The sequence below is a fragment of the Anaerovibrio sp. RM50 genome (genome assembly GCF_000622005.1).
Taxonomy (GTDB): Bacteria; Bacillota; Negativicutes; order Selenomonadales; family Selenomonadaceae; genus Anaerovibrio.
Map to the genome: position 1 here is coordinate 235,280 of NZ_JHWV01000001.1, position 57,671 is coordinate 292,950.

At 47.2% G+C, this 57,671-nt stretch carries 54 protein-coding genes (2 of these 54 running past the window's edge); 2 read left to right on the forward strand and 52 right to left on the reverse strand.

Annotated features, from left to right (window positions below):
- From T525_RS0101200 to argC, 24 genes are all read right to left on the reverse strand, one after another.
- Positions 1-1,136, reverse strand: the 5' portion of a protein-coding gene (locus tag T525_RS0101200; RefSeq protein WP_027405667.1) for a (Fe-S)-binding protein. 178 nt of this gene lie to the left of the window's left edge; only the first 1,136 of its 1,314 coding nucleotides appear in the window; it begins with the start codon at positions 1,134-1,136; the stop codon falls past the left edge of the window.
- Position 1,137: 1 nt separating this feature from the next.
- Positions 1,138-2,523 carry an FAD-binding oxidoreductase gene (locus T525_RS0101205; protein ID WP_027405668.1) on the reverse strand — a complete coding sequence of 462 codons (1,386 nt, stop codon included), beginning with the start codon at positions 2,521-2,523 and terminating at the stop codon, positions 1,138-1,140.
- A 212-nt stretch (positions 2,524-2,735) separates the two neighbouring features.
- Positions 2,736-4,073: a thymidine phosphorylase gene (locus T525_RS0101210; RefSeq protein ID WP_027405669.1), complete on the reverse strand. Its 1,338-nt coding sequence runs from the start codon at positions 4,071-4,073 to the stop codon at positions 2,736-2,738.
- Positions 4,074-4,102: 29 nt separating this feature from the next.
- Complete coding sequence (locus T525_RS15800) at positions 4,103-5,005, reverse strand: DapH/DapD/GlmU-related protein (protein ID WP_072031604.1); 903 nt, start codon at positions 5,003-5,005, stop codon at positions 4,103-4,105.
- 158 nt (positions 5,006-5,163) lie between these two features.
- The gene (gene ileS, locus T525_RS0101220) at positions 5,164-8,310 is read right to left on the reverse strand and encodes an isoleucine--tRNA ligase (RefSeq protein ID WP_027405670.1); all 3,147 of its coding nucleotides are present in this window, start codon (positions 8,308-8,310) and stop codon (positions 5,164-5,166) included.
- Between the two features lie 400 nt (positions 8,311-8,710).
- Positions 8,711-8,854 (reverse strand): hypothetical protein, encoded by a 144-nt coding sequence (locus tag T525_RS16155; protein WP_156945486.1) that lies wholly within the window; start codon positions 8,852-8,854, stop codon positions 8,711-8,713.
- A gap of 189 nt (positions 8,855-9,043) precedes the next feature.
- Complete coding sequence (locus tag T525_RS0101230) at positions 9,044-9,535, reverse strand: hypothetical protein (protein ID WP_027405671.1); 492 nt, start codon at positions 9,533-9,535, stop codon at positions 9,044-9,046.
- A gap of 54 nt (positions 9,536-9,589) precedes the next feature.
- Positions 9,590-10,342 carry an exodeoxyribonuclease III gene (locus T525_RS0101235; protein ID WP_027405672.1) on the reverse strand — a complete coding sequence of 251 codons (753 nt, stop codon included), beginning with the start codon at positions 10,340-10,342 and terminating at the stop codon, positions 9,590-9,592.
- Positions 10,343-10,356: 14 nt separating this feature from the next.
- A complete protein-coding gene (locus T525_RS0101240) occupies positions 10,357-11,187 on the reverse strand; it encodes an undecaprenyl-diphosphate phosphatase (RefSeq protein WP_037324829.1) in 831 nt (276 codons plus the stop codon).
- Between the two features lie 214 nt (positions 11,188-11,401).
- Positions 11,402-12,280 (reverse strand): YgcG family protein, encoded by an 879-nt coding sequence (locus T525_RS0101245; RefSeq protein WP_027405674.1) that lies wholly within the window; start codon positions 12,278-12,280, stop codon positions 11,402-11,404.
- 16 nt (positions 12,281-12,296) lie between these two features.
- Positions 12,297-13,442 carry a hypothetical protein gene (locus T525_RS0101250; RefSeq protein ID WP_027405675.1) on the reverse strand — a complete coding sequence of 382 codons (1,146 nt, stop codon included), beginning with the start codon at positions 13,440-13,442 and terminating at the stop codon, positions 12,297-12,299.
- Between the two features lie 112 nt (positions 13,443-13,554).
- Positions 13,555-14,925: an SPFH domain-containing protein gene (locus T525_RS0101255; protein ID WP_027405676.1), complete on the reverse strand. Its 1,371-nt coding sequence runs from the start codon at positions 14,923-14,925 to the stop codon at positions 13,555-13,557.
- A gap of 202 nt (positions 14,926-15,127) precedes the next feature.
- The gene (locus T525_RS0101260; protein ID WP_027405677.1) at positions 15,128-15,682 is read right to left on the reverse strand and encodes a GerMN domain-containing protein; all 555 of its coding nucleotides are present in this window, start codon (positions 15,680-15,682) and stop codon (positions 15,128-15,130) included.
- A 15-nt stretch (positions 15,683-15,697) separates the two neighbouring features.
- Complete coding sequence (locus tag T525_RS13850) at positions 15,698-16,777, reverse strand: N-acetylmuramoyl-L-alanine amidase (RefSeq protein WP_198022575.1); 1,080 nt, start codon at positions 16,775-16,777, stop codon at positions 15,698-15,700.
- Positions 16,778-16,793: 16 nt separating this feature from the next.
- Positions 16,794-16,994 carry a DUF3006 domain-containing protein gene (locus T525_RS0101270; RefSeq protein WP_027405678.1) on the reverse strand — a complete coding sequence of 67 codons (201 nt, stop codon included), beginning with the start codon at positions 16,992-16,994 and terminating at the stop codon, positions 16,794-16,796.
- A gap of 1 nt (position 16,995) precedes the next feature.
- Positions 16,996-17,976: a ComEC/Rec2 family competence protein gene (locus T525_RS0101275; protein WP_198022576.1), complete on the reverse strand. Its 981-nt coding sequence runs from the start codon at positions 17,974-17,976 to the stop codon at positions 16,996-16,998.
- A gap of 13 nt (positions 17,977-17,989) precedes the next feature.
- On the reverse strand, positions 17,990-18,172 hold the full coding sequence (locus T525_RS0101280; RefSeq protein ID WP_027405680.1) for a hypothetical protein: 183 nt from the start codon (positions 18,170-18,172) through the stop codon (positions 17,990-17,992).
- 166 nt (positions 18,173-18,338) lie between these two features.
- Complete coding sequence (argH, locus tag T525_RS0101285; RefSeq protein ID WP_027405681.1) at positions 18,339-19,769, reverse strand: argininosuccinate lyase; 1,431 nt, start codon at positions 19,767-19,769, stop codon at positions 18,339-18,341.
- 1 nt (position 19,770) lies between these two features.
- A complete protein-coding gene (locus T525_RS0101290; RefSeq protein WP_156945502.1) occupies positions 19,771-20,985 on the reverse strand; it encodes an argininosuccinate synthase in 1,215 nt (404 codons plus the stop codon).
- A 106-nt stretch (positions 20,986-21,091) separates the two neighbouring features.
- Positions 21,092-22,024, reverse strand: a complete 933-nt coding sequence (gene argF / locus T525_RS0101295) for an ornithine carbamoyltransferase (RefSeq protein ID WP_027405683.1) — start codon at positions 22,022-22,024, stop codon at positions 21,092-21,094.
- 107 nt (positions 22,025-22,131) lie between these two features.
- The gene (locus T525_RS0101300) at positions 22,132-23,325 is read right to left on the reverse strand and encodes an acetylornithine transaminase (protein WP_027405684.1); all 1,194 of its coding nucleotides are present in this window, start codon (positions 23,323-23,325) and stop codon (positions 22,132-22,134) included.
- Between the two features lie 99 nt (positions 23,326-23,424).
- Positions 23,425-24,312: an acetylglutamate kinase gene (gene argB, locus T525_RS0101305; protein ID WP_027405685.1), complete on the reverse strand. Its 888-nt coding sequence runs from the start codon at positions 24,310-24,312 to the stop codon at positions 23,425-23,427.
- A gap of 90 nt (positions 24,313-24,402) precedes the next feature.
- Positions 24,403-25,614 (reverse strand): bifunctional glutamate N-acetyltransferase/amino-acid acetyltransferase ArgJ, encoded by a 1,212-nt coding sequence (gene argJ / locus T525_RS0101310; protein WP_027405686.1) that lies wholly within the window; start codon positions 25,612-25,614, stop codon positions 24,403-24,405.
- Positions 25,615-25,700: 86 nt separating this feature from the next.
- Positions 25,701-26,738 carry an N-acetyl-gamma-glutamyl-phosphate reductase gene (gene argC / locus T525_RS0101315; RefSeq protein ID WP_027405687.1) on the reverse strand — a complete coding sequence of 346 codons (1,038 nt, stop codon included), beginning with the start codon at positions 26,736-26,738 and terminating at the stop codon, positions 25,701-25,703.
- 190 nt (positions 26,739-26,928) lie between these two features.
- Between argC and T525_RS0101320 the strand changes: the two genes are divergently transcribed.
- On the forward strand, positions 26,929-27,672 hold the full coding sequence (locus tag T525_RS0101320) for a transglycosylase domain-containing protein (RefSeq protein WP_156945488.1): 744 nt from the start codon (positions 26,929-26,931) through the stop codon (positions 27,670-27,672).
- A 146-nt stretch (positions 27,673-27,818) separates the two neighbouring features.
- Here the strand turns inward: T525_RS0101320 and T525_RS0101325 are convergent, their stop codons facing one another.
- The 14 genes from T525_RS0101325 to T525_RS0101390 form a co-directional block, all read right to left on the reverse strand.
- Positions 27,819-28,544, reverse strand: coding sequence for a hypothetical protein (locus T525_RS0101325; protein WP_027405689.1), 726 nt, complete (start codon positions 28,542-28,544; stop codon positions 27,819-27,821).
- Between the two features lie 235 nt (positions 28,545-28,779).
- Entirely contained in the window at positions 28,780-29,649 is an 870-nt protein-coding gene (gene sdaAA, locus T525_RS0101330; protein ID WP_027405690.1) for an L-serine ammonia-lyase, iron-sulfur-dependent, subunit alpha, read from the reverse strand.
- 11 nt (positions 29,650-29,660) lie between these two features.
- Complete coding sequence (gene sdaAB / locus T525_RS0101335; RefSeq protein ID WP_027405691.1) at positions 29,661-30,323, reverse strand: L-serine ammonia-lyase, iron-sulfur-dependent subunit beta; 663 nt, start codon at positions 30,321-30,323, stop codon at positions 29,661-29,663.
- Between the two features lie 149 nt (positions 30,324-30,472).
- Positions 30,473-31,357: a 4-hydroxy-tetrahydrodipicolinate synthase gene (gene dapA / locus T525_RS0101340; protein WP_027405692.1), complete on the reverse strand. Its 885-nt coding sequence runs from the start codon at positions 31,355-31,357 to the stop codon at positions 30,473-30,475.
- Between the two features lie 98 nt (positions 31,358-31,455).
- A complete protein-coding gene (locus T525_RS0101345) occupies positions 31,456-34,386 on the reverse strand; it encodes an insulinase family protein (protein WP_027405693.1) in 2,931 nt (976 codons plus the stop codon).
- A gap of 126 nt (positions 34,387-34,512) precedes the next feature.
- Complete coding sequence (locus tag T525_RS0101350) at positions 34,513-34,764, reverse strand: hypothetical protein (protein ID WP_051533325.1); 252 nt, start codon at positions 34,762-34,764, stop codon at positions 34,513-34,515.
- A gap of 49 nt (positions 34,765-34,813) precedes the next feature.
- Complete coding sequence (gene purD / locus T525_RS0101355) at positions 34,814-36,094, reverse strand: phosphoribosylamine--glycine ligase (RefSeq protein ID WP_027405695.1); 1,281 nt, start codon at positions 36,092-36,094, stop codon at positions 34,814-34,816.
- Positions 36,094-36,687: a phosphoribosylaminoimidazolecarboxamide formyltransferase gene (locus T525_RS13855; RefSeq protein ID WP_037324837.1), complete on the reverse strand. Its 594-nt coding sequence runs from the start codon at positions 36,685-36,687 to the stop codon at positions 36,094-36,096. The genes purD and T525_RS13855 overlap by 1 nt, the downstream gene beginning before the upstream one ends.
- A gap of 26 nt (positions 36,688-36,713) precedes the next feature.
- Positions 36,714-37,328, reverse strand: coding sequence for a phosphoribosylglycinamide formyltransferase (gene purN / locus T525_RS0101365; RefSeq protein WP_027405696.1), 615 nt, complete (start codon positions 37,326-37,328; stop codon positions 36,714-36,716).
- Complete coding sequence (purM, locus tag T525_RS0101370) at positions 37,321-38,373, reverse strand: phosphoribosylformylglycinamidine cyclo-ligase (RefSeq protein ID WP_027405697.1); 1,053 nt, start codon at positions 38,371-38,373, stop codon at positions 37,321-37,323. Before purM ends, purN begins: the two co-directional genes overlap by 8 nt.
- Before the next feature lie 12 nt (positions 38,374-38,385).
- Complete coding sequence (purF, locus tag T525_RS0101375; protein ID WP_037324839.1) at positions 38,386-39,804, reverse strand: amidophosphoribosyltransferase; 1,419 nt, start codon at positions 39,802-39,804, stop codon at positions 38,386-38,388.
- An 82-nt stretch (positions 39,805-39,886) separates the two neighbouring features.
- Complete coding sequence (gene purC / locus T525_RS0101380; protein WP_027405699.1) at positions 39,887-40,603, reverse strand: phosphoribosylaminoimidazolesuccinocarboxamide synthase; 717 nt, start codon at positions 40,601-40,603, stop codon at positions 39,887-39,889.
- Positions 40,604-40,665: 62 nt separating this feature from the next.
- A complete protein-coding gene (gene purE, locus T525_RS0101385) occupies positions 40,666-41,160 on the reverse strand; it encodes a 5-(carboxyamino)imidazole ribonucleotide mutase (protein ID WP_027405700.1) in 495 nt (164 codons plus the stop codon).
- A 144-nt stretch (positions 41,161-41,304) separates the two neighbouring features.
- The gene (locus T525_RS0101390; RefSeq protein WP_027405701.1) at positions 41,305-41,631 is read right to left on the reverse strand and encodes a hypothetical protein; all 327 of its coding nucleotides are present in this window, start codon (positions 41,629-41,631) and stop codon (positions 41,305-41,307) included.
- Between the two features lie 119 nt (positions 41,632-41,750).
- On the opposite strand from T525_RS0101390, the gene T525_RS0101395 reads away from it, so the two are divergent.
- A complete protein-coding gene (locus tag T525_RS0101395) occupies positions 41,751-42,605 on the forward strand; it encodes an AraC family transcriptional regulator (protein WP_027405702.1) in 855 nt (284 codons plus the stop codon).
- Between the two features lie 83 nt (positions 42,606-42,688).
- Here T525_RS0101395 and htpG read toward each other — a convergent pair whose 3' ends face one another.
- From htpG to mraY, 14 genes are all read right to left on the reverse strand, one after another.
- Entirely contained in the window at positions 42,689-44,647 is a 1,959-nt protein-coding gene (gene htpG, locus T525_RS0101400; protein WP_027405703.1) for a molecular chaperone HtpG, read from the reverse strand.
- A gap of 167 nt (positions 44,648-44,814) precedes the next feature.
- A complete protein-coding gene (locus tag T525_RS15410; protein WP_051533326.1) occupies positions 44,815-45,552 on the reverse strand; it encodes a hypothetical protein in 738 nt (245 codons plus the stop codon).
- Positions 45,553-45,653: 101 nt separating this feature from the next.
- A complete protein-coding gene (locus T525_RS0101410) occupies positions 45,654-46,124 on the reverse strand; it encodes a CinA family protein (RefSeq protein ID WP_037324758.1) in 471 nt (156 codons plus the stop codon).
- A gap of 7 nt (positions 46,125-46,131) precedes the next feature.
- Positions 46,132-47,457 carry a 30S ribosomal protein S12 methylthiotransferase RimO gene (gene rimO, locus T525_RS0101415; RefSeq protein WP_027405705.1) on the reverse strand — a complete coding sequence of 442 codons (1,326 nt, stop codon included), beginning with the start codon at positions 47,455-47,457 and terminating at the stop codon, positions 46,132-46,134.
- 25 nt (positions 47,458-47,482) lie between these two features.
- Positions 47,483-48,505: an ABC transporter substrate-binding protein gene (locus T525_RS0101420; RefSeq protein WP_027405706.1), complete on the reverse strand. Its 1,023-nt coding sequence runs from the start codon at positions 48,503-48,505 to the stop codon at positions 47,483-47,485.
- Between the two features lie 159 nt (positions 48,506-48,664).
- Entirely contained in the window at positions 48,665-49,834 is a 1,170-nt protein-coding gene (ftsZ, locus tag T525_RS0101425; RefSeq protein WP_027405707.1) for a cell division protein FtsZ, read from the reverse strand.
- 110 nt (positions 49,835-49,944) lie between these two features.
- Entirely contained in the window at positions 49,945-50,277 is a 333-nt protein-coding gene (locus T525_RS0101430) for a small basic family protein (RefSeq protein ID WP_027405708.1), read from the reverse strand.
- Complete coding sequence (locus T525_RS0101435) at positions 50,274-50,969, reverse strand: DUF881 domain-containing protein (RefSeq protein WP_027405709.1); 696 nt, start codon at positions 50,967-50,969, stop codon at positions 50,274-50,276. Before T525_RS0101435 ends, T525_RS0101430 begins: the two co-directional genes overlap by 4 nt.
- A 19-nt stretch (positions 50,970-50,988) precedes the next feature.
- Complete coding sequence (locus T525_RS0101440) at positions 50,989-51,903, reverse strand: cell division protein FtsQ/DivIB (RefSeq protein WP_027405710.1); 915 nt, start codon at positions 51,901-51,903, stop codon at positions 50,989-50,991.
- A gap of 5 nt (positions 51,904-51,908) precedes the next feature.
- Positions 51,909-52,847 (reverse strand): D-alanine--D-alanine ligase, encoded by a 939-nt coding sequence (locus T525_RS0101445; protein WP_027405711.1) that lies wholly within the window; start codon positions 52,845-52,847, stop codon positions 51,909-51,911.
- 38 nt (positions 52,848-52,885) lie between these two features.
- Positions 52,886-54,253 carry a UDP-N-acetylmuramate--L-alanine ligase gene (gene murC, locus T525_RS0101450; RefSeq protein ID WP_027405712.1) on the reverse strand — a complete coding sequence of 456 codons (1,368 nt, stop codon included), beginning with the start codon at positions 54,251-54,253 and terminating at the stop codon, positions 52,886-52,888.
- A gap of 22 nt (positions 54,254-54,275) precedes the next feature.
- Positions 54,276-55,394, reverse strand: a complete 1,119-nt coding sequence (gene murG / locus T525_RS0101455; protein WP_027405713.1) for an undecaprenyldiphospho-muramoylpentapeptide beta-N-acetylglucosaminyltransferase — start codon at positions 55,392-55,394, stop codon at positions 54,276-54,278.
- On the reverse strand, positions 55,391-56,758 hold the full coding sequence (gene murD / locus T525_RS0101460; RefSeq protein WP_027405714.1) for a UDP-N-acetylmuramoyl-L-alanine--D-glutamate ligase: 1,368 nt from the start codon (positions 56,756-56,758) through the stop codon (positions 55,391-55,393). The genes murG and murD overlap by 4 nt, the downstream gene beginning before the upstream one ends.
- A 28-nt stretch (positions 56,759-56,786) precedes the next feature.
- On the reverse strand, positions 56,787-57,671 hold the 3' portion of the coding sequence (mraY, locus tag T525_RS0101465) for a phospho-N-acetylmuramoyl-pentapeptide-transferase (protein ID WP_369751924.1). It continues 108 nt past the right edge of the window; the window shows 885 of its 993 coding nt (coding positions 109-993); the start codon falls outside the window, past its right edge; its stop codon occupies positions 56,787-56,789.

Sequence of the window (57,671 nt, forward strand, 5' to 3'; positions counted from 1 at the left end):
TGACGAGACAGCTCATAATGGGCCAAACTGAAGGAACCGCCGGAGCCGCAGCAACGGTCATGTTCTTTCATTTCCACGAAATTAATTCCAGGAATGGATTTCAAAATCTCTCTAGGCTGCTCCGTTACATGAATACCACGAACCATGTGGCAAGGGTCATGCATGGTAACGGTCTTGTTGATTGCCCCCAGATTATCTGTCTTGTAGCCGGTCTCCACCAGGAACTGGCTGATTTCACGGACCTTGTCCGCAATGGCTTGGGCTCTGGCTGCCCAATCCGGCTCATCCGCCAGCCATTTTGGATAGTCCTTAAGGGCCTCAACGCAGGAACCACAGGCACCAACGATATAGTCGCACTCAAATCTTTCAAATACCTCAATATTGTGCTTGGCCATTTCGTTGGCCAACTCAAAGGCGCCGGATACGTGAACCGGGGTACCACAGCAATGCTGAGCTCCCGGCAGAATAACCTCGTTGCCGTTTTCCGTCAGCACATCGATAACGGCCTTGCCCATATCAGTGTACATAAAGTTTATTGTACAACCAGTAAAGAAGGCCACCTTATGCTTAGGGTTATCCACCTTGATAACAGGCGGGAACTCAGATCTAAGTGGCGTGGCTGCCAATGGGGCCGTTGCTCTGTTAGGGTCCATACCCGGCATAGGCAGTCTGGAAAGAACCGCATTTTTATCAGGAATATCCTTAAATGTCAGCCAGCCAAACATACCGCCCATACGAAGAACTGTATTAAACAACGGACGATTGGAAAGGAGGCTGAATACTGTCTTTTTAATAGGATTAAGGCCCCTCGCCTTTATGGTGGCATGACGGCCGCGAAGTATCAGCTCATCAGCCTTAACACCGCAAGGGCAGTTGGCAGCACAGGTCTTGCACGTAAGACACTGGGCCATCATAGAATCAAATTCCTTGGTTATTTCAAGCTTGCCGCTGAGAATTGCCTGCATCAGGGAAATCTTGCCCCTTGCTACAGAAAATTCCTTTCTGGTCTCCCGATAAATAGGGCACCCCGCCTGGCAATTACCGCATTTCATGCAATTGGCCAGAGCATCATCTATATCCTTTAGCAGTGTGGCGTCATGCTTGTTAATTTCCTCTGCTGTGATTTCATTAGCCATATTAACACTCTCCTATCAGCTTGCCAGGGTTCAAAATCAGATTAGGATCAAGAGCCCGCTTGATAGCCTTCATGGCGTTCATACCTTCCTTGCCGTGCTGGAGTTCCATCCAAGGCAGCTTGCCAAGACCAATGCCATGCTCTCCGGAGAGGGTACCGCCCAATTCAACAGCACCACGGAAAATATCATCCATGGCCTTATGAACCCGCTCCATTTCCTCCTCATCACGAAGATCACACACAATAGTTGGGTGCATATTGCCATCCCCAGCATGGCCGAAGGTACCGATGGTTACATTGTAATCCTTGGCAGCCTTTGTAACAATCCGCAGGAACTGGGTCAGCTTGCTTCTTGGAACTGTGGCATCCTCGACGAAGGTGGTTGGACGGAGTTTTGCCAGACATGGCAGTGCCATACGGCGGGCAGTCCAAAGCTGCTCCTTGTGTTCAGGAGATTTGGCCAGAGTAACCTCAGCAGCATTATTTTTCTTCAGTACCTCAAGAACCTTTTCCTTTTCATCAGCCACAATAACAGGATGACCGTCAACCTCCAGCAGAAGAATAGCAGCTGCATCCGTTGGCAGACCCACGTGCATAAAGTCCTCAACTGTACGGATGGAAGCATTGTCAAGGATCTCCATGGTGGCTGGGATAATTTTGGCAGCAATAATATCAGATACTGCATTGCCCGCATCCTCAAGTGTATTAAATACAGCAATCATGCTGGCCTGGGCCTCTGGCTTTGGCACCAGCTTCAAATATGCCTTTGTCACAACTCCCAGAGTTCCCTCGGAGCCGGTAAAGAGCTTTGTCATATCATATCCAGAGACATCCTTTACATTCTTGCCGCCAGTATGAATAATATCACCATTTGCCAGAACCACTTCAAGGCCCTGAACATAATTCTTGGTGATACCATACTTCAAACCACGAAGGCCACCGGAATTTTCATTAATGGTGCCCCCCAGACTGGCTGTCTTGACAGTACCAGGATCAGGAGGATAAATGAGGCCATGTGGTGCAACATAATCATTGATATCCTGAACCACAACGCCAACCTCAACCTCAGCAATAAGATTTTCCAAATCCAGATCCAGAATCTTGTTGAACCGCAGCATCAGCAGTACAATACCGCCCTTTAAAGGCGCAGTACCAGCAGACAGATTCGTGCCGGACCCCCTTGGATAAACCGGAATCTTATGCTCATTGGCAAATTTCAATATAGCGGATACCTCCTGTACATTCCCAGGGGATACCACCACATCAGGCATATAAACATGTCCCGGAGTTGCATCATAGGAATATGAGTACAGGGCCTCTTTGGAATGAAGAACATTTTCTTCCCCGACAATCTTCTTCATCTCGGCAATCAATTGATCTTTTTCCATACTTACTCTCCTTTATAATAAATCCAAAAACACCGATAACATCCTATTATAAATTTGTTCGACAAATCTGAATTTAATCCTTCTTTTGAAGATAAAAAAATAAAATATATTCTGGTGACAAAATATTAATATTTATAAAACAAAAAGGATTCCTGCCATAAAGTCATTTATGACGGGAATCCAAATATTTTAGTTTTATGTCTGACAACTGTTTAAAGTTTTTTTACGCCATCCTTGTCAACCACTGCATATACCAGCTTAATGGCAGGTGGCTGGTCCTGGCTGAAGGTCAATGCCTCCAAATATCTTTCTGCTGCCGGCTCCACCAGCTCTGGCTTCGAGGCATACAAATTAGCCAGCACATCCCCTTTTTTCACCTTATCACCGGTTTTTCGGAAAAGAACAATCCCCGCCGTTGGGTCTATGGCACTTTCCTTAGTCTCTCTGCCTGCCCCCAGCATGGTAGAAGCATTTCCTATAGCCTCAGCGTCCATGGCGAAAATATAGCCATCAGTTGGAGATTTTAATTCATAGCAAATTGGTGCCACAGGGAACTTGCTGTTGTCTTCCAGTACAGGGGTATAGGCCCCCTGGGCCCTGGCCATTTCTATAAGCTTTTTCAGGGCACTGCCATCAGCGATATGCTGCTTAACCATGGCAATACATTCATCCATTGTTCCCTTGCCGGCCATGGTCAAAAGTGCTGCCGACAATTCCACAACTCCCATGGTCAGCCCCTTCGGGCCACGATCATTCAAAACATCAACAATCTCCTTTACCTCCAGAGCATTGCCGATATTATTACCTATTGGCACATCCATATTGGTTACAAAGGCCATAGTGCGTCGACCGTTGTGTTCGCCAATTGCCACCATTTTCTCAGCCAGGGTAATGGCATCAGCCTCGTTTTTCATAAAGGCACCGCTGCCACATTTTACATCAAGCAATATACAATCAGCCCCAGCCGCCAGCTTCTTGCTCATTATGGAGGAAGCAATCAGGGGGATACTTGGCACACTTCCCGTTACATCACGAAGGGCGTAGAGAATCTTATCAGCAGGGGCAAGATTTCCGCTCTGGCCTATGACGCTTACCCCGATATCATTCACCTGTTTTAAAAAAGCTTCACGGTCCAGAGAAGTACGATAGCCCGGAATTGATTCCAGCTTATCCACCGTCCCCCCTGTATGGCCCAGCCCACGGCCACTCATCTTGGCCATTTTTACTCCGCAGGCCGCCACAATAGGGGCGATAGCCATGGTAAACTTATCCCCCACGCCGCCGGTGGAGTGCTTATCCACCTTTATGCCTTCAATAGATGAGAGATCCACCATATCCCCGGAATGGGCCATGGCCAAAGTAAACTCAGCCAGCTCCGGATCCGTCATGCCCCGAAAATATATGGCCATCAGCAATGCCGATATTTGATAGTCGGGAATGGTTTTAGCCACACAGCCATCGATAAAGTATTTTATTTCCTCATTGGACAAAGCACCGCCATCACGCTTTTTGGCGATTATGTCCACCATACGAAAATGTTTTTTACCCATTAAATAAGTACCCCCACCTAATATTTATATCAGCAGAAGTCATCCAAAAATGACCATTCTTCCTCCAAAGACATATCCCCATCGGTGACTTCATAGGCTATGGCAATCATTTCACCTGGTTTATTTGGATTCTTGATAACCGGTTCTATCACATCCCCAAGGCGGCGGGTGAAAAGTCCCCTGGTCAGGTTTAAAACCGTACCATCAGCCAGCTTCCAGCCTACCTCACCATTATCAAAGGCAATCTTTTCTGCCCCCTGTGGTGCCAAAAATCTGATTTCAGCCAAACTATCCTTTTCCCCGTAAGGAATCATGCTGAAATATCCAGTTTCGCCCCCCTGGAAGTTGTAGCTGCCCATATAGCTGTTGATTACAGCAGGGTCAACCTTCTCCACGAACTTATCCGCATCCAGGGTCTTAACCACCTTGGCAGGATTGCCCACCACTACGCTGTAGTCAGGCACATCCTTTGTAACAACGGAGCCAGCCCCCACTATGGAGTGTTTTCCCACAGTAACTCCCGGCAAGATCGTTGCCCCGGCGCCAATCCATGCAGCCTCTTTTATAACCACCGGCTTACATGTCAAAATCTGACGCTCATAAGGATCATGGTTATTGGAAAGAACAGAAACATTTCCCGCAATCTGTACATGGTCCTCAATGGTAATGCCCCCACGGGCCATGGCAAGAAAATTGCTGTTAATATAGACGTTCTTTCCTATGGAAATATTCTCAGCACAAACCGCCGATAAAGGTGCAACTATATAGCTTCCCTCACCAAAGCGGTCACCAAATATATCCTTAATTGCCGCCATATATTCATCCGTACGCGGCATGGTGTGATTCAGGGTAAAGAGCTTCTGCTCCAGGCGGACTGCCCTCTCTTTATCTGTTTCCTTAAGCTTTCTTAAATCCACTGTAAATTCTTCCATACTGATATCCCCAAACTCTCTTTTAATTTTAAACACTATGTAAATTTTACACCAAGATACAAAAAATTGTAAACTGCAAAGACAAACAAAGCCCCCGCCAGCAGAGTATACACTCCGACAGCAGGGGCATCATATTAAGCTTTTGGCTTAACTATATATTATTTTACACCCAGGGTAATATTCTCACCGTTAATGTTCCACTCCTTGGTGAAACCATCAGTGGAACCATAAGTAATGCCATCGCAGAGGACAATGCTCTTTACCATATCCTCATTGCGGGACAGAATGTCGGTAAGCTTGTCATTGCCGGCCGCAAATACAGTAATGCGGTCAGTAACCTCGAAGCCATTCTCCTTGCGCATGGTCTGGAGCTTGGAGATAATCTCGCGAACAAAGCCCTCCTCAACGAGCTCAGGAGTCAAGGTTGTTTCAAGGGCAATAGTAACCTTGCCATAGCGCTGGGTTGCAAAGCCTTCAGTCTGGGACATGGTAATATCAATATCCTCAGGAATCAGCTCTACCTCGCCGCTCTTTAAGGACAGCTTCAGTTTGCCGGTCTTATCCAGCTCTTCCTTGGCAGCAGCACCATCCAGAGTTGCCAGAGCAGCCTTAACCTCGCCAATCTGCTTGCCTACCTTAGGACCAAGCACCTTGAACTGTGGCTTCAGGGTATAGGAGAGGTATTCCTCCATATCATCCTTGAACTCAACATGCTTCACATTCAGCTCACCAGCCACGATTTCCTTGAAGAAATCATCCAGCTGGCTGTCAGCCTTAACAAAGATATTACCGATAGGCTGACGATTCTTGATATTAGAAGCATTACGGGCAGCACGGCCAAGAACTACAACCTCCAGTACCAGCTCCATGTTCTTCTCCAGCTCAGCATCAATAAATGCCTCATTTGCCACTGGGAAGTCGGTAAGATGTACTGAAATAGGAGCTTTGTCATCAACACTGCAAACCAAATTGCGGTAAATGCTCTCAGTGATAAATGGAACCATTGGAGCAGACAGCTTAATAACAGTAACCAATGCAGTGTACAGAGTCATATAAGCGTTAATCTTATCCTGGTTCATTTCCTTGCCCCAGAAACGCTCACGGCTGCGACGTACATACCAGTTGGACAGCTCATCCACAAATTCCTGCAATGCCTTGGCAGTCTCAGTAACCTTGTAGTTGGCCAGATTGTTGTCAACGGTCTTGATAAGGGTATTGAGACGGGACAGAACCCACTTGTCCATTACGGAAAGCTTGTCATAATCCAGCTCATGCTTGGTAGCATCAAAGTTATCGATATTTGCGTACAGTACATAGAAGGCGTATGTATTCCACAGAGTACCCATGAACTTGCGCTGGCCCTCCTGAACCGCATCATCATGGAAGCGGTTTGGCAGCCAAGGGGCACTGTTTTCGTAGAAGTACCAGCGAATAGCATCTGCGCCATGCTTGTTAAGGGCATCCATTGGGTCAACGGCGTTGCCCTTGGACTTACTCATCTTCTTGCCGTCCTTGTCCTGAACATGGCCCAGAACGATTACGTTCTTAAATGAGGAATTATCAAAGAGCAAGGTGGAAATTGCCAGCAGTGAGTAGAACCAGCCACGGGTCTGGTCAACAGCCTCGGAAATGAAGTCTGCAGGATAACGCTCCTCAAAAATCTCCTTGTTTTCAAACGGATAGTGCCACTGGGCAAATGGCATGGAACCGGAATCGAACCAGCAGTCAATAACCTCTGGTACGCGCTTCATTTCCTTGCCGCAATCCGGACACTTAATGGTTACATCGTCAATATATGGACGGTGCAGCTCAATATCATCAGGGCAATTGTCGGACATGGACTTCAGCTCTTCAATGGAGCCAATGGAATGCTGACAGCCACAGGAGCACTCCCAGATATTCAGTGGGGTACCCCAATAACGGTTACGGCTGATACCCCAATCCTGAAGGTGCTCCAGCCACTCCCCAAAACGGCCGGTGCCAATGGAATCAGGCAACCAGTTAATGGTCTTGTTATTGGCAATAAGCTTTTCCTTAACGTCGGTCATCTTGATGAACCAGGACTCACGGGCGTAGTAAATCAGTGGAGTATCGCAGCGCCAGCAGTGTGGATAGCTATGCTCGAACTTAGGAGCCTTAAACAGGGCACCGGAAGCCTTCAAATCATCAAGAATCAACGGATCTGCGTCCTTAACAAATACCCCAGGCCACTTGGTCTCCTCAGTCATGCTGCCCTTGGCATCAACGAACTGAACAAAGTCCATATCATACTTGCGGCATACACGGGCATCGTCCTCACCAAAGGCAGGGGCAGTATGAACGATACCTGTACCATCAGAGGTGGTTACATAATCGTCACACATTACATAGAAGCACTGCTTCTTGATCTTGCCCTCAGCAAAATTATATAGAGGCTCGTATTCCCTGCGCTCCAAAGCCTTACCCTTGAAACGCTCCACGATTTCAACCTTGACAGCCTCCTCAGGGTTTTCCTTGGACTTCACCCCGGCAAATACGCTTTCCACCAGTGCCTCAGCCAAAATCAGATACTCACCGTTGCATTTCACCTTTACGTAATCCACATCGGCATTTACTACCAGACCCAGATTTGAAGGCAGTGTCCAAGGGGTGGTGGTCCATGCCAGGAAGGAGGTATTCTCCTCGCCCTTCACCTTGAAGCGTACAATAGCGGAACGCTCCTTAATATCCTTGTAGCCCTGGGCAACCTCGTGGGAGGAAAGAGGGGTACCACAGCGAGGGCAGTAAGGAACTACCTTATGGCCCTTGTAGAGAAGGCCCTTCTTCCAGATTTCATTAAGAGCCCACCAAACGGACTCAATATAATCGTTTTCGTAGGTAATATATGGATTGTCCATATCTGCCCAGAAGCCAACCACGTCGGAGAATTCCTCCCACATGCTCTTGTACTTCCACACAGACTCACGGCACTCCTTGATGAATGGCTCAATGCCGTACTTTTCGATCTGCTCCTTGCCATCAAGGCCCAGCTTCTTCTCCACCTCCAGCTCAACAGGGAGACCATGGGTATCCCAGCCGGCCTTACGGAGAATCTTCTTGCCCTTCATGGACTGATAGCGTGGCAGCATATCCTTGATAACACGGGTCAGAACATGGCCAATGTGTGGCTTGCCGTTGGCTGTCGGCGGACCGTCATAGAAAGTAAAGGTATCGCAGCCCTCGCGGATATCAATACATTTCTTGGCAATGTCGTTTTCCTTCCAGAATTTCAGGATTTCTCTTTCGCGCTGAACGAAATTCAGGTTTGTGTCAACCTTGTTGTACAAATTGATTACCTCCTGTTTGGTTTGAAATAGGACATGGCTATCACGCAAAATAAAAAGACTCCACCCCAAAACAGGATGAAGTCCAACTTCACTATACCACCTATTTCGTATACCATCATATACTATCTCTGTAACGGGAGATCCCGGCTCAGCCTACTCTGTATATATATTAAGAAATTTACATATATATACATTTTGACCTGCTACTCCGAAGTGATTTTCATCAGCTGATACTCCCGCATGGCTTCCACCATCCCATGCTCGCTAGGGGTTTCACATACAGATTACTTTCTTCTTCATTGTCTTTATATTCTTAAACTGCTTGAAATTGTACCACAAATGGCACTTTTCTGCAATAAGAAATGTACGACTATCTGTCCTTAGATGTCAAACTTCTTTATTACAGCAGGCTCCTCGTGAAGGGAGAAAAGCTCGGAAGACGGGCCAGCATATTTCTTACGTTGGTAATGTTCTTCTTAGGATTAATTCCCTCCAAATAATCCTTGATGGAAAAAGTAATAGCTACGTCACTGTTGTGTTTCATTTTTTATCAACCTTTCTTTTGAATAAAATATACTATTTTAAAAAACATGAAAACAATTTGTCTTGCCAAAACATTATAGTTTCATATCACAACTATTTTTATTTGTAAACATGCTGAATGGAATAAAAAATGGAGCGTCGCACCTTCTGGTTGCAACGCCCCATAATAATACTCACAGCACTATTTATTTCAGTTCCAGACCTCGGATATATTTTCCTGGGCCTGAACAATGCCCCGTCTGTCGCAATAAACTTTTATTGCGCTGCGATATTTTTCCTCACCAATAGATTCCGGAAATACCACTGTAAAATCCGTTTCAGCAGGATTATCAGTAATGGTCTCACTCATTTCGATATCCCCCACAGGGTTATATTTTACTATAGCCAGCATACAGCCCTTGGCCTTGCCGCGTGCCAGATTACCCTTATAAGCCCATTTTTCAATGGAATAAGTGCCATCCTGCTTTTCTACCCGCCACCAGGAAACCAGTGCCTTGCCGGAAGCATTAAAATCCACTACGCTGGTGCGAAAGCTGTCAATGCTGTACACCTCGCCCCTATAGGTAAACTCCTTGCCCCAGATGGCAGCTTCACCGCTGTTGGAGCCGATATTTTGTGCCAAAAACAATATCATAACTGCCACAAAGATTCTGCAAATTATTGATAGCTGTTGTCTTAACATATACAATCCCTCCAGCTCAAATATTTTCACTTGAGTAGATTATAACATAATACTTTATTTCAGTTCCAGACCTACTGGGCAGTGGTCACTGCCGAAGATTTCATTATAAATGGTGGCGGACTCGATTTTATCATCGAGGCGGTTGGATATAAGGAAATAGTCTATGCGCCATCCGGCGTTGTTGGCCCTGGCCTTTCTGAGGTAGGACCACCACGTATAAGCTCCCGTTACATCGGGATATACTTTTCTGAAGGTATCCGTAAATCCGGCCTGAAGAAGCTCCGTAAATTTCTGGCGTTCATCGTCGGTAAAGCCGGCGTTTTTATGATTGGTCTTTGGATTCTTCAGGTCGATTTCCTTGTGGGCCACATTTAAATCGCCGCAGATAATCACCGGCTTCTTCTTGTCCAGGCCACACACATAGCCCTTGAAGGCCTCCTCCCAGGTCATGCGATAATCCAAGCGGGCCAGTTCCTTCTGGGAATTAGGAGTGTAAACAGTTACCAGATAGTAATCCTCAAACTCCATGGTGATAACCCGTCCCTCATGGTCATGCTCCTCCATACCAATTCCATAGGTTACATCTATTGGCTCCACCCTGGTAAATATAGCTGTGCCGGAATATCCCTTCTTTTCCGCGCTGTTCCAGAACTGCTTGTATCCTGGCAAATCAAGGATAGCCTGCCCTTCCTGCATCTTGGTTTCCTGAAGGCAGAACACATCAGCATCCATATCCCTGAAGGACTCCATAAATCCCTTCGTCAGACAGGCCCGAAGGCCATTAACATTCCATGATACAAAACGCATACACTATCCCCCCATTACCCCTGAGTTGGGTCACCCACCATCAGGAGATACGCAATTACAATAATACCCAGAACTATACGGTAGTAGCCAAATGGCTTAAAGTCGTTGTTCTTAATATATCTCAGCAGGAACTTAATGGAAATAACAGATACCACAAAGGCAGTGGCCATACCGATGACCAAAATCAGCATTTCCGCCCCGGTGAAATGAATACCAAACTTAACAATTTTCAAAAGGCTGGCGCCAAACATAACCGGTATTGCCAAAAAGAAGGTAAACTCAGCTGCCACATATCGGGAAGCACCAAAGAGAATACCGCCTAAAATGGTGGAACCGGAACGGGAAGTTCCCGGCACCAGGGAAAGTACCTGGAACAGGCCAATAATGAACGCTGTCTTATAGCTCAGCTTATTCAAATCCGTCACTGCTGGAGTGCGGTTCTTGTTATAGTTTTCCACCACTATAAACATAATACCATAGAAAATCAAGGTAAAGGCCACCACGGGAGCCGTCATGAAATGCTCCTCCATGTACTTATTGAACATAAGTCCAATGACAGCCGCCGGCAGGCAGGCGAAAATTACCTTGAACCACAGCTGATAGGTTTCCCTTTTTTCGCTTCTGGTTTTGTTGGCAGAAAAGGGATTCAGCCTGTCAAAGTTGAGTACAACTACAGCCAATATTGCCCCCAGCTGTATTACCACCAGGAACATATCCATAAAGGACTTGGAAACGTCCAGCTTAATAAACTCGTCCACCAAAATCATATGACCGGTGCTGCTGATAGGAAGCCATTCCGTCAGTCCCTCAACAATACCCAATATGACAGTCTTAATCAGTTCCATAAAACTCAAATCCACTTTTATCTCTCCCTATATTTAATTCAAACAGAAGAATTATACCACAAAGAAAGTAAAAAGTGGAAAAAAATAAAAGAAAAACCTCATCCACCGTCTACGACGGTCCCCCTTCCCCAAAGGGGAAGGCTTATGGTAGAGCCTTCTCCTATGGAGAAGGTGTCAGCCGCAGGCTGACGGATGAGGTCTACTATTTATTCACTTAATAGCTGCCGCTGCCGCCACCATTACTGCTGCTGCCTCCCGAGCTGCTGGAGCTCCTGCTTTCGCTCCTTTCCCGTTTGGTCCTGCTTACTGTAGTGTGCAGGAATGTATCAGACTGATGGGTAATGTTCACTGAGTTGCGGTCCAGATAATCATCTGCCTGGCTCACATGCTGCACGTTGCTCATCTTGCCCCGCAAGTAGCTGACGAACAGATACCCCAATCCAAAGGAGCACAGTGCGCCAAGGATTAATCCCATAATACTGAACTCATTGGCTGGGTCCCATGGCTCTCCCTCCTCCTCGTAATAATTCAACAATTCATCTACCTTATCGGCATAATTGTTAAAGGCCCCATTATAATCGTCCTTATGGTCCTTTATCTCCGACAAAAATACTTCCTTTATGGCCGGAAAACCATTTTCATCGGTGATGCGCTGGCGCATATTATTGTCAGTGGTAACAGACCATTTTCTTGCACTTGGACAAATCACCAGCATAATGCTGCCGTTGTTATGTGCCTCATCACGATAATACTTGTTGAGAACATCATCAGCAAATGCCTTGATTCCCTTCTCAGTTCCCGTGCGTGAATCCTTTGGTATGGTCATTACAACCGCCCGGACATTGTGCTTCTGCTCAATCCCATTAAGTTTTTTCTCCAAAGCCGCCGCCTGTTCAGGGGTTATTAACCCTTCCATATCATGGACGCTGGCGGCTGCAAGATTATCAGGCAACTCCGTATTTACATCGGCCTGTTTTTCCGTTTGGGTTACAGTATTCGTTACCTTTTTTACTTTGGTAGTCTCTGCCATGACGGGCATGGAAAATGCAAGTAAAAGCAACAGGGACATAAAAATCGTAAATATCTTTTTCATTTCTCTGCCCCCTGTCCTAATCCGCCATAGCTTCCATGATAATCAACACTATCCACTTGCAGATGAAATAGGTTATAGGCAATGTAATGAGGCTTGCAAGCCCCCAATACATCTTGGCCTTGTTTTCATCCACCGGCAGCTCACCTACCAGCTTGCCTGTCTGACCGTTCATAACGAAGGTATAGGGTTTGTCCTCATACTTGGTGGTCAAAATCCATACAGGGGCCATGGCATATTGTTCCTTGCCATCGGTTCTGATGACACTCAAATGCTCGGTACTGCAGGAGTCATAGCCATCCACTGTATACCGCAGCACTCCATCTGCCGATTCTTTAATTCTCACCTCAGCATTTGGCAGGGCCTCCTTGGCATCAACATCGTATTTATCTGCCAAAAAGCCTGCCATATAGGAGGTATTAAATGGAACCAGCTGGCTATAATCAAATGGCTCAATACTTTCCATCCAAGTATCGTCCATTTTCACACTGCCATCCACCGGTACATTGTAAAAATTCATAGTACCGGCGCGGTGAACCTTGTAGTGATCAGTTTCCGTAACGTCATAGTCCCCTTCAGTATAGCAGCGGGTTTTGGTGGCACTGTACTCAGCCTCAGCCTCCACGGATTCATTAAAGAGCCAATATGGTACATACATACCCTGAATGGCCTCTACTCTGGCTTTGGAAGCAAAATTGCTTGGTAGGAGCCATTTACCCCTGTGGTATGCCGCAAAAGCAAGCTTGGCATCCTGCTTGTTCCTTTGGAAAGGAATAACCATATCAGGGCGAAGCTGTTGTTCATAACGGCCCGGCACCATGGTAGGGTTGCCACAATAGACACATTCAGTGGCCATTGTATTGTTATCGCAAACTATTTCTGCACCACAGGAGGAACAGGTCATGGCCTTCAGGATGGCAATTTCTTCTGCATCCCAGGCTCCCCCTGCCGCTTCCATCTCAAACTGCTTTTTCTCTATTTTTGCATCCTTGGCCTTATTGGCCTCAGCTGCCGCAGCTTCCTGTTCTGCGTAAAGCTTTTCCAGTTCCTCTACTGTAAATTCCGCCTCGCAGTATTCACATTTTATCCTGCTGCCACTACCAGGAGTATAGGCAAGAGGTGCACTACAGCTTGGACACTTATAGTTTACCGAGGTATCTGCCATATTCATCCCCCTATCATGTATTATTTCAACTACACCTCATCCGGTATTATCAGGGCACCGACGGGCTTTGCCCTAGTACCATTGGGTGCTTCCCCAAAGGGGAAGGCTATATTCACTGAATGTCATTTTCGTCAAATACGTCACCGCATTCAGGACAGAATTTAGGCGGATGATGAGGATCCTCTGGCTGCCAGCCGCACTTGTCACACTTATAAAGAGGTGCATCAGCCGGCTTCTTGGCACCACAATTAGGACAGAATTTCCCCTGATTTACACTGCCACAGCTGCAGGTCCAGCCCTGTGGTTCTGGCTTTTTGGCACCGCACTGGGTACAGAACTTGCCGGTATTTTCATGTCCGCAGGAGCATTTCCAGGTATCCCCAGTTGGAGCTGCTGCCGCAGGCGGTGGAGTCTGAGGTGCCTGCTGTTGTGGTTGCTGAGCCTGCTGAGCTTGCTGTTGCTGCATTGCTCCCATCTGCATCATATTAGCTGCAGCATTGCCCCCCATATTGTTGGCCATGCCCATGCCCATAAAGGCACCCATGGCACCAGTACCAGACTCATTGGAAGCTGCCATTTTCATGCTGTCAGCAGTGGAGCCTGCCATCTGGAGTCCTGCCATGTGCATATTTCCCATGCTGGCATAACGCTGGTAGTCCTTAATCTTTTCTTCATCTTCGTCGCTGGCCTTTACGCTGCTGACACCGAAGGAAACGATCTCAATACCTCTGAGGTCACGCCATTTCTGGCTGAGGAGATCGTTTAAGGTATCTGCCAACTCATCCACATGACCCGGAATACTGGTGTATTTAATTTCCTTTTCGGACAGCTTGGCTAAAGCAGTCTGGAGCTTGGTCATCAGCTCAGACTTAAGCTGGCTGTCAATTTCCTCTCTGGAATAGGAATCACTTATATTGCCGCTGAGATTTGTATAGAACAAAATTGGATTGGTAATACGATAACTGTATTCACCAAAGCACCGCAGGGAAACCGTCATGCTGAGGCCACTGCGGGGATCAAAGGTTTCAAATGGCACAGGACTTGGAGTGCCGTATTTATTGCCGATGATTTCCTTGGTATTAACAAAATATACCCGCTGATCCTTCCCCGGATCTCCGCCAAAGGTAAAACGCTTGCCAATTTCACCAAAGATAGCTTTTACATTGTCTGCCAAGCCCCCGGTAAATACTGATGGCTGCAATGAGGTATCATATCTGTACTCACCTGGCTCGGAGCAAATATCCACCACCTTGCCCTGTTCCACGATTATCATGCACTGGCCGGTATTTACTGCCACCACAGAGCCATTGGAAATTACATTGTCCTCGGCGCTGGTATTGGAGCTGCGCCCCTGACTGCTGGTTCTCTTTTGCCCTTTCACAATGAGCAAATCAGCCGGTATGCTGTCACAATAAATAAATTCTTTCCACTGGTCAGCCAAAGTACCGCCAACGGCTCCCATAGCTGCTTTAATAAGGCCCATAGATATACCTCCCATAAAATAAATTAACCTTTAACATTCGTTACTCAAATCAACAATACTACAATTATGTATTCTATATTTATTACTAAAAACCTTTTATTATCCAAAGAAATGTGACTTTTGCTCCATAAAACAAAAAAAGAGACACCTTTTAGGAATTGCCCAAGCAATCATGAAAAGTGTCTCCCCATGTTTTAACAATTTATTTAAGTACTTCCGTCATACGCCCCAAAGGCTTGCTGATGTCCATGTGCCCCTTTAGGGTATACACATTGCGTCCCTCAATGGTAATCTGAACCTTCTTTATTTCAGGGAACTCAGTAAGGGTATTTACAATGGATCCCACTAAAAATTCCTCACCGGTGGAGCCCCCATTGAAATGCTTTACAAGGCCCTTGTCGAAATCCACCCTGGCGGTGTCACCATTGACTGTGACCCCCAGCAGCTTGGCCTGCTTTGGTATCACCGTGGCTAGCTTGCTGTCGTCAGTACCCTCCATCAGAGCATCCACGGCCGCTTTGTACTTGGTGGTGCCCGCCAGCTTAACTGTCTTGTCTACTGCCACCAGCTTTGTGGCATCACTGTTAGGGAAATAAATCTTCACAGTGATTTTTTCCTCTGTCGGTTTTTCAGTATTGTTTTCTACCACAGTTTTTTTACCATTGTCAGTCGGCTGTTTATTCTCCTGATCGCAGCCGGCTACAGCAAATGCCATAACCATTATCATTATAACTGCGATAATTTTCCTTATCTTCATTATCTGAATCCTCCCTTATCTTCCCACACGCCGGAAGTAGTTGCTTATTCCCTTGCATATTGCCAGGGCCATGGCGTGCTGCACATCTGCACTGGCCAGCATATTCTCCTCATAAGGATTTGAAATAAATGCTGTCTCCACCAATGTGGCCGGAATCCATGAATTTCTCAGCACATAAAAATTTGCACTGTGAATCCCTCTGTCATAAAGGCCTGTTGCTGCCACCATCTCATTTTGTATAAGCTGGGACAGCATAGAATCTCTGGAGCTGTGGCCATAATAATATGTGCTGGTGCCATGGGCAGAAGATTTGGTGAAGGCATTGCAGTGAATGCTGACAAAAATATCTGCATCCGGGTGCCGTCTGGCCACATTTACCCTTGCCTGAAGCTCCTGCTTGTCTGTGGCATTGGGACCATATACATCCACATCTGTGTCACGGGTCATTACCACATTTGCACCATTTAATTGGAGAATTCGGGCCACATCCTGGGATATTTTAAGGGTTATGTTCTTTTCCTTTACACGGCTTGGTCCTATGGCCCCAGTATCAGTGCCTCCATGTCCCGGGTCGATGACTACTGTATGTCCCTCTACGCCATCTAGTCGTTCATCCCCCACAGCCTTATTGACCGACCCCTTATCCGCCGCAATCTCAATTACCAACCGATAAGGCTTTCTGTTCTTTTTATCCACCTCTGCAGTATACACCTTGTATTCGTGGTCCTCCAGGTTATCTGTCACCGCAATGGTGGCCACCATATCCCTATGATCATTTTTCAACGTCATGTATCTGGCAATTTTACGGTCAAGACCTATATTTTTCTTTACATCTCCCCGGTTGGTGTTATTTAGCTTTACCACCAGCTGAAATGGTTTGTCAGGGTTTTGGCTCACCTCGTATTCCAAATTCCCTTTGTTCATGCCCATTTCAATGCGGACCCAGTTTCGTCCGTCGCCATCTTTATAGGTATTGTAGTGAAAATAATTTAACGTGTGATTTACCACCGCCGCCTGGGCCGGCACATAGCTGACCCCCATAAGGCCCACGACACAGCAAACCATTATAAGCAACTTACACCATAGTTTTTTCAATGACATTCGCTCCTTATCAGTCTTCCATAAGCTCCATGGCTTCCTTTAGGGCCGCCTGGGTTGAAGCCTTGTCCTTTTTAAATTCCAGCATTATATAGTTGCCTTCATTTATATCCTTTGGCAGCATACTGCAGGGAATTTCAATCTGGTACTCATCCTCACCTAAAAGGATTACTGCCAGATCCTCTTCGATTCTGTCAACATACCCTGAAATCATTTTACCTCTCTCCCTTTACAGAATAGGTTTTTCCGTCAGTTTCAACGGTTACGGTGCCGTTCTTGTCAGTTTCCAAAGTATTAATATTCAGCTTCTTAAATGTCTGCATTGTCTCCTTATGGGGGTGTCCATAGGAATTATTGACACCACAGGAAATAATTGCATATTCCGGCTGAATGGCCTTTACGTAGCTGAAGCTTGAAGATGTGTGGCTGCCATGATGGGGAGTCTTGTACACCTTACAATTGATATTTTTACCATATCTGGCCAAAATGTCCTTTTCAACGTCCTTTTCCGCATCACCGGTAAGGAGCATGGAAAAATCCCCAAATTTTAATATGCCCACAATAGATTCATTGTTCACATTTACTTTTTTATCTGCCTGCAAATCCCTGGTATCCTGCTCAATTATCTGAGTAGTTGGGCTAAGTACCGTAAAGGTAACACCCTTGCCAAAATCCAGCACATCATCGGCCTTTACCTTTATCTGCTTGGTGCCCTGGGCCTTTGCCGCCTTTAAGGCATTGCGGAAAGCAGCGCTGGCAGAGGGGATACCATTATGAATCAGTTCCGTAACCCCATATTTTTTGATCACCTTGGCCGCCTTGCCAATGTGATCTGCATGGGCATGGGTCATAATCAGCTTGTCAATATGGGTAATGCCTTCCTTGTCAAGTGCCGCAAAAAGCTGAGTGTTTTCCTCGTTCTTGCGGTTCTCCTCCCGATATTTGTCGTCACCGGTATCAATGAGGATAATCTGCTCCCCCGTATTGATAAGAATGGCATCTCCCTGGCCCACATCAAGGACCTTGACTACAAGCTTCCCCTGAATCCCGGGCTGGTCCTGTGCCTCCGCCGCAGCTGAATTTCCTGAATTATCCGAAGTGGCACCGCCGGAAACAGCCCCCTGACTACAGCCAGATACCAGCATAGCCAGAGTCATAACCATTACGGCGAGATATTTATATATTCTTTTAATCACCTTGTCACCGACCTTATCGTTTATTGCGCACATTGACCACATAGAGTCTGATGCCAAGCATAATAAGCCATGCCACAACGCTGACTATCACCACATAATCAATGGTCTGCAAGTCGCTGAAATTTGTCATGGCCAAGACCGCCACAATAAGCACCAGCATCAGCCAGTCAGATTTATTCATACCTTCTATCTTCATAAAAAGCCTCCAAAAACAACAACAATAATCCACGTTCATCACGAACACAGATACTGTATAATTATAACACTTTTAAATAATAAAAACAAAAAGCGGGGCGGAGAATTAACTCTGCCTCGCTATTGTTTTATTACAACATACAGTGCACCAATGCGGTACACCGGCTTTACAGTCTCACGGAAATCTGTTTAAAAGCCTTGGCTTCCACCAATGTTGTTTCACTATTAATAATATCTGCAGCAAGCTTAAGCTGCATGTCCACCTGGCTGTAGGAGGTACCGCCATAGGAGTTGCGATTCTTTACGCAGGTCTCCGGACTGATGGCATCGTAAATATCCTCCTCAAAGAGCTCGGACAGCTCCTTGAACTCCGCCATGGACATATCTGCCAGCCACTTGTTTTCCTCAATGCAGTGATGAACTGCCTTCCCCGATACGGCATGGGCCTGTCTGAATGGCATGCCCTTCTTTACCAGATAATCCGCCAAATCCGTAGCATTGGAAAAATCCTCTGCCACCGCCCGGCGCATTACCTCAGGGCGAACCTTCATTCCCCGCATAATACGGGCATATACTACCAGACTGAACTTGATGGTATCAATGGTATCAAATATACCCTCCTTATCCTCCTGAAGGTCCTTGTTGTACGCAAGGGGCAGCCCCTTTACAGTGCTGAGCATAGCCATCAGGTGACCAACCACTCTGCCTGTTTTGCCGCGAACCAACTCCGATACATCAGGATTCTTTTTCTGAGGCATCATGGAGGAACCGGTACAATGGGCATCATCCAGTTCAATGAAAAAGAACTCCCTGGAGCACCAAAGGATTGTTTCCTCGCTGAGCCTTGACAGATGAACCATCAAAATAGAGGCTGCTGACAAAAATTCCATAATATAGTCGCGATCAGAAACCGCATCAAGGCTGTTGGAATAAATATTGTCAAAATTCAACTGCTCTGCCACGAATTTTCTGTCAATAGGGAAGGTGGTGCCAGCCAAAGCCCCAGCTCCAAGAGGCATGATATCACAGCGCTCATATACCCCCGTAAAGCGGTCAAAATCCCGCTTCAGCATGGAGAAATAGGCCATCATGTGGTGGGAGAACAAAATTGGCTGGGCCCGCTGGAGGTGGGTGTATCCCGGCATAATAACATCACTGTATTTTTCTGCCGTCTCCACCAAAGCCTTCTGCATATCCAAAATCAGCTTCTGGACCTCCACCACCTGGCGGCGAATAAACATATGGGTGTCCAGTGCCACCTGGTCATTACGGCTGCGGGCTGTATGCAGTCTGCCGCCGGCATCACCAATGGCATCTGTAAGGCGCTTTTCAATATTCATGTGAATATCTTCCAGAGCCACCTTAAAGGAGAAGTTACCCTCTTCTATCTTCTTGTATATGTCTTTCAGACCGGCGATAATTGCATCACGATCCCCATCGGATATAATGCCTACCTTGGCCAGCATGGTGGCATGGGCAATGGAGCCCGCTATATCCTCAGTGTACATCCGCTTGTCAAAATCTATTGAAGCCTGAAAATCATTTATCATCTCATCGGTGGACTTGGAAAAACGTCCTCCCCAGAGCTGCTCAGCCATATTATTTACCTGCCTTTTCCTGCATAAGTGCCCGTACCTTCAGTGGGAGGCCGAAGAGATTAATGAAGCCCTCGGCATCAGCCTGATTGTATACATGGTCCTCCTCGAAGGTTACAAATTCCTGATTATAGAGGGAATATGGGGACTTGGCACCGGCACTCATAATGTTGCCCTTGTAGAGCTTCAGCTTAACAGTACCGGTAACGCTCTCCTGGGTGCTGTCAACAAATGCAGACAGAGCCTCACGAAGCTGACAGAACCACATGCCATCGTAAACCAGCTCACCAAAGCGGATAGCCACACCCTCCTTGAAATGATAGGTGGCACGGTCAAGGCACAGATACTCCAGCTCACGATGAGCATAGTAGAGAATTGCTCCGCCCGGATTCTCATAAACACCACGGGACTTCATGCCAACCAGACGATTCTCACAAATATCCACGATTCCAACGCCATTACGGGCACCGATTTCATTCAGCTTGTTCAGAAGATCCACAGCTCCCATGCGCTCACCGTTTACAGCAACAGGAACACCCTTTTCGAAGCAAACAGTCAGCTCCTCAGGCTTATCAGGAGCATCCTCCGGAGCCTTGGAAACCAGGAACATTTCATTATTTGGAGCATTCCAAGGGTCTTCCAGATCAGAACCCTCATGGGAAAGATGCCAAATGTTCTTGTCCATGGAATACTTCTTGTTGTCAGTAGGAATATCAATGTTGTGAGCCTTGGCATACTCAATCTCCTGGGTACGGGAAAGGAGCTCCCACTCACGCCATGGAGCAATGATAGCCATATTTGGTGCCAGAGCCTTTACAGTCAGCTCAAAACGCACCTGGTCGTTGCCCTTGCCGGTGGCACCATGGGCAATGGCGTCAGCACCTTCCTGCTTTGCAATCTCCACCAGCTTCTTGGCAATCAGTGGACGGGCAAAGGAAGTACCCAGAAGATACTTGCCCTCATATACAGCACCAGCCTTCAGAGTAGGCCATACATACTCAGTGAGGAATTCCTCGGTGAGATCGGCGATGTAGCACTTGGAAGCGCCGGAACGCAGGGCCTTGTCGTGAATAGCCTGCATATCGTCCCCCTGGCCGATATCTGCACAGCAAGCGATAACCTCGCAGCCGCCATAGTTTTCCTTTAACCACGGAATAATAACGGAGGTGTCCAAGCCACCGGAATATGCCAATACAACCTTCTTAATCTCTGCCATAATCATTATCTCCTTTGCAATTGTTTTTACCTCATCCGAGCGCTTTGCGCCCACCGACGGAGCTTTGCTCCTAGTACCCTTGGGTGCTTCCCCAAAGGGGAAGGCTATTTTAGTCTCCCATGAGAAGGGCCATAATGGCCTTCTGGGTGTGGAGACGGTTCTCTGCTTCATCAAATATTACATCGGCGTAAGCCTCCATAATCTCATCAGTGATTTCCTCACCCCGGTATGCCGGCAGACAGTGCATTACGATAACACGCTTGTCTGCTTCTTTAAGGAGCTCAGCATTGACCTGATAATCCTTGAAGATTTTTTTGCGCTCATCGTGCTCTGCTTCCTGTCCCATGCTGGCCCAGGTGTCGGTAACCACAATATCTGCCCCCCTGGCAGCCTCAAATGGATCTGTTACCAGCTTAATGGATGCGCCAGTTTCCTTGGCATCCTCAATGGCGTTTTTCATCACCTGTGAATCCGGCTCATAGCCCTTTGGGGTGGCAGCCACAAATTCCATACCAGCCTTGGCACAGCCATACATATAGGAGTTGGTCATGTTGTTGCCGTCACCTACATAAGCCATCTTCAGGCCCTTGAGATTCTTGCCCTTATGCTCCTGGATAGTTAGAAGGTCAGTCAGAACCTGACAAGGGTGTAAAAGGTCTGTCAGGGCGTTAATTACCGGTACATCAGACCACTGGGCAAATTCCTCTACCCTATCGTGGCCGAAGGTACGAATCATAATGCCGTCCAGATAACGGGACATAACCCTTGCGGTGTCCTTAATAGGCTCCCCGCGACCCAGCTGTAAATCACGGTTGGACAGGAACAGGGCCTGGCCTCCCAGCTGGTACATACCAGTCTCAAAGGACAAACGGGTACGGGTCGAGGACTTTTCAAAAATCATGCCCAAAGTCTTTCCCTTCAAAAGGTGGTGTTCAATACCAGCCTTCTGCTTGGCCTTCAGCTCGTGTCCCAAAGCCAATATTTCATTTACCTCATCCACGGACAAATCATGAATGGAGAGTAAATCCTTGCCTTTCAACATCTATCTAACCTCCCAGTATTCCATATTGTTGCGAATACTTTTGTATGCCAACAGTATATATTATACTACAGTTTTCGTATATTTTCATCCGATTGCATATTCGTATACTACTCAAAATCAGGCAACACGCTTTCCAAAATGTCACATACTTCATCAATATGTTCCTCGGTCACAATAAGTGGTGGAACAAATCTCAGCACATTGCCGGCGGTGCAATTAATGATAGCACCCTTTTCCAGACAGGCATTTACAATATCCCTTCCCGGCTTGGTAAGCTCCATGCCCAAAATAAGGCCCATGCCCCGTACCTCTTTAATGAGGGACGGGAATTTGCTCTGAAATTTCTCCAGACGGGATTTCATATAATCTCCCATTAACTCCACATTTTTGAGGAACTTGTCATCCCCCACCAGATCCAGCACCACATTGGCTGCAGCACAGGCCAGAGGATTGCCACCAAAGGTGGAACCATGATCTCCTGCATGGAATACTGAGGCCACTTTGTCACTGGCAATAAAGGCGCCGATTGGCACGCCACCGGCCAATCCCTTGGCCAGGGTTACAATATCCGGCTGCACACCAAACTTTTCGTAGGTGAAAAACTTTCCGCTGCGGCCGATGCCGGTCTGAATCTCATCAAATATAAGCAGTGCGTTGTACTTATTACAAAGCTCACGGACTTTGGTTAAATAAGCACTGTCTGGAACATGAACGCCGCCTTCCCCCTGAATGGGTTCCAGCATAACTGCCGCTGTTTTATTACTCATCAGCTTTTCCAGGGCCTCAATGTCATTATAAGGCACATAGTCAAAGCCCTCAGGAAGCGGGCCGAAGCCCTCCTGATACTTTGGCTGTCCCGTTGCCGTCAAGGTGGCAATGGTGCGGCCATGGAAGCTGTGAATAGCTGTAATAATCTGGGACTTATCTGCATCAATGCTATGGGCATACTTGCGGGCCAGTTTAATAGCTCCCTCGTTGGCCTCAGCCCCGGAATTGCCAAAGAACACCTTGTTAAGTCCGCTTAACTTGGTGAGCTTCTCCGCTGCATCAGCCTGCACCTGGGTATAGTAGAGATTGGAGCAGTGAATCATTTTCCCCGCCTGTTCAGCCACCGCCTTTACCAGCTGAGGGTGATTGTGCCCCAAAACATTTACTGCAATACCCCCCAGAAAATCGATGTATTTCTTCCCCTGGGTGTCGTAAACATATACCCCGTTGCCATGGTCCAGAACAATTTTGTATCGGGCAAAAACCGGAAGATAATCTCTGGCGTCCTTTTCATAAATCTGTTCATCAGTCATATATGTACACCCTTTCATTCTTTAAATGGATAAAATGCTAAATTATTCAATTAATTAACCATTCAATCTCTTAAACGTTAAGTTAATATACTTGCTAAATCACTTTATAACCTGGGTACCAATACCACTGGAGGTCAGCAACTCCAATATAATGGAGTGGGGCTGACGGCCGTCTATAATGTGAACTTTGTTGGTACCGCTTTCAATGGACTTCAGACATGCCTCAATTTTTGGAATCATGCCCCCGGAGATTATTCCGGTCTTGATATAGTCCTTGGCCTCCGCCACAGTCAGGGTGGATATGAAGGTATCCTTGTCCTCAAAATCCTTATAAACCCCTTCAGTATCCGTAAGGAGCAGCAATTTTTCCGCCTTCAGGGCACCGGCAATTTCCGCCGCCACATAATCGGCGTTAATATTGTAGCTTTCACCGTCCTCACCCACGCCTATTGGGGCGATAACGGGAATGTAGCCATTATCCAGCAGGGTATCCAAAATGGAAGTATCAATGGAAGCCACCTGCCCCACATAGCCAATGTCCACATCGGCCTGCTTGCCGGCCTCATCATATACTGTGGCCAGCTTCTTGGAGGCTTTAATCAGTCCCGCATCCTTGCCGCTGAGGCCCACTGCCTTAACGCCACGGCAATTAAGCATATTTACAATATCAGAGTTTACCTTGCCGTCAAGGACCATCTCCGCAATTTCCACCGTTTCCTCATCGGTTACCCTGAGGCCGCTGACAAAGGCAGACTGTTTGCCCACCTTCTTTAAAAAATGGGTAATATCCGGGCCGCCGCCGTGTACGATTACAGGCCGCATGCCCACATATTTCAGGAGACTAACATCCTCCATTACCTTCTGCTTTAATTCTTCATTTATCATGGCATTGCCGCCGTACTTAATGACGATGGTTTTGCCGTAAAATTCCTGTATGTAGGGCAGGGCCTCAATAAGGGTTCCCGCCCGTTTTTCTGCATCTAACATACCTATTCTCCTTTACTGCCTTCCCCTCTGGGGAAGCACCCAAGGGTACTAGGGCAAAGCCCGTCGGTGCCCGAAGGGCGGATGAGGTCATCAGGTGTGATACTCACCGTTAATTTTTACATACTCATAGGAGAAATCACAGCTCCACACAGTGGCAGCAGCATCTCCCATTCCCATTTCCACATTAATATCAATATCATGCATGGCCATTACCTTGGAAAGCTCCTCCATATCAAATTCCGCTCCCAGGCCATTGGCGTAAACAGTAATATCACCAAATTTAATAACAGTCTTTTCCGGCACCATTGGAACCCCTGCATAGCCCACAGCACAGATTACCCGGCCCCAGTTAGGGTCCTCACCGAAAAAGGCTGTTTTAACAAGGGGTGACTTGGCAATGCTCATGGCCACAGTCTTGGCATCCTCAAAGGTCTTGGTGCCATGTACATTAATGGTAAGGAACTTGGTGGCTCCTTCGCCGTCTGCAGCAATCCGCTTGGACAGCTCCTGACAGATGGTCTTTAAGGAATCATAGAATACTTTATAATCCTCAGTCCCCTCCTTGATTTCTGCATTGCCGGCCTCACCATTAGCCAGAACCAGCACGGTGTCATTGGTACTCATATCACCGTCCACGGAAATCATATTGAAGGAAACCTCCACGATGTCAGACAAGGTCTTTTGCAGGAGAGGTGCAGCGATGTTGGCATCCGTGGAAATATAGCAAAGCATGGTAGCCATATTTGGCTGAATCATGCCAGAGCCCTTTGCAATAGCTCCAAAGCGAACTTCCTTGCCCCCGATCTGTACGGCGAAGGAACAGGCCTTGGAATAGGTATCAGTGGTAATAATGGCGTTTCCGGCATTCACACTGCCATCCTCAGAAAGCTCAGCTGCAGCCGCCTTAATACCATCTGCCATCTTGTCCATAGGCAGATTAACACCAATAATGCCAGTGGAACCAACAAATACATCATAAGGATCACATCCCAGCTCAGTAGCTGCCAGCTTGGCCATTTTCTGGGCATTCTTCAGCCCCACTTCGCCGGTGCAGGCATTGGCACAGCCGGCATTTGCCACAATAGCATGAGCCTTGCCGTTCTTAAGATGTTCCTTATCCACAATAACCGGAGCCGCTGCCACGGCATTTTTTGTAAATACGCCAGCTATAGCTGCTTCCTTTTCAGTATATATCAACGCCAAATCAAGATTACCGCTCTTTTTTATACCAGCCTTAACACCGGCAGCCTTAAAGCCCTTGGGGAAGGTTACGCCGGCCTTTGCACTTTTTTCAGAAAACATACTTAATTCCTCCTATATAATTCAACAAGCTATTATGACCTCATCCGTCAGCTACGCTGACACCTTCCCCATAGGGGAAGGCTTTCTTATGGGTACATTGGAACCACATCAAGGCCCAGCTTCTCGTCGAAGCCACAGGCTATATTAAAGTTCTGCACAGCCTGCCCAGCCGCCCCCTTCACCAGATTGTCAATGGCTGAAAGGACTATTACACGGTTGGTACGTGAATCTATGTGCCAGCCCAGCTCACAGTAATTTGAGCCCCGCACATTCTTGGTGGCAGGATAGCCGTTTCGGCCAAGGAGTCTTACAAAAAATTCCTTGCCGTACATTTCCTCATAGACCTTATCCACCTGCTCCGGAGTTGCCCCTTCCTTCAGCTTTGCGTAGCATGTGCTCAAAATACCTCTGGACATTGGCACCAAATGAGGAGTGAAGTTCAGCACCGTGTTCTTTCCGGAAAGCTCAGTCAGAGCCTGCTCTATCTCAGGAGTATGTCTGTGACTTGCTACTCCATAGGCCTTGAAGCTGTCATATAATTCCGGGAAGTGATTTGGAAGCTTTGCCCCCCTGCCTGCCCCGGAAACTCCGGACTTGGCATCAATTACAATGGTATCCATATCAATAAGATTGTTCTTGGCCAGAGGCGCAAAAGCCAAAATGCTGGCAGTGGTATAACAGCCCGCATTGCCTATAATCTTGGCACCCTTTATCTGATCCCTGTACAGCTCTGCCAGACCGTATACCCTTGGAGCATCCTTGTGGATATGCTCCACCTTGTACCAGGCTTCATACACATCAGTATCATCAAAGCGATAATCAGCACCTAGGTCAATAATGCGGGTTGGCTTATTATCAAGAGCCTTGCCCACCTTCATGGCATGGCCGTGAGGCAGACCGATAAAAACGAAATCGCTGTCCTCACCAATTTTATCAATTTCCTTCATGCTTATAAGCTGCTTGTCGTAAATCCCTCGCAAATGGGGGTATATATCAGAAATATTTTCTCCTGCGTGGCTTTCAGAGGTAATGTGTACCACCTGGGCCTCAGGGTGATTATGCAATATTCTTAACAATTCGGCACCGGCGTAGCCAGTTGCACCAATAACACTAACTTTCTTCATGGTCAATTCCTCCTTGTCAATGAGTAGAGTATACACCTTTTATTCATAAAATGCAAGATTTTATTAATAATTATGCAACAATATACACAAAAAATTATCACAATTTAACTATGAAATGGAAAAATACGAACAACTGTGTTAGAATTAATTGCGTTATCAATTATGTTTACAAAAAAGGAAACAAAATAGCATGATGTTCTTGATCCGATTAATAAAAAAGCTGGTACTGCTGGCGATTCTGTTTATCATTATGTTCTGCGGCTCCTATTATTTGTCAGGAGGCACCCTGTATTTTGATGAGCCCACAACCCAGCGCATAAACCGCATAGTTTTTCTTGAGCGGGAAGTAAATAAATCCCTGAACCGGGATAATTACGTGACCATTGATGAAATGCCGGAATCCCTTACCCAGGCCGTGGTGGCTGTGGAGGATAACCGTTTCTATACACATCATGGCTTTGATCCGGAGGGTATTGGCAGAGCGGCTCTGGTGAACCTACAGTATGGCGAGGTTAAGGAGGGAGCCAGCACCATTACCCAGCAGCTGGTAAAGAATATGTTTTTGTCCCAGGACCAGACTTATGGGCGAAAGGCGGAGGAACTTCTGCTTGCCCTGGATATGGAGCTGCACTACTCCAAGGAGCAGATACTGGAAATGTATCTTAATACCATTTACTTTGGTTCCGGCTTTTATGGTATCAGGGAGGCCACCAAGGGGTATTTCGACAAGACCCCTGACCAGCTTGCCCTGCCGGAGGCAGCCATGCTGGCGGGGATTCCCAACGCCCCTTCCGTTTATTCCCCCTATGAAAATTACAAGCTGGCAAAACAGCGCCAGTTTATAGTTCTGGATGCAATGGTACGGGCGGGCTATCTAAGAGAAAATATTGCCGAGGATGCCAAAATAAAACCACTTTACCTTTCCCGCCAATAAACAAAAAGACAGCAATGCCACAAAATATATCCATTGGCTGCAGCAACGCCGCCAACAAAATTGTATAACAAAATATCTCCACATATAAAAAGAAGCCTTTACGAAATGAATCAACATTTCATAAAAGCTTCTTTTAATTTTAAGTATTACTCGTTGCCCCAGCCACGACCTACTCTGTGGTCAGGTCTCAGATATCTGTCCAGATCATTTTCTACAATTTCCTGGGCCTTCTTCTTGGCCAGCTTTTCCTTCTTGTACTTCTCGTAGTTTTCCTTGCCCATCTTCAGGATCATCTCGTCCTCTTCCTTTTTCTCCTTTGCCACAACCTTTACTCTGTTGGCATAGGCATTAAAGAAATCCCGGCAAATCTCGTTGTAGAGCTTTTCGTCACGAGGGGTTGCCTTTGGAGCAAGCTTTCTGTAGGAATACAGTACCTCATGGGACTTGGAATCCACCACATCAAAGAACACGTTCAGGCGGGTATCATTGGATACAGTGCATACGATATAGGCATCGCCGTAAGTACTTACTCTTTCCTTAAAGAGCTCCAGTGCCTTGTGACGGCCCAGGCGATAAATATCTATATGCTCCTTGTTGTTGACGGTCTTACAGAAATCCTGATAGGACATATAGCTAAAGCCTTTTTTGTTGTTCTTTATGGCCTGATCATAGATCATCTTGGTCAGTTCTTCAACAGTTGGCTCCTCATCCTGTGGAGAGAACTGAGGGTTACCAATTACAAAAGACTTTACATCCAACATTCCGTAACCGTATACAGTCTCCTTTGAAGTACCCACTTCCCAGGCAAATGCAAACTGTGTGCCCAAAATCATAACGCACATTACAGTGAGCAGCTGTATAATCTTCTTCATTAAAAATACCTCCATAAATGTCTAGATTAAATCCTTAGTAAGCAAGATGAAAACATACCGGTTTTCATCAGCCCTTACAGGGAATCTAAGTTCATCTTCATCTTTCAGATTTGATTCTCTAAGATTCCCTAGTAAAGTTTAATATAAACAGTCATGTTTGTCCATTAAAAGATTATTAAACCTGCCATAAGGAGCCAAATATGCCGGATGAACACCTGACCAAATAACCCAAATCTCAACCAAATACCCGCTTGCTGATGGCTTTTCCCGTAGCCGTGAGAGCCAAACCGCCCTCGGCAGTTTCCTTAACGGTACGTGGAAGGCTGCGACCAATGCGGTCCATAGCATCAATTACCTCATCCACCGGAATAACGGATTCCACCCCGGCCAGAGCCATATCTGCCGCCACCATGGAATGAACAGCCACAAAACCATTTCGCTTTACACAAGGGACCTCCACCAGACCTGCCACAGGATCGCAGGCCAGGCCTAAAAGATTTTTTATGGCCAGAGCCACAGCATGGCCCACCTGATCAGGAGTACCTCCCCCAAGCTGCACCATGGCAGCAGCTGCCATTCCGGCAGCGGTACCACACTCCGCCTGGCAACCGCCATAGGCCCCCGCAATGGACGCATTGGCCTCTATTACCAGACCGATTCCGGCGGCGGTAAACAAGGCATCCAGAATTTCTTCCTCACTATTGTGATTCTTTTCCGCCGCAGTTCTTATTGCCGCAGGAACAATACCACAGGACCCCGCCGTCGGGCAGGCCACAATACGGCCCATTACCGCATTGACCTCACTTACCCCCACAGCACTGGCCGCAGCTGTCATAACTGTTTTTCCTGTATAGCTTTCATCCCTGTGATTATAAATTTTTATGGCATCCCCACCAGTAAGCCCGCTGAGGGACTTATCTTTATTGTTAATTCCACGTTCAATGGATTCCTGCATTACCCGCCAGTTATTCTGCATGGATTTCAGCATATGCTCCTCACTGTCAAAGGAATGCTCCTGTTCATATTCCATGGTGATTTTACCAATGGAGGTGTTTCGCTCTTTTGCCAGCTCAATGAGCTCTTTTATAGAATTAAAATTTACCATGGTACCCTCTCCTATATAGCCGGAACAGCAAAGGCATTTTCGATAACCCCGGTGCTGCGGCAATCCTGAATAATATCCTCTGTCAGTTCTTCATCCGTCTCAATTATCATCATGGCCTGTTGTCCGCGGTTACGCCGGAACACCCGCATAAAGGCAATATTTACATGGTGCTTGGCCAATACATCGGATATTTCACGAATAACACCCGGTTTATCCCTATGAACGACAATAAGGGAAGGATACTGGCCGGTAAGGGCAATCTGGAAGGTATCAATGCTGCGTACCTCTATATTACCGCCCCCAATGGAGGCCCCCCCCACGGTTATTTGACGACCATTTACCCCTGTCATGACAAACACGGCTGTATTAGGATGGGCATCGCCTAAATCAATTGGTGCAAAGGAATAATCCAAGCCCCGCTCCCTGGCAATTTCCAAAGCATCCCGAATACGCTCATCCTCTGGTGAAAAACCAAGAAGTCCGCCTATCAGTGCCTTATCAGTACCATGGCCCCGATAGGTTCTGGCAAAGGAACCATGAAGCAATATTTCCGCCTTTGCCACGGGCTCTCCCAAAATTTTTCCTGCCATCAGCCCCAGTCTGGCCGCCCCTGCCGTATGGGAACTGGACGGACCGATCATAATAGGGCCTACAATGTCAAAAACTCCTCTCATAATAACCTCCTAAATACCCCGCAGTGAGCTTTCCCCTCAAAGACTCCCTACATAATAAAAGGACCGCAACCTATACAGTTGCAGCCCTCGACACCAAACTCCCGACAATCCTACAACTCATTTTTAGGATTGTATTGTAACTAAAAAAATTAAAGCAAATTATGTGCTTCCATGCACTTCTTCAGCAGAGCCTCATGCTCCGGCTCCATTTCAGTAAGAGGCAAACGCAAAGGCCCCGCATTGTAGCCCTTCATTCGCATGGCCACCTTCACTGGAATAGGATTTACCTCGCAGAACAGGGCACCAATGAGATCGATGAAATCAATCTGCATCTGAGAAGCTTCCTTAATCCTGCCATCAAAGAACATCTGGCAAATATCGTGTGTTTCCTTTGGCGCCACGTTAGACAATACAGAAATAACACCTTGGCCGCCCAGGGAAAGAATCGGAATAATCTGATCATCATTTCCGGAATAAACTGCCAAATCGTTACCACACTCGTGGCGAATCCTGGCAACCTGGGACAAATCCCCACTGGCCTCCTTCACAGCCACAATGCGTGGGTGTTTGGAAAGCTCCTTGAAAGTGGAAATCTGAATATTCACACCGGTGCGGGAAGGCACATTATACACGATAATCGGAATATTAACAGCATCTGCAATGGAAGTATAATGCTTTACAAGTCCCTTCTGGGTACATTTATTGTAGTATGGAGTAACCACCAGCAGTGCATCTGCCCCCACCTTCTCAGCGTACTGGGACAACTGAATGGCGTAGGCAGTCTCATTGGAGCCGGTACCTGCAACCACCGGAATTCGGCCGGCAACCTTCTCCACTGCATATTTAATAGCGGCTTTATGTTCTTCATCAGACATTGTAGCTGACTCGCCAGTAGTACCGGTAATTACAATGGCATCTGTGCCCTTTGCAATCTGGTCCTCAATAATACGGCCCAGCTCCTCGAAATTGATTCCATCTTCGGTAAATGGTGTAATAATGGCTACGCCAGCACCTCTAAAAACAACATCCTTCACAAAAAAACCTCCAAACATTGTCATGTTACATAACCAAGTTAATTATCACACGGCAGATGGACAAAGTCAATGAAAGTCCACAATAACCGTTACAATTCTTAGTCCATTACCCGGGTCATTCTGTCAAATATATCCCTGTTTTCCTCCAGAACGGTTTCGTTGCCGAAAACGCAAATATTGTCAGCCTTCATGGCAGCCTCAATGGCCTGGGCAAGATTTCTGATTTTATCCGGAGTGGTTGAAAGAATCTCATCCCTTACCTTCTGTCGCTTTTCCTGACTATATTTTCTGAAATACAGACTCTGGGCAAAGCTGCCTGTCATTTTTGGAGTCAGGGGCATATCCGCGTTGCTGATGGTACCAATAATATATTTGGTCATTTCCCGCTCGTCCGCATCAAAATTCCTCAGAAAATCAGCGGTGCCATCAAAGACTTCCAGAGTTTCCTTCAGCTTAGGATCTCTGTAGGACAGGAACATTACATTGCCGTTGCTGTTAATGCTGGTCATAGCTCCATAGGCACCACCCTGAACTCTGATCTTAATCCAGAAATACTCGTACTTCAGCATTACCTCCATTACCCGGAGATAGCCAGGCACGTCATAGCCCAGCTTAATAAGGTTGGCACCCTTGCCCACATACTGTACCTGACTGGAGGACAAAAGTGCTTCCCGATGGTTCTCCACCGGCAATTCGTAGGCGCAGGAAACAGCCTTGTCAGCTTCCTTGTTGGCCTTCAAGTTATCGATAAAGCCCCTGATTTCCTTTTCGAACATGCCATAATCAGCCTTAGGCATAGTAACACCAATTGTAAGGCGTTTGGAGCTAAAGAGCAGCTTCTGAATCTGCTGGAGTCTGGCCTTAAAGTCCTCAAATCGGTCATCAAAATTATCTGCCAGATCCTTCAATATTGGATAAAGGGACAGCTCACCCATTTCCTCAAACACGCCGTCCTTGGAAATAAAGGAGGCAAGTCTGCTGCGGGCCACGGACACGGAGGAATTCAGCATCTCCATTTCCATGCCCACCTTTGATTGGATAATCAGCTCCTTAAGGCGGGTGTCATTATCAAAGATGGTCTCATTAACCACCTCGTTCATCAGCTCCACAGCAACAGGCAGATTGCGGTAGAACACCTTGGAGGTAAGTCTGAACATCGGACGGAACTCATCCGGCTTTCCCGCAATAGGGAACACGTCAATATCTCCACCCATACCTCCGGTATAGAAGGTCATCTTTTTGCTGAGCTCCACGTAATCATTGGATTTGGTATCCACACGGCCCATAAGGTCGTTGAAGAGGAAGGCGTAAGGCACCAGCTCCTGTGGAATAACATCCATATCGAAGTATAGGGAATAATATACAATTCCCTTTGTATCCACATCGGAGAAAAGCACCTTCACCCCATCAATTTCCTTTTCCTCCAATGGGAACACACGGGCCTTCGGATTAATATCGGAAATCTTAAGGAGGGGAATTGTAGCCAAAGCCTCAGGGCTGTCAGGAGTCTGCTGACGTTTTTTCAGCTTTGCCGCAGCATCAATAAGACCCTGAATTTCCTCAGGGGTCATACCAGCCTTCACCTTGGCCAGCTTCTCCTCCATCTTTTTGGTATTTTCAGCTGCCATGGTTACACTTGGCTTTAACACCACCAGGGCTCCAAACTTATTGTCCAGCAGCTTGGTCTGAATAAGTTCCTCATAATATCTGGTGGACAGCTTCTCCCGCAGGGAAACAAGCAAGTCCTCGTAACGCAGCATAATCAATGGGTCACGGTCATAAAGCCAGCTGTTCATAAGGGTTAAATTGTAGATAAGTCCCTTTGGTGCAGTGCCAAAATCCGACTCACGGAGACGGAACTCCATGCGGTTCAGGGTACCCTCCAAAAGATTGCGGTCAACCCCCTCCTTAACGATTTTGGCGAGGGTGGTACGGATAACATCCACGAACTTATCCGCATGCCGGGGCTCAGAGCCGTTCATTTCAATACTGAAGAATGGCTGGAGCATCGCCCCATCAAAACTGGAGGACACATCTTGGCCTATGCCTGCCTCAATAAGGGCCATACGCAGTGGGGAAGCGTGATTCTTCAAGAGAGCCTCCTCCAAAAGGGACATGGCCATCAAATCCTCCACCTCGTCAGTATCCCCCGCAACTACGGAATAGGACAGGAAGGTCTTGGCCTCGGTGGTTTCTGCCTCACCAATTGGATAATCAGCCACCACTTCCTTGATTTTATTGAAAGGCTTCTGCTCCCCAATGGTGGAATCCACCTCAACAATATCAAAGTGGCTGAGATACTCCTCATCAATAAACTTCAGCTGCTCCTCAATATCCATATCGCCATAGAGATAGATATAGCTGTTGGCTGGGGAATAATACTTTCTGTGGAACTCCTTAAACTGGTCATAGGTGAGGCTTGTAATAGCGGCAGGATTTCCACCGGACTCCTTGGAATAGGTGGTGTCAGGGTAAAGGGCACGCATTATCTCATTGGCCAGCAAATCCTCAGGAGAGGACAGGGCCCCCTTCATTTCGTTATAAACAACGCCACTGTACTTTAAAGGCTCCTCGGGCTTTTCAATTTCATAATGCCAACCCTCCTGCATAAGAATCTCTGGGGTATCCAGCATTACAGGATAGAAAACAGCATCAAGGTATACGTCCATAAGGTTGTGGAAATCCTTGTCATTGCAGCTGGCCACCGGATATACGGTCTTATCCGGATAGGTCATGGCGTTGAGGAAGGTGTTGAGGGAACCCTTCACCAGCTCCACAAAGGGCTCCTTTAATGGGAACTTCCGGGAACCGCAGAGGGTGGAATGCTCAATAATATGTGGCACGCCAGTATCATCAGTTGGCGGGGTGCGGAAGGCAATGGAAAATACCTTGTTGTCGTCCTTGTTCTTTAAATATAAAAGGCGGGCACCGCTCTTAATATGCTTAAATTCAAATGTGTCTGAGGCTACCTCCGGCACATGGTCTGTTTTTATCAGCTTAAAGCCATGAATAACGTCATTTACATTCATAAAAAAATGACCTCCTTAATTGCTCACTAACGTAATAAGTATAGCATAAAATCCCCTATTTATAAAAACCGGGACATACAAAAACTGCCCCATGAAAAAATCACAGGGCAGTCAAAAATACAACTATCAGTTAGAGTCCTTGGAAATGGTCTGTTCGCTCTTGCCCAGCACCCAGCCCAGAACCTTCAGCTCTGCATATACCATAACCTTCTGCTCACGAAATTCTGCCTTGGCAGACTTAAGCTCTTTATACTTCTGGCAGGAAAGATTGTATCTGGCAGTAATCTCCGCCATACTTCTCATCTTTTCAGGTCTGTTCACAGCATGGTCCTTCACCAATTTATTAACGTTCTCATTAACATTTTCATTAACGACCATCGAGCTCACTCCGTTCATTAGATTATGCTTCAAGTATACAGCAGTTTTGTCACTTCTTCAAGCGTTCCAAAGCCCAATGTGCGATATCGTGGCGGAAGTGGGCATCCTTGAAGTGAATCTTGTCCACGGAGGCGTAGGCGGAATCCACTGCTTCCTTAATGCCGTTGGCCTTGGCCACCACGCCCAATACACGGCCGCCATTGGTGTAGATATGGCCATTCTTTTCTGAGGTACCGGCGTGGAACACGATGTTGCCGCCAGCCTCAGCCTCTTTAAGACCAGTTATCTCATCACCCTTGTTGTAGCTCTTTGGATAGCCTCCGGCTGCCATAACGATACATACAGCCGCCCCCTTGCTCCACTTCACCTCAGTGTCAGCCAGGGTACCGTCAATACACGATAGCATTACATCCACCAAATCGCTTTCCAGAAGCGGCAGAACCACCTGGGTCTCAGGGTCACCAAAACGGGCGTTGAACTCCACGACCCGTGGTTTGCCATCAGTCACCATAAGGCCTGCATAGAGGCAGCCCTTGTAGAGGCGACCCTCCTTTTCCATGGCCTTAATGGTTGGATCGAGAATCAATTTCTGGGTTGCAGACAACAGCTCAGGAGTTCCCACCGGGGCTGGGGCATAGGCCCCCATGCCGCCGGTGTTTGGTCCCTGGTCATTGTCGTTAACACGCTTGTGGTCCTGGGAAGGGACCATAGGAATGATAGTCTTGCCATCGGTGAAGCAAAGTACGGAAACCTCCTCGCCTTCCATAAATTCCTCAACCACAACACGGCTTCCGGCACTGCCAAAAGCACCGTCCCCCATGATTTCATCAATGGCCCCCAGAGCCTCCTCAAGAGTCATGGCCACAATTACGCCCTTGCCCGCAGCCAGGCCGTCGGCCTTAATAACTATTGGGGCACCCTCAGACTTGATATATTCCTTGGCTGCTGCCGCATCAGTAAATACCTCGTACTTGGCAGTAGGAATATTATATTTCTTCATAAGTCCTTTGGAAAAGGCCTTGGAGCCCTCGATTTCAGCCGCAGCCTTTACGGGGCCGAAGGCCTTGATGCCGGCAGCATTAAAGGCATCCACTGCACCGTTGGTAAGAGGCACCTCAGGGCCCACCACTGCCAGCTCCACCTGCTTTTCCTTGGCAAATTTCACCATGGACTCATTATCGGTAATGGAAATATCAGAAACGCACTCTGCCAGAGAGGTCATGCCCGGGTTGCCGGGAATGGCGTAGATTTTGTCAGCCTTGGCACTCTGGCTCAGCTTCCATACCAAAGTGTGCTCCCTTGCGCCACTGCCGATTACTAAAATATTCATTACTTATTCACCTGCTCCATAAGATAGTTCTGAATGCAATCATCATACTCAGAAGTGTGCTTAAAGGCCTCCTGAGCCAGCTCCATACGAAGCATACCGCTTACACAGCCATTCTTGGCAATCTCCTCGGCCACCTGGTCATAACGGTCAGGATTGGTAATAACGGTTACGTACTTAAAGTTCTTGGCAGCTGCACGGATCATGGCAGGACCGCCAATATCAATATTCTCAATAGCCTCAGCCAATGCAACTTCCGGCTTTGAAATGGTTTCCTTAAATGGATAGAGATTTACTACAACCATGTCAATGGCAGTAATCTTGTGTTCCTTCATGGCCTGTACGTGATTAGGGTTATCACGGACAGCCAGAATACCACCGTGAATCATTGGGTTCAGGGTCTTTACACGGCCATCCATAATTTCCGGAAAACCAGTAACATCGCTGACATAGATTACCGGAATCCCGGCATCCTTAATGGCCTTCATGGTACCGCCGGTAGATACGATTTCCACCCCTGCAGCGTGAAGCTTCTTTGCCAGCTCAACCACACCAGTCTTGTCAGATACACTGATTAATGCGCGTTTGATTTTCATAGTAAAGTCTCCTTTATTATTAAAAATTAATTTTTTATCCGTACATGACGTTCGCCCACCAGCTCCAGCTTTCCGTCAACATAAAGCTCAATGGCCCTTGGATAAAGGATGTGTTCTTTTTCCAGCACCCTGGCTGCCAGGGTCTCCTCTGTATCATTCTCCAAAACAGGCACAGTATCCTGCAAAATAATTGGGCCATGATCCATACCCTCATCCACAAAATGAATGGTACAGCCAGATACCTTGGTGCCGTAAGCCAATACGTCCCGATGGGCATGGGCGCCCCCAAAGGATGGCAGAAGGGATGGGTGAATATTTAAAATCTGATGTCTGTATTCCCCAACAAAATATGGACTTAAAATCCGCATGAAGCCAGCCAAAATAACCAGAGTTACCCCGGCATTTCTGAGCTCAGCCACCAGCTGCTCCTCAAAATCCTGCTGGTCCTTACATTCCTTGCGGTTGATGCAGATACTCTTAATGCCATTTTCCCTGGCCACGGTAAGGGCCCTAGCCTCAGGCTTGTCGGTAAGCACGATTCCCACCTCAGCCTTAATCTGGCCGGACTTAATGGCAGCCAAAATAGACTGCATATTTGAGCCCCGACCGGAGCAGAGAATACCTAATATATGCTTACTCATTGAACACGCCGCCTTTGGTAATAACCTCGTGATTGCCACTGGTTACATGGCCGATCTCAAATACAGGCTCATTCTTGGCCTTAAGGTCAGCCTTGATAGCCTCAGCATCCTCACGGGAAACAATAAGAACCATACCAATACCCATATTAAAGGTGCGGTACATTTCCTTCCATTCCACGTTGCCCCACTTCTGAAGTAGCTTGAAGATGGCAGGAACCTCCCAGGCAGTGGTGTCCACCACACAGCCCATATCTTCCGGAAGGGCCCGTGGAATATTCTCGTAGAAGCCGCCGCCGGTAATATGAACCATGCCGTGAATATCATACTTTTCTATAAGTGGCAGACAGGTCTTTGGGTAGAGTCTGGTAGGAGTCAGAAGCTCCTCCCCAATGGTCTTGCCCAACTCATCAATGAACTCGTCACCCTTGTAGCCCATCTTTTCAAAAACAATCTTACGTACAAGGGAATAGCCGTTGGAATGAACACCGGAGGATGGCAAAGCCAACAGCACATCGTCAGCCTTCACCTTTTCGGCGGTGATAATTTTGGACTTATCCACTACACCCACTGCAAAGCCTGCAATATCGTATTCACCCACAGGGTAGAAGCCGCTCATTTCAGCGGTCTCGCCGCCAATAAGGGCACAGCCGGATTCTTTGCAGGCGTTGGCAACGCCCTTTACCACATCAGCCACCTGCTCAGGGTCAAGCTTGCCAACTGCAAGATAATCCAAGAAGTAAAGGGGCTCAGCACCCTGTACAAGAATATCGTTGACACACATGGCCACCGCATCCTGCCCAATGGTATCATGCTTGTCCAGCATAAATGCCAGCCGCAGCTTGGTACCGACGCCATCAGTTCCGGAAACCAGCACTGGTTCCGTGTATTTGCCGATATTAAGGGCAAAGAGGCCACCAAAGCCTCCCAAGTCCCCCAACACCTCAGGGCGGTAGGTAGCCTTTACACTATCCTTGATAAGCTTTACAGAGTAATTTCCGGCATCAATATCAACACCGGCGTCACGGTAAGTGAGCTTTTCTTCCATTTATATCCCCCATTAACAATCTGTCTTTTTCTTTCTGGTTTCAAAAATATACTTGTCCGCCTCAGCCGGAGACTGGGTCTTCTGCTGAATAGGATAACCGCCGTTGAAGCAGGCAAAACACATATTTTTGGCGTTAAGCAGCGGCACGCACTTCTTAAGGTCCTCCAAATCCAGGAAATGCAGGGTATCAGCCCCGATATACTCACGGATTTCTTCAACGGACTTTGAAGCGGCTATCAATTCCTTGCGGGCTGATGTATCAATGCCATAGAAGCAAGGATAACCTATTGGCGGGGAGCTGATAACCATGTGAACCTCCCTTGCTCCCGCATCCCGCAGCATTTTAACGATTTTCCCGGAGGTGGTACCACGAACAATGGAGTCATCGATTACGATAACAGACTTGTCCTTTACCACGGATTTTACAGGATTCAGCTTCAGCTTTACAGCAGTATCACGCTGCTTCTGGCTAGGCTGAATAAAAGTTCTGCCAATATAACGGTTCTTAATAAGTCCGCTGACATAAGGGAGCCCCGCCTCGTAAGCATAGCCTGAGGCAGCCACATTTCCCGAATCAGGAACTGATATTACAATATCGCCCTTGCATCTTGCCCTTTTGGCCAGGATACGCCCCATTTCAAAACGGGACTCATGAACACTCTGGCCATCAATAATGGAATCAGGACGGGCAAAATAAATAAACTCGAAAATACACATGGATGGCTTGGCCTTGGCAAAACGATGTGACTCAATACCATTTTCGTCAATAACCACCATTTCACCAGGCTCCACATCACGGATAAACTCTGCACCAACTACGTCCAGGCCGCAGCTTTCGGAGCTGAGCACATAGCCCCCATCCTCAAGCCTTCCGATACAAAGAGGACGGAAGCCCTGAGGGTCTCTGGCTCCAATAAGCTTGTCCTCAGTCATTATTGTGAGACAGTAGGCACCCTTGATTTTTTTCAGGCTATCTATGATTTTTTCCTCAATGGTAACCTTTCTGGAGCGGGCAATAAGATTCACGAAAACCTCGGAATCAATAGTGGTCTGGAAAATAGTACCACTTTCCTCCAGCTTGCGGCGGATTTCCCCCGCATTGGTGAGGTTGCCGTTATGGGCCAGAGCAATCTTACCACCGGAGTAGGAAACCATTAATGGCTGGGTATTGGCCAAAAGACTGGAACCAGTGGTGGAATAACGTACATGGCCAATGGCAATGTACTGATTTTCCATCTGGGGAATCTGATGGCGGAACACCTCACGCACAAGGCCCATGCCACGGCTCACATCCATCCAGGCGCCGTCAGTTACAGCGATGCCCGTACTTTCCTGGCCACGGTGCTGCAGGGCAATCAGCCCATAATATGTCAATTCGGAGACATTGAATTCCCGGGAGTATACGCCAAAGACGCCGCACTCCTCCTTCATCTTGTCTTCTTCTAAATCAATCACTCTAAAACCATCCTATCTGAAGTAAATAATAATGGATCAGTCTGCGCCTTGTTCTGACTTAGCGAACTTCACCAGTCAATCTCTTAAGGATTTCCTTGTATGCGTCCTCAACATTGCCAAGGTCACGACGGAAGCGGTCCTTGTCCAGCTTCTCCTTGGTTACGGAATCCCAGAAGCGGCAGTTGTCAGGGGAAATCTCATCGGCCAGAACAATCTTGCCATCCTTGTCACGGCCAAATTCCAGTTTAAAGTCAATGAGGTCAATGTTCTTGGTCTTAAGATAATCCACCATAATCTTATTGATTTTCAGGGACTGGGCCTCAATCTCGTCCAGCTCCTCTGCAGAGGCCAGCTTGCAGGCCAGTACATGATAGCGGTTAACCATTGGGTCACCCAGATCATCATTCTTGTAGCAAAGCTCAATTACAGGCATGGACATAGGAGTGCCCTCCTCCAGGCCGAGACGCTTTGCCAGAGAACCGGCAGCAACGTTGCGGATAATAACCTCCAGCGGAACGATGTCCAGCTTCTTTATCAGAACATTGCGGTCATCAATAACCTCTACCACATGGTTCTCTATGCCCTCTTTAGCCAACAAATCAAAGAAGAACATGGTAATCTTGTTGTTCATGATACCCTTATCCACAATTGTACCCTTCTTGGCACCATTACCAGCAGTAGCGTCATCCTTGTAGTAGCAAATCAGCTGATCAGGGTTCTCAGTTGCGTACAAAATCTTTGCCTTGCCTTCGTAGATTGCGTTCTTCTTTTCCATTGTTTAAATAACCTCCAATTAATTAAACCTTAAAAATAACTCTATATGTAAAAGTCAAAAGCTTAGTCCTTGTTGAGCTGCTGCTCAACACGCTTTGCCTTTGCTTCAACATCGGAAACCATTTTTTCTCTGTACTTCACCAGTTTTTCCCTGATGTCCTTATCAGAGAGAGCGAAAATTTCTGCAATAAAAATAGCGGCGTTCTTTGCTCCGTTAATTGACATAGTAGCTACAGGTATGCCAGAAGGCATCTGAACTGTACTAAGCAATGCATCCATGCCGTTTAAGGAAGTAGCATTTATAGGTACTCCAATAACTGGCAGGGTGGTATAACTAGCAATAACGCCACCTAAATGGGCTGCAGCACCAGCTGCTGATATGAATGCTCCTACACCTCGCTCAGGTGCAGTAGTCACTATTTCCTTAACCTTGGCCGGGGTACGGTGAGCTGACGCCACGGTAACCTCTGCCTCGATACCAAACTGCTTCAAAAGGTCATAACCAGGCTTTAAAATTGGCCAATCTGAATCGCTTCCCATAATAATGGATGCTTTCATGTATTCTCAACTCCTCTGCTAAAAATATATGACAGACGATAACTTACCCATACAATATATCATCAAAAATAAAACACTGTCAACGAAAAGGAGGCCTTTATCTCCCCTGTTAACAGTGCTTAAATTAGTTCAAATTGATTGGTATTAACAAGCTGCTTTTATAAGTACTTTTTCGGATACAATCGTGCTCAAATAATAATCAGTTACATGATATTCACGTTCGAACTTGCCGGCAGAAATACTTCTGGCTGCCTTAAAATCGTTCAGATCAGGAACCACGTTATGACCCTCTGCATTATAGATGGCAATAACAGTATCATGAACCATATCCATGAATACCACCCTGTCTGCACCTACGCCGCTGCGGAAGGCAGCCAGCTTGCGGACAGTCTCGCCGTTCATCAGGGATTCATTGTAGTCCATTACCAAGTACTTCAGGTCATTTATATCCAAGCCATATACAATCTGCATGGTCATTACCTCCTTACCTTTTATGGTTTTATTATAGCAGGCACGTTTTACATAAAATATGAAATTATTGCTTTTTATGTTGCAAAAAGTGCTATAATTGTAAAAAAGGAGGCACAGAAATGGCTACTTATAAAAAGAAGGGGTTCCTGCACCAGCATTTTCGTATCTTTCACCTGAAGGATACCGCCATGAAGGAAATTCCCTTTCATTATCACGACTTTCACAAAATCATTATATTCATTGATGGTGAGGGCCAGTACATTATCGAGGGCAAAAACTATCCCCTGAAGCCCAGAGACATTCTCTTTGTCAGTGCCGGGGAAATCCACCGCCCTGTCACCTACCCCGGCAAACTCTACGAACGCATTGTTATCTATGTGTCCCAGGACTTTCTTGCCCACTGGCAGGAGGAACAATGGAATGATGGTGAGATTGATCTTTCCAACTGCTTTCAGCGGGCCAGGGAAAGCTCCAGCGTTATGCACATGCCGAAGGGCACTGAGCATGACCTTCTCTTTCACATGAAGAAGATTGAAAAGGTGGACAAGGGCCAGGGCTTTGCCAACGAGCTGTACACGGAAATTCTTTTTATAGAATTTATGATTCTGCTGAACCGCGCCCTCATGTCCAATGAACTTGAAAAGCTCCACGAGGCCACCTACGACCCAAAGGTGCAGCAGATTATTGAATATATCAACGCCCATCTCCCGGAGGACCTGTCCATTGATATGCTCTCCGACACGGTATTTATGAGCAAATACCACCTTATGCGAAAATTCAAGGCAGAAACAGGCTACAGCATCCACCAGTACATCAACTCAAAGCGTCTGATACAGGCCAAGGAGCTTCTTTCCTCCACTTCAATGCCCATTACCGATATCTGCTTTCAGTGTGGATTTAAGGACTACTCTGCCTTTTCCCGTGAATTTAAAAAGCAGTTCAAAATGTCCGCCCGGGAATACCGCCGCAATTAAAAAAACACAGAAAAATACCTCCAGCAGGAACATATCAAACTCCTGTTTGGAGGTACTTTTAATTTGCATTAGTTTAATCTTGCTTATTTAGCCATTAGTTCGGCGATCTTATTTGCAAAGTCAACTGGGTTCTCAGGCATAATCCCCTCTATAATCAGTGCCTGAGTATAGAGAAGGTCGCAATAATCCTTGAAATCCTGGCTGTCCTTGCCGGCAGAATGGAGGCCCTGCAAGCGGCTAAAGAGTGCGTGGTGCGGATTAATCTCCAAAATGCGCTTTGCCTTGAACATTGGATTATCCATAGCCGCAAAGGTATGCTCCATGGACAGGGACGGACCCTGGGCATCAGCCACAAGACATACAGCACTTGACTTCAAACGGGCAGAAATCTTAACCTCAGCCACCTTGTCAGCAAGAGCCTCCTTGATGTCCTTAATAAGGTCATCATTGGTCTTGGCCAGCTCCTCAGTTTCCTTCTTAACCTCCTGGGACTCAGCATCATCAAGATCAAGATCACCGCGGCTGATGGACTGGAATTCCTTGTCAGCATAAGTGCGGATAGCCTCAATGGCAAACTCATCCACCGGATCCAGAAGATAGAGAACCTCAATACCCTTTTCCTTCAGAAGCTCCATCTGTGGCAGCTTCTCAATGGTAGACTGGTCGGTACCTGTAGCGTAGTAAATCTTCTTCTGGCTCTCAGGCATACGCTCCACGTATTCCTTCAGGGATACATTTTTGCCCTCCTTTGAGGATACGAACAGCAGCAGCTCCTTCAGCTTGTTGATAATATCATTGCCGGTGAACATGCTGTTATAGATACCAATCTTTAAGGACTTGCCAAACTCAGCCCAGAATTTTTCATAGCCCTCACGGTCCTTGCTGAGCTTTCTCTCCAGAGATTTAAGAATGGTCTTTTCCATATTCTTGCCGATGGTCTTCAGCTCACGGCTCTGCTGCAAAAGCTCACGGGAAATATTCAGGGAAAGGTCAGGAGAATCCACCAGTCCCTTTACGAAGCCCAGATAATCAGGCAACAGGTCCTTGCACTTATCCATAATGAATACGTGACGGGAATAAAGCTGAATGCCTGGCTCATAGTCGGTGTGATAAAGATTGAATGGGGCCTTGGACGGAATGTACAGGAGAGATGTATACTCCACAGTACCCTCTGCCTTGTTGTGGAATACCTCCATTGGCTCATCCCACTCATGGAACTGGGTCTTCAGGAACTTGCTGTATTCCTCCTTGGTAATATCAGACTTGTTCTTGGTCCACAGTGGCTGCATGGAGTTAAGGGTACGAACCTCAGTCTTCTTGATCTTCTCTGCGCCCTCAATTTCCTTGCCCTCTTCATCGCGAGGAGTCTCCTCGGTCTCGAAGTTCATCTTGATTGGGTAACGTACATAGTCGGAATACTTCTTAACAAGGCTCTGGATATTCCAGTTGTCAGTGAAGTTTTCCTCGGCACTGTCCCCATAGAAATCCTTGCCAAGGGTAATAGTAATGGTGGTACCGCGGTTTTCCTTGTCGCACTCCTCCATGGTATAGGAGCCGTCACCGGTGGATTCCCAACGTACAGCATCCTTCTCCCCGGCCTTGCGTGTTACAACGGTAACCTTTTCAGCCACCATAAAGGCAGAATAAAAGCCTACGCCGAACTGACCAATAAGGTTGTCGCTGAGTTCAGCATTGCCGGCATTTTCCTTTTCCTGCTTAAGCTGCTCCAGAAAAGCCCTGGTGCCGGACTTGGCGATGGTACCAAGATTTTCCACCACCTCTTCCCTGTTCATGCCGATGCCGTTATCGGAAATGGTCAGAGTATGGCTGTCCTTGTCCGGAATGAGGAAAATCTCATAGTCGTCATTGCCCTCCAGGATACTCTTATCGGTAAGGGAAGCAAAATGCAGCTTATCGATGGCATCAGAGGCGTTGGAAATCAGCTCACGAAGGAAAATTTCGTGGTTTGTATAGATGCTGTGAATCATCAGATTCAGCAGCTGTTTTGTTTCCGCTTGGAATTCATGGGTTTCTTTTGCCATTATAAAGACTCCTTTATATAAAATTGTTATTGATAATTTTTAGCACTCCCAATACATGAGTGCTAACTCACAATTGCTATAATACATCAAAAAGTCAAAAATGTCAAAAATATAAGAAAAAAAGAACCTGTACTTTATCAGTACAGGTCCCCAAATTCAAATATCAATTATTTCTTCTTTTTCTTTGGCAGCTTGGACAGCTCCAGGAACTCCTGATATTCAGAGGTTGGCCACTGCTTAAAGGTAGTAAGGGCAGCATTGTAGGTTGCCGCACCAACCGCGGAAAGCTCAGGGTTATCAATAAGCATTACCATGAAATGACCGCCAAACTCACCTGGCATATAGGTCTTTATCATCTGGTTCTCAGCTGTAACAGTGTCATCAAATTTACCATCGCCATCGGTATCTACCTCGAACTCTTTTGGAGTATAGCCGTAAATTCCATAGGTTTTTTCAGCCACCTCAACCACGCGGCAGTTTACCAGCATAGACTTATTGGCAAAATTCTCCAGCAGGGTCTTACGCTCAGCATCGCTGACAGTTCCAATATTGGCCGGGAGATCTGCCTCCTCATAAGCGTTAATGAGAACAAGCCAGGCTTTTTTTACATTGTCAACATCGCCCTCAAAAATAAGGAGGTCACCCTTGGTTGTCTCATCAAACAGGCTGGCCGGAACCACATTCGGCTGGGTTGGGCACATAATGCTGTAGCCATAGCGTGTGCTGGTATACTTATACGGAAGCTCTACTGATACAACAGTACCACCATTGGCATCCGCTGTCACTGCCTGTTCTGCAGGCGCTGCTGCCTCCTCAGCAGACACGGAAGACATAGCCGGTACCATGAGGAATGCCCCCATTACGGCTGCCATAAAACCTTTAACTAACACGTTTTTTATTTTCATTATTATCCCCCACAATTCAATTAACATTTGAATCTTACTACGGTTATTCTAGTGGACTATTTTGAAAAAATGGTGAAAACCAAATTAAATAACCATTAGAATCACACAATATATTCTATCAGCATTGTCAAGGCCTTGTCAGTAGTTTGTTTTTTTATTTCGGTGCGACTGCCCTTAAAAAGGTTTTTCGTGACGATTACTCCCTTTGGGCCGGCTACGGAAATATACACCAAGCCCACCGGTTTCTCCACACTTCCTCCACCTGGTCCTGCAATTCCCGTTATGCCAACGCCGATATCAGCACCTATTCTCCCCCTGACTCCACCTGACATTTCCCTTGCCGTCTGTTCACTAACTGCGCCAAACTGTTTCAGGGTTTCTGCCTTCACTCCCAGATGGGACATTTTCACCTCATTGGTATAGGAAACTATTGAGCCCATAACGTAGGCCGAGCTGCCGGCCACATCTGTAAGACGGCTGGTTAACAGCCCCCCCGTACATGACTCGGCACAGGCTATGGTCTGATGGGAATCCAACAGGAGCTTTCCCACCTGTTCTTCCAGTAGCATCATTATCCCCTCACTCTGCCAATTCTCCCACCAAATCCTCTGTAAACCCCTGAAGGATACGAACCTTCACCATATCCCCCACCTGGCTGGTGGTATCGCCTTCAATATATACAAGATCATCCACGTCATCCGCCTGACGATAGGAGCGTCCGTAAGGCATCCCTTCGTCGGTGTGCCCCTCCACCATTACATCCAGCACCTTTCCCACCAGTGACTCGTTAATCTCTTGGGAAATAAGGCTCTGAATGGCCTTAATCTCGTGGTATCTGTCCTGCATAACATCTTCAGCAATCTGGTCCTCCATTGTGGCGGCGGGAGTATCCTCTTCCTTGGAATATGTAAAGAAGCCCGCATGATCAAATCGCTGCTCCTGAACAAATTCCTTCAGCTCCCGGAACTGCTCATCAGTCTCCCCAGGGAAGCCCACAATAAAGGTGGAACGAATTACCACCCCCGGCACCCGCTCACGGAGCTTTTTCAGCAATGCCACAATCTGCTCCTTGGTATCCGGACGGCGCATTTTTCTAAGCACATCATTGCTGGCGTGCTGCAACGGAATATCCACGTACTTGACAATCTTTTCTTCAGAGGCCATCACCTCAATAAGCTCGTCATTAAGGAACCGTGGATAATTATAAAGGGTCCTGACCCACTTAATGCCCTCCACCTTGCACAGCTCCTTTAAAAGCTGGGCCAAACGGGGGGCACCGTATATATCATGGCCATAGTTGGTGGTATCCTGGGCAATTAGCACGATTTCCTTTACTCCAGTGTCCGCCAGCTGTTTTGCCTCCGCCACAATATCCTCCAGCTTACGGCTGCGGAACTTGCCGCGAATCAGCGGAATGGCACAGAAAGCGCAGCGATTGTTGCAGCCCTCGGCAATTTTAATATAGGCCGTATGCTTCGGAGTAGTGGGAATACGTGGCACAGAGGCATCATAGATGGTCTCGTCCCCTTTTACCACCACACGGTTTCCCTTCAGAGTCTCGTCAATTACTTCAGTAACCCGGCCCCAGGCCTCGGTACCAATAATGCCATCTGCCTCCGGCAGCTCGTCCAAAAGCTCCTGGCCATATCTCTGGCCAAGACAGCCTGCAATAATAAGGCTCTTGCAATGGCCCTTCCCCGGCTCCTTGTATTGGGCCATATTTAATATCGTATTTATGGATTCCTCTTTTGCTGACTGAATAAATGCACATGTATTAACAATGAGAATATCAGCATCAGATGGATCATTTACCAGTTCAATCTGCCGTTCCTTAATAAGACCCAGCATAACCTCTGTGTCCACAAGATTTTTGGAACAGCCAAGACTAACAAATCCTGCTTTCAAGCTTTACCTCCTAACGAAATCTGCTTTATCTACCAAATCTGACTTCCTTGAGCCAGCGGTCCAAAAACTGACGGCGGTCCTTTTCCAGATAATCTGCCAGTTGGTCATATAAAACCACATTTTTACCAGCGAACTGCTTGGCAGCCACAAGGGAGCCATTGGCGGGCATGAAATAAAAGCCGTTATTCATCATGGCCAGCTGAGGCTCATCCGTCAGCATCCAATTAATAAATTCCTTGGCATTATCGCTGTTGGGGCAATTTATGAGAAGCCCGATTCCCGTAAGAGTATATGCGGTTCCCTCCTCGGGATAGATTATCTTCAATGGATAGCCGTCTCCAATATACCGCAGGGCCTCGCTCTGGACTACCACGGAAATATCAGCCTCCCCCATGCCGGTCATCCGGGCGGGGGTTGACAAATATTTGGCATACTGCACCACATGGGGATGAAGCTGTTTCATGTAATTCAGGGCATTATCCTCCCCGTTCTGGGCCACCATAAACATGTAGATATTGGCAGCATTGTCGGCAGCCATCAAATCAGTAATACCCAGACGATAATTCTGCAATTGGCCCAGCTCCCTCCAGGAGGCCGGAACATGAGGCAGACGATGCATATAATCCGTATTTATACAAAATACCACCGGGTCATACCACAGACCTGTCCAAAAGCCCAATCCGTCCTTAAATCGGTCACTGACCACATCGCCATGCTCAGATAGATATGGCTGGAGCCACCCTTCACTGGCTGCCCTTCTCAATACGCGGCTGTCTGTCATTATCAGATCAGCCTTCCCCGTATCCTTGATCTTTTCTGTCAGTTCCTTCTCAGTCATGGGAACGAAATTAACCCGAACCTTATGGCTTTTCTCATAAACCTCAGCCATGGCTGTTACATTCTCCGCCGGCAATGTGGTATAAACCACAATATTGCCCCGCAAACGGCTGTCGTCATAGCCACTGCTATTGGTAAAATAAAGGGCACAGAATATGGAGGCTGCAATCATAAGGAAGGAAGTCAGGAGCAGCATTGAATATCTTTTCATATACTATACACCATCGATTCAGAAACACGAAAAATCGAAAATAAAGAACACGAAATCTAGAGCGCATCTTCACTTTTCAGATTCGATTCGCTAAGATTTCATAGTAAAAATCCTGCAAGGAAATGAAACACCCTTGCAGGACTTGCAATTTAAACTTAATTATTTGTTTGAGCGCATCCACACCGGAATATCAATTCCGTTTGCCTTGTAGAAATCCTGCTTTGGAACGCCAATGTTGGCTGCATTTGCACCCTGATTGCCAAATACCGGAACTCTCATGCCAGATGGCTGACTCTGAGGCTGCTGTGGACGAATTCCGTTAGGCATTGCCATGGTCTGGGCCTGGTTAGTCTGGTTGGCCTGCTCGGATTCAAAGTTGGTGGCTACAACAGTAACGCGAATGGTGTCCCCCATGGTGTCATCCACGGAAACGCCCCAAATGATATTGGCATCCGGATGAGCCTCGGCAGTAATGCTCTGGCTGGCCTCGTTAAGCTCCATCATATTAAGGTGGGAGGTCTCACCAACAAAGTTGATAATAACGCCTCTTGCACCACTTACAGAAACCTCCAGCAATGGAGAGTTAACTGCCTCGCGAAGGGCAGCCATAGGAGCGTTGTCACCGGAAGCCTCGCCGATACCCATAAGTGCAGGACCTGCATTGCTCATAACGGCCTCAACATCGGCAAAATCCAGATTTACATAGCCGGATTCGTTGATAAGATCGGAAATGCTCTGTACACCCTGGCGAAGAATATCATCTACTTCCTTAAACGCATCAATAAAGGAAGTGGACTTGTCAATAATGTTCAAAACCTTCTCATTTGGAATGGTAATGATGGTATCAACACGCTGACGCAGTGCCTCTACACCAGCTTCAGCACGCTTGGAACGCATACGGCCCTCATAGGAGAACGGACGGGTTACTACACCCACGGTAAGAGCGCCAACCTGCTTGGCACACTCTGCCACCACCGGAGCTGCACCAGTACCGGTACCGCCGCCCATACCAGCTGCGATAAATACCATGTCAGCACCCTGCAGTGCTTCCAAAATTTCCTCACGGTTTTCCTCAGCCGCCTTGGCACCAACCTCAGGGCGGGCACCGGCACCCAAACCGCGGGTAGCCTTTCCGCCTATCTGAATACGGGTAGAAGCCAAAGACTGCTGCAATGCCTGGGAATCAGTGTTTACGGCAATAAACTCAACGCCCTTGACACCTGCATTAACCATGCAATTTACAGCATTGCTGCCGCCACCGCCGACACCAACAACCTTAATTACGGCCTTGTCATCATAATCATCAAAATTGTCAAACTCTATTGGCACTCAAAAAACCCCCACGTATATACTTTAACTCAGAAATATTATTTACATAATCATACATGGAACATTATACCATTTATCAATTATAAAATCCATAGTTTGATCATCCGAAATTAATGCTTTTTAAGCAAATGCTGGCGGATAAACCCAAGGTTATTAAAAATTCTTAAGCCAAAAGCTAACAGAGCAACAAAATATAAATCAATTCCCAGCCTGTCACCCACATATACCAAGAATGCAGCCATTAAAGAATTTGTGAAAAATCCGGAAATAAAAATCTTGTCATCAAAATTGCCGCTGCAGGCAGCCTTAATACCGCCGAATACTGAATCCAGGCAGGCCATTAGGGCAACAGAAAAGAGGCTGGAATAGCCTGCGGGAATGCCAAATGGAACCAAAAAGCCCAAGGCTCCGCCAATAAGGAGGCCCACTACTGCGTAAATCATTTTGTCTCCTCCTCTTTGCTTGACCTGTTTGCCAGCTTGTATTTGGCCGTCGCCTTATACGCCGGAATCCACACGTTGTCCATTGGCTGAATGTTCAGGCTGATGCCCCATACCTTCAGGGAATCTGCCACACCGCCGCGCATATTAATGGCATTTGTCAAATTATCCTTGTCACCTATAGCTCTTATTTCAAAAGGAGGTGCTGAACGAACATTATTCACGGAAATAGTTGGTCCGGCGCAACGAATCTCAGAATTTGCCGTCAATCGCTGGCCATTGATGGACAAAGCCTCTGCTCCTGCGGCCCTAAGTTCATTCACGACCTTTAAAATATCCTCATCATGAACCAGATAAAGATTTGGGTCATTTTCCACCTTGGCCTTCTTGGCACTGTCATCAATGGTAATAACGATCCCCGGCCCCTCCAGCGGAGTCATGCCGGAAATCATCATAATATCATCTGTAATTTTCTCTGATTTGGCATCGCCGGACATACCCTTCAAATCACGGTTTTCAGCCTCCAAGGCCTGATTTTCTGCCTCGGCCTGATGAAGTCTGGCCGCCAGCTCTTCCACACGCTGGGTTGGCTGGGAAGCCCTTATGTCCTCTGTACTCCTAAACTGGATAACCAGCATAAATCCTAGAACCATGCAAACGCAGGCAATAGACAATCGCCCTTTCTCAAAATGCATTTTTCTCCTCCTATACCGACTATTCCTTTAGCTTAATGGAATAGGAACCATCAAATCTGGCATCCACATACTCAATAGGATGCTTTGCCTGCTTAACCTCGCGATTGACACTTTCCGTAATATCCAGCTTTTTCTGAAGGCTGTCAATATGCCCCATCTTCAGCTGCACGGAACGGTTCATATACACTGTCACATTGGCAGGATCAGCAATATTTATCTCTGCAATGCCAATGGCTGTATCATGGCTCAGCTTGTCCAGATAGGCCAGAACCTTTGAAAGCTGCTCATTCTCCACAGTATCTCCTACGAAGAGATCAGCCACCTCCACCCCGCTGACAATTGGTACAGGAATCTGGGCCAGGGTCCTGTGTGCATCCAGAACAATGCCACCCCGGCCGACCTCCAGATAGCCATAATCACATTTTATGATAGCCAACGGAACACGCTCCACCACTTGAATATCCAAGGAATCCGGAAATTTGCGTTTCACAATTGCCTGATCAATGCGAATATCCTTGGCCATGGTCTGCATGATTTCATCCGTGGCCAGCTGAAAGAGATTTTCTCCCATATTTATGCCGGATATCCGAACGATCTCCTCCTCACTAAGGTAGACATTGCCGTGAATATTTACATGTTTCAGCACAAACACCGGGGACAGTGCAATGGCTATAAACGCCAAAAAAGCAGCCAAAAGCCCCAACACCCGAATCAAACCTCGACGAGTGATGATTTTGCGCTTGGGCTGGCCATTGGCTTCCTGCCTTGCCGATTTGCCCACATTTCCTCTGATTACAGTATTATCTATGGATTCTGCGGTAATGTTTTCATCATTTTCCGCCCTGATAGATTCCCCTGCTATCAGCGGTTTATATTCCATTGTATTGTCAATTATTTCCTTGTTATCGGCATTATCCATGTCGTCAAAGTTCATTATTCTCAGTCCTCAAAACCAGCCATATACAGTATTTTCTGGCAGAGCTCAGGGAATTCCAGTCCCGCAGCACGGCCGGCATCAGGAACCAAAGAGGTTTCTGTCATGCCCGGTACGGTATTTACCTCGATGGCATAAGGCTTATTATCCTCACTGAGCATAAAATCTACACGGGCTACACCACAACAGCCGCATACTGCAAAGGCACGCTTGGCAATATTCTTGATTTCCTCCGTAAGCTCATCACTTATTGGTGCCGGGATAATATGCTGGGAAGCGCCCACCTTGTACTTGTTTACGTAATCATACCAGCCCTCAGAGGTGGTAATCTCAATAATTGGCAGTACCTCCTGCTTTTCCTCATTGCCGTAAACAGCCACAGTGAGCTCACGGCCCTTGATATATTCCTCCACCAGAACGGCGTTATCATACTTAAAGGCCTCATTAAGGGCCTCCTTCAGATCCTTGGCTTCTCTAACAATAACCACACCTATGCTGGAGCCCTGGGCAGCAGCCTTTACAACTACGGGAATATCAAATTCCTCCTGAATCTCTTTGGCCAAATCCCGCTGCTTATGCTCAAAGCGGAAATAGGTGTGAGACCTTGGAGTAGGCACGTCACCAGCCTGGAAAAAACGCTTGGTGGCCACCTTGTCCATGGTAACCGCAGCAGCACAAACCCCGGAGCTGGTATACGGAATACCCAGCATTTCCAGAGTGCCCTGAATAATGCCGTCCTCGCCAAACTTGCCATGAAGGGCATTGAATACAAAATCTGCCTTCATTTCCCTGATTTCGTCCACAAAGGTCTCCGGAACCAGTTCCAGGCCCACGGCGTTATAATTCTTGGATTTTAAGGCGTTTAAAATAGCAGTACCACTGCGGCGGGATACCTCCCCCTCGCTGGATGGCCCACCCATTACAACTACAATTTTCTTACTCATTCTTGTTAATAACTCCCACTCATTCTATCTAAGCGATATTATTTTAAAAGTTCTACCAGTTCTTCGCCACACTTAACGATGTCCCCTGCCCCCATGGTCATAATGAGATCACCCTCCTGGGCAATGGACTTGAGATAGGCGGCAATATCCTTCTTATCCTGGATATACACAGTCTTCTGACCAGTCTGCTGAGCCACTTCCTTTACCAGAAGCTCTCCATCAACCCCCGGAATAGGGTCCTCCCCGGCAGAATACACATCAGTAAGCACCAGAAGGTCAGCCCCCTCAAAGCAGCTGCCATATTCCTTTTGCAAAAGCTGGGTACGGCTGTAACGATGTGGCTGGAAGGCACACACCAGTCGCTTTGGCTGGGTCTGGCGGGCAGCCTTTAAGGTGGTGGCAATCTCCGTAGGGTGGTGGGCGTAATCATCCACTACCCATACACCATGAGCCTTGCCCTTGGTCTGGAAACGGCGCTTTGCCCCGTTAAACATGGTAAGGCCCTCGGCCATCTGGGCCACTGTCTGGCCCATGGTAATACCGGTTACCACGCAGGCCATTGCATTGAGCACATTATGACGTCCCGGAACATTCAGCTTTACTGTGCCCAGATTCTCACCATTATGCATAACGTCAAAGGAAGTACCTCTGGCATCTGCCTTAATATTGGCAGCCATGTAATCCGCCTCATGGTCAATGGCATAGGATACGATTTTGCGGTTAACATTTTTGACAATATTTCTGATATTTTCGTTATCGAAGCACACAACGCCCCAGCCATTCTCACGGATCTGGTTCAAAAACTGGGTAAAAGCTTTAATAATATTTTCCATGGTACCGTAATGGTCCATGTGATCATTTTCCACATTGGTGACAATGCCAATGTATGGATAATATTTCAGGAAGGTACCATCGCTTTCATCGGCCTCAGATACCAGATAATCACTTTTGCCCAGTTTGGCATTGCTGCCAAGGTAGTCCACCTCGCCGCCGATAATAATGCTTGGTGATACCCCCTCATAATCCAGTGAGACACCCAGCATGGAGGTGGTTGTGGTTTTGCCATGGGCACCGGCTACGGCAATGCCCTTGGAATTATTGATGAGAAATGCGTTTACATCGGAGCGGTGAAGACGCTTCAGCCCAAGACGCTTTGCCTCCACCACCTCAGGATTTTCTTCACGAATGGCACTGGAAACAACAATCGCCTCTGTGTCCTGAACATTCTCTGCACGCTGACCGATGAAAACCTTGGCACCCAAATCACGGAGGACGCCAGTCATAACGGACTCCTTAACATCTGAGCCGGAAACAGTATATCCCTTTTCCACCAAAATCTTGGCCAGCGCGCTCATGCCGGCACCGCCAATACCTACAAAATGAACCTTCTTAATGCCTGTAAGCACTATAATACTTCCCTTCAAAAAATTATTTTTGTTTGTTGCGGGCTAACTCTAAAATCATTTCCGCAATGGTATCCGCTGCCTCCGGATGACCAAGATTATGGCTTCTTTCAGCCATCTCCTGCAGTTTGCGGTCATCTGCCAGCAGCTCCTCAATGGTGGAAATCAATATTTCCGCACTGATATCCTTGTTGAGAATAACCTTTGCAGCCCCGGCCTTTTCTATGGCACGGGCATTATACTCCTGATGATTTTCCGCCGCATAAGGGTATGGAATCAGCACCGCCGGAATCCCCTTGGCGGTAAGCTCTGCCAGTCCGGTGGCACCAGCCCGGAACACAGCCAGATCTGCCACTGCCATGGCCTGAGGCATATTGTACAGATATGGATACACCCTCAGATTGGAAAACTTATCCAAATCCACCCCTGCCTCGGCAATGCGCCTTAAAATGTCCTCATGCTCTGCCTTGCCGGTGGCGTGAAGGATCTGGACCCGCTTGCTGCCGGCAAAATGCTTAAGCACCCCCACCATGGCACGATTAATGCTTCTGGCCCCACGGCTGCCTCCGGACACCAGCACTGTTTTCTTGGACGGGTCCAGCTCAAAGGTGCTGTAACCTGGCTCCCGCTGGGTATTTACCACCTCATTGCGAATGGGATTGCCGGTAAAAATCACCTTGTCCTGGGGGAAATGCTTATTGGCTTCAATGGCCCCGGTGGCAATTCTGGAAACAAAATTGGATAAAATTTTGTTGGTAATGCCGGGAACCACATTTTGCTCCTGAATAAGCGTCGGTATCCCCATAAGGCTTGCTGCCATCAGCACGGGACCGCAAACGTAGCCGCCGGTACCAATAACCACATCGGGCTTGAAGGAGCGGACTATTCCCGCTGCCTTGCCCACGCCCTTTATGGCTTTAACGGCCCGAATCAAATTGACCGGGCTCAGACTTCTTTTGAACCCCTGCAAATCCACGGTTTTAAATGGAAATCCTTCCTTGGGAACAATATCGGCCTCCAGCCCTTTGCTGGTTCCCACATAAAGGACCTCCAGATTATCTATTCTTTTCTGCAATGCCCGTATGATGGTTACAGCGGGATAAATATGCCCTCCTGTACCACCGCCGGATACGATTATTTTCATTTAAGTAATTCCTTTACCAAACGCTTGAATTCACGACCGCGCTCCTCAAAGCCGGAAAACATATCAAAGGATGCACAGGCCGGGGAAAGGAGTACAGTCTGAGGAATACCCCCAATATTATGGGCAATTTCCACAGCCTTTTCCATGGAATAGCCTGCCTCATGGATGTGCTCCGGACTGTAGCCCGATGCAATGGCATTTTCCTTAAAGCGGGCAGCAGCGTCACCCACGAGAATCAGCTCATCCACACGCTCCTTCACCAATGCCATAAACTCACTGAGATCAGTATGCTTGTCGTCGCCGCCGGCAATGAGGATGAGATGTCCCTCAAAGCTCTGCAATGCCTTTATTGCAGAGTCCGTATTGGTGGCCTTGGAATCATTGAAGTATGGAACTCCATTTACAGTGGCCACCGGCTCAATGCGATGCTCCACTGGCTTAAAGGACTTAAGGCTCTCCCCTATTTTAGGCAGGCGCGCACCGCCCAAGTATGCCGCTGCAGCAGCTGCCAGGGCATTTTCGATATTGTGACCGCCCTTTATTTTCAGTTCATCAGTGCGGCACAGCTTACAGGTCTGGCCGTTCCAGGAAATGGTAAGCCAGCCATCGTTAACGAAGGCACCCTCCTTGAGGATTTCCCTGCGGCTGAAGAAGAACACCTTGCCCTTGGCACGTTTGGCCATATCACGGGTCTTTTCATCATCATAATTAAGCACCAGATAATCATCCGGCCCCTGGTTTTTAAACATTTTCTCCTTCATGGCCTGATATACCTCAAGGCTGCCGTGGCGAACCACATGGTCAGGAGTTACATTTAATACCACAGCCACATGGGGATTGAAGTTTTCGGAGGCCTCCATTTGATAGCTGGAAATCTCTGCTACAATACAGCTCCCCTCGCCGGCCTTAAGGACCTCCTCACAAAGGGGAATGCCAATATTGCCCCCTACCCCTGCATTTGGATATCTGGTACGCATCAGCTGGCCGAGAAGGCTTACGGTGGTGGTCTTGCCATTTGTGCCGGTTACGGCCAAAATTGGGGATTTTGCCAAATTATAAGCCACTTCCACCTCGGTGGTAACAGGAATATTGCGCTTGTATGCCTCCTGAACCACAGGAATGCGGACGGGCACAGCCGGGGAAAGAATAACCATATCCACCCCGTCAAGAAGACTTGGCTCCTGTTTTCCAAACACCAGGTTTATGCCAGCGTCCCGAAGTTCCTGCATATTATAGCTGATATCAGCCTCAGCCTTGGAATCGCTAAGGGTAACCTCCGCGCCCATATTCTTGGCAATCTTGGCCACGGCATTGCCGCTGATGCCCGCACCAATAACCAACACCTTTTTTCCCATGAACTCCATTTCTCACATCTCCTATAATTACCGATATTTAGGATATTTTTCCAAAAATATACAATGCCAGGCCCAAAGCCCCTGCAACAGCCCCCACAGACCAGAAGGTCCATACAACACGAACCTCGCTCCAGCCCTTCAGCTCAAAATGATGATGAATAGGACTCATCAAAAATACTCTTTTCCCAGTGGTTTTAAAGGAAATAACCTGAATTATAACAGACAGGGCCTCACAAACAAATATAAAGCCGATAACTGCCAGCAAAATTTCCGTATGGGTCAGAATGCCAAGGGCCGCCATAACGCCGCCCAAAGCAAGTGATCCAGTATCTCCCATGAAAATTTTGGCAGGGTGATAATTGAACTTCAAAAATCCCAGACAGGCACCAATGGTGGCTGCGCAAAGAATAGCCAAATCTGCTTTTCCCATTGCCAAGCATACCAGCATATAGAAAAATGCCGCCACAACCACGGTACCAGAGGCCAAGCCATCAAGACCATCGGTGAGGTTTACTGCATTGGTGGCCCCCACCATAACGAAAAACAGCAGGGCATAAAAGCCGTAGCCCAAATCTATGCTGCCAACAAATGGCACCCAAAGGTCAGTGGGAAGTCCACCAAACACTGCCACCAAAGCTGCCATTATAATCTGTCCCAGCAGCTTCTGACGTGGCTTCAGGCCCTCATTATGCTTCCTTACCACCTTTATGTAGTCGTCAAGAAAGCCCAGGGCAAAATGTCCCAAAATCACAAACAATGCAAGCAAAATTTCCACAGTATGATCTGCAAATACCAGAGTTGAAAGCACCAGCCCCAGAACAATCATCATACCGCCCATAGTAGGAGTTCCGCTTTTGGCCTGATGACTCTGGGGACCTTCCTCGCGAATGGCCTGCCCAAACTTCAGCTTGTGCAGCTGAGG

Excerpts from the sequence above, each read along its gene's own strand:
- T525_RS0101205 (WP_027405668.1), bottom strand. The coding sequence starts at position 2,523 with ATGGAAAAAGATCAATTGATTGCCGAGATGAAGAAGATTGTCGGGGAA.
- T525_RS0101210 (WP_027405669.1), bottom strand. The coding sequence starts at position 4,073 with ATGGGTAAAAAACATTTTCGTATGGTGGACATAATCGCCAAAAAGCGT.
- T525_RS15800 (WP_072031604.1), bottom strand. The coding sequence starts at position 5,005 with ATGGAAGAATTTACAGTGGATTTAAGAAAGCTTAAGGAAACAGATAAA.
- T525_RS16155 (WP_156945486.1), bottom strand. The coding sequence starts at position 8,854 with ATGAAACACAACAGTGACGTAGCTATTACTTTTTCCATCAAGGATTAT.
- T525_RS0101230 (WP_027405671.1), bottom strand. The coding sequence starts at position 9,535 with ATGTTAAGACAACAGCTATCAATAATTTGCAGAATCTTTGTGGCAGTT.
- T525_RS0101235 (WP_027405672.1), bottom strand. The coding sequence starts at position 10,342 with ATGCGTTTTGTATCATGGAATGTTAATGGCCTTCGGGCCTGTCTGACG.
- T525_RS0101240 (WP_037324829.1), bottom strand. The coding sequence starts at position 11,187 with ATGGAACTGATTAAGACTGTCATATTGGGTATTGTTGAGGGACTGACG.
- T525_RS0101245 (WP_027405674.1), bottom strand. The coding sequence starts at position 12,280 with ATGAAAAAGATATTTACGATTTTTATGTCCCTGTTGCTTTTACTTGCA.
- T525_RS0101250 (WP_027405675.1), bottom strand. The coding sequence starts at position 13,442 with ATGGCAGATACCTCGGTAAACTATAAGTGTCCAAGCTGTAGTGCACCT.
- T525_RS0101255 (WP_027405676.1), bottom strand. The coding sequence starts at position 14,925 with ATGGGCCTTATTAAAGCAGCTATGGGAGCCGTTGGCGGTACTTTGGCT.
- T525_RS0101260 (WP_027405677.1), bottom strand. The coding sequence starts at position 15,682 with ATGAAGATAAGGAAAATTATCGCAGTTATAATGATAATGGTTATGGCA.
- T525_RS0101270 (WP_027405678.1), bottom strand. The coding sequence starts at position 16,994 with ATGATTTCAGGGTATGTTGACAGAATCGAAGAGGATCTGGCAGTAATC.
- T525_RS0101280 (WP_027405680.1), bottom strand. The coding sequence starts at position 18,172 with ATGAAGATAGAAGGTATGAATAAATCTGACTGGCTGATGCTGGTGCTT.
- argH (WP_027405681.1), bottom strand. The coding sequence starts at position 19,769 with ATGGCTGAGCAGCTCTGGGGAGGACGTTTTTCCAAGTCCACCGATGAG.
- argF (WP_027405683.1), bottom strand. The coding sequence starts at position 22,024 with ATGTTGAAAGGCAAGGATTTACTCTCCATTCATGATTTGTCCGTGGAT.
- T525_RS0101300 (WP_027405684.1), bottom strand. The coding sequence starts at position 23,325 with ATGACTGATGAACAGATTTATGAAAAGGACGCCAGAGATTATCTTCCG.
- argB (WP_027405685.1), bottom strand. The coding sequence starts at position 24,312 with ATGTTAGATGCAGAAAAACGGGCGGGAACCCTTATTGAGGCCCTGCCC.
- argJ (WP_027405686.1), bottom strand. The coding sequence starts at position 25,614 with ATGTTTTCTGAAAAAAGTGCAAAGGCCGGCGTAACCTTCCCCAAGGGC.
- argC (WP_027405687.1), bottom strand. The coding sequence starts at position 26,738 with ATGAAGAAAGTTAGTGTTATTGGTGCAACTGGCTACGCCGGTGCCGAA.
- T525_RS0101320 (WP_156945488.1), top strand. The coding sequence starts at position 26,929 with ATGATGTTCTTGATCCGATTAATAAAAAAGCTGGTACTGCTGGCGATT.
- T525_RS0101325 (WP_027405689.1), bottom strand. The coding sequence starts at position 28,544 with ATGAAGAAGATTATACAGCTGCTCACTGTAATGTGCGTTATGATTTTG.
- sdaAA (WP_027405690.1), bottom strand. The coding sequence starts at position 29,649 with ATGGTAAATTTTAATTCTATAAAAGAGCTCATTGAGCTGGCAAAAGAG.
- sdaAB (WP_027405691.1), bottom strand. The coding sequence starts at position 30,323 with ATGAGAGGAGTTTTTGACATTGTAGGCCCTATTATGATCGGTCCGTCC.
- T525_RS0101345 (WP_027405693.1), bottom strand. The coding sequence starts at position 34,386 with ATGAATGTAAATGACGTTATTCATGGCTTTAAGCTGATAAAAACAGAC.
- T525_RS0101350 (WP_051533325.1), bottom strand. The coding sequence starts at position 34,764 with ATGGTCGTTAATGAAAATGTTAATGAGAACGTTAATAAATTGGTGAAG.
- purD (WP_027405695.1), bottom strand. The coding sequence starts at position 36,094 with ATGAATATTTTAGTAATCGGCAGTGGCGCAAGGGAGCACACTTTGGTA.
- T525_RS13855 (WP_037324837.1), bottom strand. The coding sequence starts at position 36,687 with ATGAAAATCAAACGCGCATTAATCAGTGTATCTGACAAGACTGGTGTG.
- purN (WP_027405696.1), bottom strand. The coding sequence starts at position 37,328 with ATGAGTAAGCATATATTAGGTATTCTCTGCTCCGGTCGGGGCTCAAAT.
- purM (WP_027405697.1), bottom strand. The coding sequence starts at position 38,373 with ATGGAAGAAAAGCTCACTTACCGTGACGCCGGTGTTGATATTGATGCC.
- purF (WP_037324839.1), bottom strand. The coding sequence starts at position 39,804 with ATGAAGGAGGAGTGCGGCGTCTTTGGCGTATACTCCCGGGAATTCAAT.
- purC (WP_027405699.1), bottom strand. The coding sequence starts at position 40,603 with ATGGAAAAGAAGAACGCAATCTACGAAGGCAAGGCAAAGATTTTGTAC.
- purE (WP_027405700.1), bottom strand. The coding sequence starts at position 41,160 with ATGAAAGCATCCATTATTATGGGAAGCGATTCAGATTGGCCAATTTTA.
- T525_RS0101390 (WP_027405701.1), bottom strand. The coding sequence starts at position 41,631 with ATGCAGATTGTATATGGCTTGGATATAAATGACCTGAAGTACTTGGTA.
- T525_RS0101395 (WP_027405702.1), top strand. The coding sequence starts at position 41,751 with ATGGCTACTTATAAAAAGAAGGGGTTCCTGCACCAGCATTTTCGTATC.
- htpG (WP_027405703.1), bottom strand. The coding sequence starts at position 44,647 with ATGGCAAAAGAAACCCATGAATTCCAAGCGGAAACAAAACAGCTGCTG.
- T525_RS15410 (WP_051533326.1), bottom strand. The coding sequence starts at position 45,552 with ATGAAAATAAAAAACGTGTTAGTTAAAGGTTTTATGGCAGCCGTAATG.
- T525_RS0101410 (WP_037324758.1), bottom strand. The coding sequence starts at position 46,124 with ATGATGCTACTGGAAGAACAGGTGGGAAAGCTCCTGTTGGATTCCCAT.
- T525_RS0101420 (WP_027405706.1), bottom strand. The coding sequence starts at position 48,505 with ATGAAAAGATATTCAATGCTGCTCCTGACTTCCTTCCTTATGATTGCA.
- T525_RS0101430 (WP_027405708.1), bottom strand. The coding sequence starts at position 50,277 with ATGATTTACGCAGTAGTGGGCCTCCTTATTGGCGGAGCCTTGGGCTTT.
- T525_RS0101435 (WP_027405709.1), bottom strand. The coding sequence starts at position 50,969 with ATGCATTTTGAGAAAGGGCGATTGTCTATTGCCTGCGTTTGCATGGTT.
- T525_RS0101440 (WP_027405710.1), bottom strand. The coding sequence starts at position 51,903 with ATGAACTTTGACGACATGGATAATGCCGATAACAAGGAAATAATTGAC.
- T525_RS0101445 (WP_027405711.1), bottom strand. The coding sequence starts at position 52,847 with ATGAGTAAGAAAATTGTAGTTGTAATGGGTGGGCCATCCAGCGAGGGG.
- murG (WP_027405713.1), bottom strand. The coding sequence starts at position 55,394 with ATGAAAATAATCGTATCCGGCGGTGGTACAGGAGGGCATATTTATCCC.
- murD (WP_027405714.1), bottom strand. The coding sequence starts at position 56,758 with ATGGAGTTCATGGGAAAAAAGGTGTTGGTTATTGGTGCGGGCATCAGC.